Origin of the sequence: Delftia sp. JD2, from assembly GCF_001682645.1 — a bacterium.
Taxonomy (GTDB): Bacteria; Pseudomonadota; Gammaproteobacteria; order Burkholderiales; family Burkholderiaceae_C; genus Comamonas; species Comamonas acidovorans.
This window is the reverse complement of record NZ_LFJT01000021.1, coordinates 1-57671: the sequence shown is the minus strand read 5'-3', so window position 1 is coordinate 57671 and position 57671 is coordinate 1. Positions and strand designations below refer to the sequence as shown.

General features: G+C 63.3%; 48 protein-coding genes (1 of these 48 running past the window's edge). 10 read left to right on the top strand and 38 right to left on the bottom strand.

Translation table 11 applies throughout. The features are described 5' to 3' along the window. A protein-coding gene (locus ACM14_RS13685; RefSeq protein ID WP_013802520.1) for an NADP-dependent isocitrate dehydrogenase crosses the window boundary here: on the bottom strand, positions 1-1402 show its 5' portion. It extends 833 nt beyond the left edge of the window; the window shows 1402 of its 2235 coding nt (coding positions 1-1402); it begins with the start codon at positions 1400-1402; the stop codon falls past the left edge of the window. A gap of 338 nt (positions 1403-1740) precedes the next feature. After that, complete coding sequence (locus ACM14_RS13680; protein WP_065346458.1) at positions 1741-2685, bottom strand: helix-turn-helix domain-containing protein; 945 nt, start codon at positions 2683-2685, stop codon at positions 1741-1743. Positions 2686-2787: 102 nt separating this feature from the next. On the opposite strand from ACM14_RS13680, the gene ACM14_RS13675 reads away from it, so the two are divergent. The 7 genes from ACM14_RS13675 to ACM14_RS13645 all read left to right on the top strand — a co-directional run bounded on the left by ACM14_RS13675 (position 2788) and on the right by ACM14_RS13645 (position 11745). Further along, the gene (locus ACM14_RS13675; RefSeq protein ID WP_065346457.1) at positions 2788-4278 is read left to right on the top strand and encodes a cytochrome P450; all 1491 of its coding nucleotides are present in this window, start codon (positions 2788-2790) and stop codon (positions 4276-4278) included. Between the two features lie 112 nt (positions 4279-4390). Further along, positions 4391-5800: a GntP family permease gene (locus tag ACM14_RS13670; RefSeq protein WP_034393326.1), complete on the top strand. Its 1410-nt coding sequence runs from the start codon at positions 4391-4393 to the stop codon at positions 5798-5800. Between the two features lie 307 nt (positions 5801-6107). Beyond that, positions 6108-7145: an aliphatic amidase gene (locus tag ACM14_RS13665; RefSeq protein ID WP_012205469.1), complete on the top strand. Its 1038-nt coding sequence runs from the start codon at positions 6108-6110 to the stop codon at positions 7143-7145. Positions 7146-7217: 72 nt separating this feature from the next. Then, complete coding sequence (locus ACM14_RS13660) at positions 7218-8075, top strand: CbbQ/NirQ/NorQ/GpvN family protein (protein WP_065346434.1); 858 nt, start codon at positions 7218-7220, stop codon at positions 8073-8075. A gap of 12 nt (positions 8076-8087) precedes the next feature. Then, on the top strand, positions 8088-9824 hold the full coding sequence (locus tag ACM14_RS13655; protein ID WP_065346433.1) for a nitric oxide reductase activation protein NorD: 1737 nt from the start codon (positions 8088-8090) through the stop codon (positions 9822-9824). An 80-nt stretch (positions 9825-9904) separates the two neighbouring features. Continuing rightward, the gene (locus ACM14_RS13650) at positions 9905-11053 is read left to right on the top strand and encodes a transporter substrate-binding domain-containing protein (RefSeq protein ID WP_013802527.1); all 1149 of its coding nucleotides are present in this window, start codon (positions 9905-9907) and stop codon (positions 11051-11053) included. Between the two features lie 2 nt (positions 11054-11055). After that, positions 11056-11745: an ANTAR domain-containing response regulator gene (locus tag ACM14_RS13645; RefSeq protein WP_065346432.1), complete on the top strand. Its 690-nt coding sequence runs from the start codon at positions 11056-11058 to the stop codon at positions 11743-11745. A gap of 624 nt (positions 11746-12369) precedes the next feature. Here ACM14_RS13645 and ACM14_RS30660 read toward each other — a convergent pair. Continuing rightward, the gene (locus tag ACM14_RS30660) at positions 12370-13677 is read right to left on the bottom strand and encodes an HD domain-containing phosphohydrolase (RefSeq protein ID WP_084027366.1); all 1308 of its coding nucleotides are present in this window, start codon (positions 13675-13677) and stop codon (positions 12370-12372) included. A gap of 124 nt (positions 13678-13801) precedes the next feature. On the opposite strand from ACM14_RS30660, the gene ACM14_RS32430 reads away from it, so the two are divergent. After that, the gene (locus ACM14_RS32430; protein WP_254662052.1) at positions 13802-14314 is read left to right on the top strand and encodes a hypothetical protein; all 513 of its coding nucleotides are present in this window, start codon (positions 13802-13804) and stop codon (positions 14312-14314) included. Between the two features lie 324 nt (positions 14315-14638). Here the strand turns inward: ACM14_RS32430 and ACM14_RS13635 are convergent, their stop codons facing one another. The 9 genes from ACM14_RS13635 to ACM14_RS13595 form a co-directional block, all read right to left on the bottom strand. Continuing rightward, the gene (locus tag ACM14_RS13635) at positions 14639-15100 is read right to left on the bottom strand and encodes a DUF421 domain-containing protein (RefSeq protein WP_065346430.1); all 462 of its coding nucleotides are present in this window, start codon (positions 15098-15100) and stop codon (positions 14639-14641) included. Between the two features lie 12 nt (positions 15101-15112). Next, a complete protein-coding gene (locus ACM14_RS13630; protein WP_368072934.1) occupies positions 15113-15655 on the bottom strand; it encodes a cysteine hydrolase family protein in 543 nt (180 codons plus the stop codon). 50 nt (positions 15656-15705) lie between these two features. Further along, positions 15706-16314 (bottom strand): hypothetical protein, encoded by a 609-nt coding sequence (locus ACM14_RS13625; protein ID WP_065346428.1) that lies wholly within the window; start codon positions 16312-16314, stop codon positions 15706-15708. Between the two features lie 227 nt (positions 16315-16541). Then, positions 16542-25241 (bottom strand): LPD38 domain-containing protein, encoded by an 8700-nt coding sequence (locus ACM14_RS32425; RefSeq protein ID WP_254662051.1) that lies wholly within the window; start codon positions 25239-25241, stop codon positions 16542-16544. Between the two features lie 105 nt (positions 25242-25346). Continuing rightward, positions 25347-26552: an ImmA/IrrE family metallo-endopeptidase gene (locus ACM14_RS30650; protein WP_084027365.1), complete on the bottom strand. Its 1206-nt coding sequence runs from the start codon at positions 26550-26552 to the stop codon at positions 25347-25349. After that, positions 26549-27229 carry a hypothetical protein gene (locus tag ACM14_RS31550; RefSeq protein WP_139093424.1) on the bottom strand — a complete coding sequence of 227 codons (681 nt, stop codon included), beginning with the start codon at positions 27227-27229 and terminating at the stop codon, positions 26549-26551. The genes ACM14_RS30650 and ACM14_RS31550 overlap by 4 nt, the downstream gene beginning before the upstream one ends. Positions 27230-27484: 255 nt before the next feature. Continuing rightward, positions 27485-29062, bottom strand: a complete 1578-nt coding sequence (locus tag ACM14_RS13605; protein ID WP_065346426.1) for a hypothetical protein — start codon at positions 29060-29062, stop codon at positions 27485-27487. Then, entirely contained in the window at positions 29059-29817 is a 759-nt protein-coding gene (locus ACM14_RS13600; protein ID WP_065346425.1) for a phosphoadenosine phosphosulfate reductase, read from the bottom strand. Before ACM14_RS13600 ends, ACM14_RS13605 begins: the two co-directional genes overlap by 4 nt. Continuing rightward, a complete protein-coding gene (locus ACM14_RS13595) occupies positions 29817-30614 on the bottom strand; it encodes a hypothetical protein (protein WP_254662050.1) in 798 nt (265 codons plus the stop codon). The genes ACM14_RS13600 and ACM14_RS13595 overlap by 1 nt, the downstream gene beginning before the upstream one ends. Positions 30615-30896: 282 nt before the next feature. Here ACM14_RS13595 and ACM14_RS30645 point away from each other — a divergent pair, with 282 nt between their 5' ends. Then, positions 30897-32975 carry an ATP-binding protein gene (locus ACM14_RS30645; RefSeq protein WP_084027364.1) on the top strand — a complete coding sequence of 693 codons (2079 nt, stop codon included), beginning with the start codon at positions 30897-30899 and terminating at the stop codon, positions 32973-32975. On the opposite strand, the gene ACM14_RS13590 is transcribed toward ACM14_RS30645, so the two are convergent. The 23 genes from ACM14_RS13590 to ACM14_RS13480 form a co-directional block, all read right to left on the bottom strand. Further along, a complete protein-coding gene (locus ACM14_RS13590; RefSeq protein ID WP_065346455.1) occupies positions 32972-33424 on the bottom strand; it encodes a hypothetical protein in 453 nt (150 codons plus the stop codon). The two genes, ACM14_RS30645 and ACM14_RS13590, sit on opposite strands and share 4 nt — an antisense overlap. Continuing rightward, positions 33424-33843, bottom strand: coding sequence for a tail fiber assembly protein (locus tag ACM14_RS13585; protein ID WP_065346423.1), 420 nt, complete (start codon positions 33841-33843; stop codon positions 33424-33426). Before ACM14_RS13585 ends, ACM14_RS13590 begins: the two co-directional genes overlap by 1 nt. Further along, complete coding sequence (locus tag ACM14_RS13580) at positions 33840-35756, bottom strand: DUF1983 domain-containing protein (protein ID WP_065346422.1); 1917 nt, start codon at positions 35754-35756, stop codon at positions 33840-33842. The genes ACM14_RS13585 and ACM14_RS13580 overlap by 4 nt, the downstream gene beginning before the upstream one ends. Then, on the bottom strand, positions 35753-38332 hold the full coding sequence (locus tag ACM14_RS13575) for a hypothetical protein (protein WP_065346421.1): 2580 nt from the start codon (positions 38330-38332) through the stop codon (positions 35753-35755). Before ACM14_RS13575 ends, ACM14_RS13580 begins: the two co-directional genes overlap by 4 nt. A 43-nt stretch (positions 38333-38375) precedes the next feature. Continuing rightward, positions 38376-38813 (bottom strand): hypothetical protein, encoded by a 438-nt coding sequence (locus ACM14_RS13570; protein ID WP_065346420.1) that lies wholly within the window; start codon positions 38811-38813, stop codon positions 38376-38378. Then, positions 38810-40654, bottom strand: coding sequence for a hypothetical protein (locus ACM14_RS13565; protein WP_065346419.1), 1845 nt, complete (start codon positions 40652-40654; stop codon positions 38810-38812). The genes ACM14_RS13570 and ACM14_RS13565 overlap by 4 nt, the downstream gene beginning before the upstream one ends. 2 nt (positions 40655-40656) lie before the next feature. Continuing rightward, the gene (locus tag ACM14_RS13560; RefSeq protein WP_065346418.1) at positions 40657-41703 is read right to left on the bottom strand and encodes a hypothetical protein; all 1047 of its coding nucleotides are present in this window, start codon (positions 41701-41703) and stop codon (positions 40657-40659) included. Between the two features lie 3 nt (positions 41704-41706). Beyond that, positions 41707-42123, bottom strand: a complete 417-nt coding sequence (locus tag ACM14_RS13555; RefSeq protein WP_013803287.1) for a hypothetical protein — start codon at positions 42121-42123, stop codon at positions 41707-41709. A gap of 91 nt (positions 42124-42214) precedes the next feature. Then, a complete protein-coding gene (locus ACM14_RS13550; RefSeq protein ID WP_065346417.1) occupies positions 42215-42847 on the bottom strand; it encodes a DUF6682 family protein in 633 nt (210 codons plus the stop codon). Next, the gene (locus ACM14_RS13545) at positions 42838-43434 is read right to left on the bottom strand and encodes a hypothetical protein (RefSeq protein ID WP_175403270.1); all 597 of its coding nucleotides are present in this window, start codon (positions 43432-43434) and stop codon (positions 42838-42840) included. The genes ACM14_RS13550 and ACM14_RS13545 overlap by 10 nt, the downstream gene beginning before the upstream one ends. Before the next feature lie 28 nt (positions 43435-43462). Continuing rightward, positions 43463-43846, bottom strand: coding sequence for a hypothetical protein (locus ACM14_RS13540; RefSeq protein ID WP_065346415.1), 384 nt, complete (start codon positions 43844-43846; stop codon positions 43463-43465). 80 nt (positions 43847-43926) lie between these two features. Further along, positions 43927-44376 (bottom strand): hypothetical protein, encoded by a 450-nt coding sequence (locus tag ACM14_RS13535; RefSeq protein WP_016452817.1) that lies wholly within the window; start codon positions 44374-44376, stop codon positions 43927-43929. A 26-nt stretch (positions 44377-44402) separates the two neighbouring features. After that, entirely contained in the window at positions 44403-45518 is a 1116-nt protein-coding gene (locus ACM14_RS13530; RefSeq protein WP_065346414.1) for a N4-gp56 family major capsid protein, read from the bottom strand. A gap of 58 nt (positions 45519-45576) precedes the next feature. Continuing rightward, positions 45577-45783, bottom strand: a complete 207-nt coding sequence (locus ACM14_RS13525) for a hypothetical protein (protein ID WP_065346413.1) — start codon at positions 45781-45783, stop codon at positions 45577-45579. Between the two features lie 8 nt (positions 45784-45791). Beyond that, positions 45792-46772: a hypothetical protein gene (locus tag ACM14_RS32065; protein WP_065346412.1), complete on the bottom strand. Its 981-nt coding sequence runs from the start codon at positions 46770-46772 to the stop codon at positions 45792-45794. A 129-nt stretch (positions 46773-46901) separates the two neighbouring features. Next, positions 46902-47720 carry a hypothetical protein gene (locus tag ACM14_RS31535; protein ID WP_139093421.1) on the bottom strand — a complete coding sequence of 273 codons (819 nt, stop codon included), beginning with the start codon at positions 47718-47720 and terminating at the stop codon, positions 46902-46904. 73 nt (positions 47721-47793) lie between these two features. Further along, on the bottom strand, positions 47794-48291 hold the full coding sequence (locus tag ACM14_RS13510) for a hypothetical protein (protein ID WP_065346410.1): 498 nt from the start codon (positions 48289-48291) through the stop codon (positions 47794-47796). Continuing rightward, positions 48288-48884 (bottom strand): lysozyme, encoded by a 597-nt coding sequence (locus tag ACM14_RS13505; RefSeq protein ID WP_139093420.1) that lies wholly within the window; start codon positions 48882-48884, stop codon positions 48288-48290. Before ACM14_RS13505 ends, ACM14_RS13510 begins: the two co-directional genes overlap by 4 nt. Next, a complete protein-coding gene (locus tag ACM14_RS13500; protein WP_065346408.1) occupies positions 48866-49108 on the bottom strand; it encodes a hypothetical protein in 243 nt (80 codons plus the stop codon). Before ACM14_RS13500 ends, ACM14_RS13505 begins: the two co-directional genes overlap by 19 nt. Before the next feature lies 1 nt (position 49109). After that, on the bottom strand, positions 49110-51446 hold the full coding sequence (locus tag ACM14_RS13495; protein WP_065346407.1) for a hypothetical protein: 2337 nt from the start codon (positions 51444-51446) through the stop codon (positions 49110-49112). Beyond that, complete coding sequence (locus tag ACM14_RS13490) at positions 51433-51801, bottom strand: hypothetical protein (RefSeq protein ID WP_254662049.1); 369 nt, start codon at positions 51799-51801, stop codon at positions 51433-51435. Before ACM14_RS13490 ends, ACM14_RS13495 begins: the two co-directional genes overlap by 14 nt. Positions 51802-51885: 84 nt before the next feature. After that, on the bottom strand, positions 51886-53229 hold the full coding sequence (locus ACM14_RS13485; RefSeq protein ID WP_065346405.1) for a PBSX family phage terminase large subunit: 1344 nt from the start codon (positions 53227-53229) through the stop codon (positions 51886-51888). Beyond that, entirely contained in the window at positions 53226-53894 is a 669-nt protein-coding gene (locus ACM14_RS13480) for a hypothetical protein (RefSeq protein ID WP_065346404.1), read from the bottom strand. The genes ACM14_RS13485 and ACM14_RS13480 overlap by 4 nt, the downstream gene beginning before the upstream one ends. A gap of 1075 nt (positions 53895-54969) precedes the next feature. Here ACM14_RS13480 and ACM14_RS32630 point away from each other — a divergent pair. After that, entirely contained in the window at positions 54970-56409 is a 1440-nt protein-coding gene (locus ACM14_RS32630) for an IPTL-CTERM sorting domain-containing protein (protein ID WP_084027372.1), read from the top strand. A gap of 59 nt (positions 56410-56468) precedes the next feature. Here ACM14_RS32630 and ACM14_RS13460 read toward each other — a convergent pair whose 3' ends face one another. The 3 genes from ACM14_RS13460 to ACM14_RS13450 all read right to left on the bottom strand — a co-directional run. Continuing rightward, a complete protein-coding gene (locus tag ACM14_RS13460) occupies positions 56469-56771 on the bottom strand; it encodes a hypothetical protein (RefSeq protein ID WP_065346400.1) in 303 nt (100 codons plus the stop codon). Positions 56772-56784: 13 nt separating this feature from the next. Further along, positions 56785-57138, bottom strand: coding sequence for a hypothetical protein (locus ACM14_RS13455; protein WP_065346399.1), 354 nt, complete (start codon positions 57136-57138; stop codon positions 56785-56787). Between the two features lie 12 nt (positions 57139-57150). Beyond that, on the bottom strand, positions 57151-57671 hold a 521-nt coding region (locus tag ACM14_RS13450), incomplete at its 5' end, for a nuclease domain-containing protein (RefSeq protein WP_065346398.1).

Genomic DNA, 57671 nt, shown 5'->3' with positions numbered 1-57671 from the left:
GAGCGTCCTTGACCTGGCACATGCGCCAGATGTCGCCCTGCTCCACGTTCTGGCTCATCAGCACTTCGCCGGTGGCCAGATCGACGATGTTGGCAACGCCGTCTTCCTCGATCTCGAAGGTCTTGTCGTGCGAGCCGTACTCTTCGGCCTTTTGCGCCATCAGGCCCACGTTGGGCACGGTGCCCATGGTCTTGGGGTCGAAGTTGCCGTGCCACTTGCAGAAGTTGATCATCTCCTGGTAGATGCGGGCAAAGGTGGACTCAGGCATCACGGCCTTGCAGTCGTAGGGCTTGCCGTCGGCGCCCCACATCTTGCCGCCCTGGCGGATCATGGCGGGCATGGACGCATCAACGATCACGTCGTTGGGCGAGTGGAAGTTGGTGATGCCCTTGGCCGAGTCCACCATGGCCAGCGCGGGACGGTGTTCCTGGCAGGCGTGCAGGTCACGGATGATCTCTTCGCGCAGCGAGGCGGGCAGCGTCTCGATCTTCTCGTACAGCGTGGACATGCCGTTGTTGACGTTCACGCCCAGCTCGTCGAACAGCTTGCCGTGCTTCTCGAAGGCTTCCTTGTAGTAGATCCTCACGCAGTGGCCGAACACGATGGGGTGCGAGACCTTCATCATCGTGGCCTTGACGTGCAGCGAAAACAGGATGCCGGCGTCGCGGCAGTCGTCCAGCTCCTTTTCATAGAAGTCGCACAGCGCCTTCTTGCTCATGAACATGGAGTCGATGATCTCGCCAGCCTTCAGTGCCACCTTGGACTTGAGCACCACGGTCTTGCCGCTCTTGGTGGTCAGCTCCATCTTGACGTCGCGTGCGGCATCCAGCGTGATCGACTTTTCGCCGTGGTAGAAGTCGCCGTGCTCCATGTGCGAGACATGGGTTTGCGACCACTGCTTCCACTCGCCCATGGAGTGGGGGTGCTTCTTGGCGTAGTTCTTGACGGCGGCAGGAGCGCGGCGGTCGGAGTTGCCCTCGCGCAGCACGGGGTTCACGGCCGAGCCCAGGCACTTGCCGTAGCGTGCCTTGATGTCCTTTTCCTGGTCGTTGGTCGGATTCTCGGGGTAGTCGGGCAGTGCGTAGCCCTTGCCCTGCAGCTCCTTGATGGCAGCCGTCAGCTGGGCCACCGAGGCGCTGATGTTGGGCAGCTTGATGATGTTGACATCGGGCTCCAGCGTCTTCTTGCCGAGCTCGGACAAGGTGTGGGCCACGCGCTGGTCTTCGGCCAGGAATTCGGAGAACTCACCCAGGATGCGGTGGGCCACGGAGATGTCGGCGGTCTCGACATTCACGCCGACGGGTGCGGCAAAGGCGCGCACCACAGGCAGGAAGGCACTGGTGGCAAGGCGCGGAGCCTCATCGGTCAGGGTGTAGATGATGGTGGGTTGCTGCGTGCTCATCTCTTGTCTCAGGTAGTGAAAAGGTAGGGGTCGCGCCGTAGGCCGTCGAACCGGGCATCCGCTAGGGGAAACGGGACCGGTGCAGCCTGAGGCAGTAGGACCGTCACGCAATGCCCCGTCGCGCCAGCATGCTGCCCCGGCGTTTTCTGCAATGCGATCCCACAATACAAAATTCTAAGCGGAACCCGCCATATTTTTTAAGTCTTGTAGAAGACTTAGGGTTTTACAGCGGCATTCGGGACCTGTTTTCACAGGGAAACGGCTTGCAGCCCCCGCGTTTTCTACCATGCAAAAAATGCTGTAGCGTGACGGACACGCAAGCGGAGCAGACCCCCGGGTCAAACCCAGAGCCGATACATCCAGAACGATTCATCGTGCTCGAAGCGCCGCGCAAACTCCCCCGGCGGAAACCCCGTGATCTGGCGCACGGCGCGGCACATATGGGCCTGGTCGGAGAAGCCCTCGTCCAGCGCCAGCGCGGCCCAGTCCAGTGCCTGTCCCTGTTCATGGTGGCGCCGCGCCGCATGGAACAGGCTTTCCGTGCGCACCATGCCCTGCCACTGCCGCAAGGAGCGGCCGCTGAACTGCTTGATGCGCCGCTCCACCTGGCGCGCGCCCAGCGTTCTTTGCCATTGCAGCGCCTGCATCCCCAGCCAGGCCACCCAGTGGCGCCCATGCTCGCGCAATGAGGGCAGCACCTGCAGGGCGCTCCCCCGGACCTCGCGCCAGCGCGGCGCCAGGTGGCGCTGCAACGCGTCCAGGGTGCCAGCATCGTCCTGCGCATCCAGCAGGGCCTGGCACAGCGCGGACCAGGACGGCCCCAGCACCCCGGCTGCCGCGACAAAGCCATCCTGCGCCTGCAGCACACCGGGGCCGAACAGCTGCAGCGCGGCATCCAGGTGCAGGCAGACCATGCCGCCACGGCCCGGCCCGCTGGCCCAGCTGACCGTGGGCGCGGTCTGGCTGCCCGAAAGCATGACGGATGCCTCAAAGGGCTCGCAGCCCTGCACGACCACCACGCCTGCAGCCATGTCCTGGTACCAGGACAGGCAGACCATGGGGGTGGCGGGAAAATGCGACAGCCGCTGCGCATCGTCCAGGGCCACGCCCCGCGTATCGCGGCAGACGACGGCCACCACCGCACCATGCAGCCCTGCCGGCGCGGGATACAGCATGGAGTGCGGCTGCCGCCCCTGGCCTGCCCAGCGCGCGGCCCTGGCATGCAGGGGCGGACAGGCAGCAAAGGCACTGGGCGTACAGGCTTCGATTGCGGCTTCGGGCATCACGACGGCATCCATGGAGGCGCAGTGTAGGCCTTGCCGCCCGCCGATCCCGTGACGCTTTCGTTCAAGACCACGGGCGGCGTGACCAGCGAGCATGGGAACATGAACCGCCCGAATCCCACGCAAGATGCCTGCACACCGGCGCCGTCGAATGCGGCCTCCTGCCCCTTTGCCACGCAAGCGCCGCAATCCGCGCAACCGGCGCAACCCGAGCAGACGGCCTCCACAGCCTGGCCACCCGGCCCGGCAGCGGGGCTCACGGGCTGGGGCCTGCTGCGCCGCATGTCGCGCGACCTGCTGGGTACGCTGGCGCAATGGCGCGGCGAGCACGGCGATGCCATCCATCTGCGCATCTGGCCAGAGCACCAGGTCGTCGTCACGGATCCCGAACTGGTGCGCGAACTGCTGGTGGGCCAGCACGATGCGCTGGTGCGCTGGGAGCACGGCATCTCGGTCTTTGCCCAACTGCACGGCCACAGCGTGCTGGTCAGCGAAGGCCAGCCCTGGCGCAGCAAGCGGCAGGCCCTGTTGCCGGCCTTCTCCCCCAAGGCCGTGCAGGCCCAGATACCGGCCCTGGCCGCAGCCGCACAGGCCGCGCTCCAGGCCTGGCCGCAGCAGTCCGAGGACTTTCCGATGGAACAGGCGCTGACCGCCCTGGCCATGGATGTGATCATGCGGCTGATGTTCTCCGGCGCCATCGGCGAGGATGCGCGCTCCGCGGAGCAGGCCATCCGCGAAGTCAGCCATGCCGCCAACAGCGAGTTCTACTGGCCCCTGCGCTGGCCCGATGCCATGCCATGGAAGCGCCGCAAGCGCCGGGCGCTGGCCTGGCTGCGCGGCTTCATCGACCGGCAGGTCGGGCTCCGGCTGGCGCAGGCCGATGCAGACTGGCCCGAGGATCTGCTCAGCCGCCTGCTGCGCCTGCACCGGGGCGACGCCCAGGCCTGGACACTGCAGGCCGTGCGCGATGAGTGCATGACGGCCTTTCTGGCAGGTCACGAAACCGTGGCCAGCAGCCTGACCTGGTGGTCCTGGTGCATGGCCACCCATCCCGAGGCGCAGCAGCAGGTGGCTGACGAGATCCATGCACAGCTGCAGGGCCGCACGCCCACGGCGCAGGACCTGCCCGCGCTGCGCCAGTTGGGCTGGAGCCTTCAGGAAGCCATGCGCCTGTACCCGGCCGCGCCGGTGCTCATCAGCCGGCGTTGCACACGGCCTGTGCAGCTGGGTCCGTGGCGCCTGCCCGCGCGAACCCTGTTCATGATTGCGCCCGGCCTCATGCAACGCGATGCGCGCTGGTTCCCGCAACCCGATGCCTTTCAGCCGCAGCGTTTCGCCGATGCCGACAAGGACGGAGCCCCTGCCGCGCCGCGCGGCAGCTGGATGCCCTTTGGCACCGGCCCGCGCGTATGCCTGGGCCAGCACCTGGCCAGCACGGAGATGACAATAGTGGCGGCCATGGTGCTGCAGCGCCTTCGGCTGAGCGTGCCCGAAGGTGCCGGCGCGCCCCGCCCTGTGCTGCAGGTCACGCTGCGGCCATCCACGCCCTTGAGACTGCGGCTGCAGTCGCGCAGCGGCGCACAGGCCGGGTAAACGTGGCGATATATTGCGCCAAATCATCTACAAAGCACGCCAATTACGCCAAATTGTCACCCATCCGCATTTATTCTGTCTTTTTGACTAGAACCACTGGACTGGAGACGATTTGAGTACCCTGGCAATCGTGATTTCACTGGCGGGACTGATGTTCCTGGCCTACCGAGGCATCTCCGTGCTGCTGCTGGCCCCCCTGATGGCCGCCGTGGCCGTGCTGCTGTCCGGCGACCTGGGCCACATGCTGCCGCTGTACACCAGCACCTTCATGGGCGCTCTGGGCAACTACATGCTGCAGTTCTTCCCGGTGTTCCTGCTGGGCGCGCTGTTCGGCCAGTTGATGGCGGACTCGGGCGCAGCCACCGCGATATCGCACTGGATCATGCGCGTGCTGGGCGAGAAGCACGCCATCCTCACGGTGGTTCTGGCCTGCGCCGTGCTCACCTATGGCGGCGTGTCGCTGTTCGTGGTGGCCTTTGCCATCTATCCGATTGCCAAGTCGCTGTTCCGCGCAGCCCATGTGCCCAAGCGGCTGATACCGCCCACCATCGCGCTGGGCTCGTTCACCTTCACCATGACGGCGCTGCCGGGCACGCCGTCCATCCAGAACGCCATTCCCATTCCCTACTACGGCACCAATGTGTTCGCGGCGCCAGGCCTGGGCATCATCGGCGGCATGACCATGCTGGCCCTGGGCCTGTGGTGGCTGCAGTCGCGCGCGGCCAAGGCGCGCGTGGCCGGCGAAGGCTACGGCGACCATGACGATGCCGTCGAGCAGGGCCTGCATGAAGAAAGCGATCCCGCCCTGCACAGCCGCCGGGACCTGCCGCTGCTGCTGGCCCTGCTGCCGCTGGTGCTGGTGATCGCGGTCAACGCGCTGCTGACCTACGGTGTGTTCCCGCAGATGGATTTCGGCTTTCTGAAGGAACGCTTTCCTGCCGTGGACCCGGCCAAGCAGACGGGCCTGTGGGCGCTGATCATGGCCCTGGCCGTGGCCTGCGCCGCACTGGTGCTGCTGGGCCTGGGCCGCTGGCGCAATCTCAAGGAGTCGGTGAACAAGGGCGTGCTGGGCTCCATGCTGCCCATCTTCAACACCGCCTCGGAAGTGGGCTACGGCGCGGTCATCGCGGGGCTGGCGGGCTTTGCCATCATCCGCGAGGCCGTGCTCAACGTCGCACCCCACAACCCGCTGATCTCCGAGGCCGTGGCCATGAACGTGCTGGCGGGCATCACGGGGTCGTCGTCGGGCGGCCTGTCGATTGCCCTGTCCACGCTGGGCAAGGACTACCTGGCCATGGCCGCCCAGCTGGGCATCAGCCCGGAGCTGCTGCACCGCGTGGCGGTGATGGCGGCCGGCTGCTTCGACACCCTGCCGCACAGCGGCGCCATCATCACGCTGCTGTCCATCTGCGGCCTCACGCACCGCCAGTCGTACGGCAACATCGCCATCATGACCATTGGCGCGCCCCTGCTGGCCCTGGTGCTGGTGATCACGCTCGGCACCATGTTCGGGTCCTTCTGAGGGACCAGGGCGCAGAGCGCGCGCGGGAAATACCACGGCATCGCGCCCGCCACAACCGGCATATGACGTATATGCGCGGGGCGGGTGCATGGCAACAATGCATTCACGGCGATAAGGCATCGCCCCGATTCATTCCCGCATCACCGACAAGACGACATCCGCTGCCAAAGCTGCCAGCGCCGATGTCGGGCAACAAGGCCCGAACCGCTCCCTGACCCGGAGCGGTTCGGGCCTTTTTTTGTTGGCCGGGAATCGAGGGGGCTGCGATGCCGCGCGCCGCCCCCTCAACCCCTTCAGGAGCAGCAGCATGAGACACGGAGATATTTCCAGCAGCAACGATTGCGTCGGCGTGGCGGTGGTCAACTACAAGATGCCGCGCCTGCACACCAAGGCCGAGGTGCTGGACAACTGCCGCAAGATCGCGGACATGCTGGTGGGCATGAAGCGCGGCCTGCCGGGCATGGACCTGGTGATCTTCCCCGAGTACTCCACGCACGGCATCATGTACGACGCCAAGGAGATGTACGACACGGCCAGCGCCATCCCGGGCGAAGAGACAGAAATCTTCGCCGACGCCTGCCGCAGGGCCAACGTCTGGGGCGTGTTCTCGCTGACGGGCGAGCGCCATGAGGAGCATCCCAACAAGGCGCCGTACAACACCCTGATCCTCATGAACAACCAGGGCGAGATCGTGCAGAAGTACCGCAAGATCATGCCCTGGGTGCCCATCGAGGGCTGGTACCCGGGCGACTGCACCTATGTGAGCGAAGGCCCCAAGGGCCTGAAGATCAGCCTCATCATCTGCGACGACGGCAACTACCCCGAGATCTGGCGCGACTGCGCCATGCGCGGCGCCGAGCTCGTCGTGCGCTGCCAGGGCTACATGTACCCGGCCAAGGAGCAGCAGATCATGGTCTCCAAGGCCATGGCCTTCATGAACAACTGCTACGTGGCCGTGGCCAATGCGGCGGGCTTCGACGGCGTGTACTCGTACTTCGGGCACTCGGCCATCATCGGCTTCGACGGCCGCACCCTGGGCGAGACCGGCGAGGAGGAAATGGGCATCCAGTACGCCGAGTTGTCCAAGCACCTGATCCGCGATGCGCGCAAGAACGGCCAGTCGCAGAACCATCTGTTCAAGCTGGTGCACCGCGGCTACACCGGCACCATCAACTCCGGCGACGGGGACAAGGGCGTGGCCGCCTGCCCCTACAACTTCTACAGCCAGTGGGTGAACGATCCCGAGGGCACGCGCGAGATGGTGGAGTCCTTCACACGCACCACCGTAGGCACGCCCGAATGCCCCATCGAAGGCATTCCGCACGAGGCGCCCAAGCACCGCTGACAGCGTCCTGCCTCCGGGCCTGCAGGCCCGGGGGCAGGCTCGCCCATGAACACGGAAAGGTGAAGAGTGAAGATGAGCACGACAACAACCACAGGCCCGGTGCCCGCTCCCGCCAGCCAGGCCGCCGACCCGCTGGCGGCATACCGCATCGAGGAAGAGCCCTTCTACCGCCCCTCGGGCCGCGAGGTCCAGCTCTACCGCCAGGCCTACCAGCACCGCATGCCGCTCATCCTCAAGGGCCCCACGGGCTGCGGCAAGACGCGCTTTGTGGAGTACATGGCCTGGGCGCTCAAGCGCCCCCTGGTCACGCTGGCCTGCAACGAGGACATGACGGCCTCCGACCTGGTGGGCCGCTACCTGCTGGATGCCGACGGCACGGCCTGGCACGACGGCCCGCTGACCCTGGCCGTGCGCCACGGCGGCATCTGCTACCTGGACGAAGTGGTGGAGGCCCGCCAGGACACCACCGTCGTCATCCACCCGCTGACCGACGCGCGCCGCACCTTGCCGCTGGACAAGAAGGGCGAGGTGGTCCACGCGCACCCCGACTTCCAGCTGGTGGTTTCCTACAACCCCGGCTACCAGAGCAGCGCCAAGGACATGAAACCATCGACGCGCCAGCGCTTCGCGGCGCTGGACTTCGACTATCCGGCGCCCGAGATCGAGGCGGATATCGTGGCCCACGAGACCGGCATTGCCCCGGCCACCGCTCGCAGCCTGGTCAGCCTGGCGCGCAGCACGCGCGAACTGCGCCACCGGGGCCTGGACGAAGGCGCCTCCACCCGCATGCTGATCTACGCGGGCCTGCTGATGCGCGACGGCATGCCGGTGCATGACAGCTGCGACATGACCATCACCAGCGCCCTGACCGACGACCCCGACACCGCCGCCGCGCTGCGCCAGCTGGTCGAAGCAGAGTTCGGCGCCTGAGGGCCGCGCGCCATGGCCATCGTCTCCGCTGCCTTGCCCGAAGAGTCCCGCCTGCTGCACACGCTGGGCCTGCTGGCCAGCGGCCTGGCACGCCAGCCTGTCGCCGTGCAGGCGCTGGCCAGGATGCCGGCCAGTGCCCCGGCGCCAGGCCAGGCCCACGCCCTGCCGCCGCGCGCCGTGCTGATCAGCCAGCCTGCCCGGCTGCTGGTTCCCGCCAACTTGCCCATTCAGGCAAACCTGCACGCAGCAACGATGGCCCATGCCGCAGCCCATCTGCGCTTTTCACCCGCCCGCCAGGACAGCAGCACCCTCAAGCCCATGGGCCAGGCCGTGGTGGGCGCACTGGAAGATGCGCGCGTGGAGCGGCTGCTGTGCCTGCAGCACCCCGGCGTGCGCCGCTGGTTCGAGGCCTGCATCGCGCCCGAGCCCGACCCATCCGACCTGGGCTTTGCCGCCTTCATGGCCCGGCTGGACCGCATGCTGCTGTGGCCAGAGCGCATGGACGGCAACCACTGGATCCACAAGGCCCGTGACCTGTTCGAGAACACCGCCACGCGCCACGGGCTGGAGGACTACGCCGCATTCCGAGCCATTGCGTCCATCCTGGCCAACGACCTGGGCCAGATGCGCGTGCGCATGGACCCCCAGCACCATGCCGTGCCCAGCATCTACCGTGATGACAACAGCTATCTCTGGCAGCATCCGGAGTCGCCCCAGGGCGAGGAAGACACACTCGCGCTGCAGCAGATCGCTGCGCGTGCGGCCCCTCCTCCATCGGCCGGCGCCGGACAGCAGTCCGATGCCCAGGAAGGCCAGTCGCTGGAGCTGGACCCAGGCCTGGAACTGTCGCGCCACAGCTATCCCGAATGGGACCGCAGGTCGGAGCGCCTGAAGACGGACTGGTGCACCGTCATCGACACCCTGCCCGCATGGCAGGCCGAGGCTTTGGCCGGCAAAGGCTCCCAGGCCGGCAGACAGACACTGCCGCCCCTGCCGCTGCCGCCCGCACGCCAGCTGGACCGGCGCCAGCGCCTGCGCCGCCAGTGGGAAGGCGACGACCTGGACTTCAATGCCGCCATCGAGGTCCAGGTGGACCGCCGCCTGAACCTGCGCCCTGAGCCCCGCCTTTTCATCCGTGCCGGCAAAGGCCCGCGCCCCACCAGCGTGCTCGTGCTGATGGACGCTTCCGAATCGGTCAACACGCCCGGCCCCCACGGCGCCAGATTGCTGGAGCTGGAGAAACAGGCGGCCCTCATGCTGGCCGAATCGCGCGCAGGCCACAGGACCGGCGTGGACCGCCTGGCCATCCACGCCTTCTCGTCCAACACGCGCGCCGAAGTCCGCTACCTGCGCCTGCTGGACTTCGGCCAGCCCTTTGCCGCAGCAGCGGCCGCCCGGTTGCAGGCACTGCAGGGCCGCCATTCCACCCGCCTGGGCGCCGCCCTGCGCCACGCCAGCAGCCTGCTGGCAGCCGAGCCTGCTGGCCAGCGCCATCTGCTGGTGATCACCGACGGCGCACCCGCCGACATCGACGTGCATGACGATCGCTACCTGATCGAAGACGCGCGCCACGCCGTGCAGCAGGCCCGCGCCGCAGGCATACGCATCAGTTGCCTGGCCGTGGACAGCCAGGCAGACGGCTATGTGCGCCACATCTTTGGCGGGCGCAACTACGGGATTGCCGACGACGCGCGGCATCTGCCAAGGCGGCTGTCCCAGATGGGCGCAAGGCTCGCAGCCGGCCGCTGACCACGGCAAGCGCCACGGAAATCTCGATTAACCTGAAGCCTGCAAAGAACGCACGCCAGCACCTGGCACAGAAGGAACCCATGAACGACCCCGTCAGAGTCGGCATTCTTTACTCGGCCACCGGCACCACATCGACCATCGGCCAGTCCCAGCTGCAGGGCGCACAGCTGGCCATAGACGAAATCAACGAGGCGGGCGGCCTGCTGGGGCGTGAACTGGTCGCAGTGCGCTACGACCCGGCCTCCACGCCGGCCCGCTATGCGGCCCTGGCCGAGCAGCTCATCGTGCGCGATGGCATCAACGTCATCTTCGGCTGCTACATGTCCAGCAGCCGCAAGGCGGTCATCCCCATCGTCGAGAAATGGAACAAGCTGCTGTTCTATCCCACGCTCTACGAAGGCTTCGAGTTCTCGGGCAATGTCATCTACACGGGCGCCGCGCCCAACCAGAACAGCGTGCAACTGGCCGACTACATGACCAGCAGCTTCGGCGCGCGGGTCTACCTCATCGGCTCGGACTACATCTACCCCTATGAGTCCAACCGCATCATGGGCGAGCTGGTCATGCAGCACCCGGGCAGCGACAAACTCGGTGAACACTACCTGCCGCTGGATGCCACCGAGCGCGACTACGCGGCCATCATGCAGGACATCCGCGCCAGGCAGCCGGACTTCATCTTCTCCACCGTGGTCGGCGACTCCACGGCCAGCCTCTACCGCGCCTATGCCGATGCGGGCTTCAACCCGCAGACCATGCCGATTGCCAGCCTCACCACCTCCGAGGCCGAGATCGCCCAGATGGGCGCCGATGTGGCGGCCGGCCACTTCACGGCCGCGCCCTACTTCCAGTCCATCGATTCGCCGGCCAACGCGCGCTGCCTGGCCCGGCTGCGCCAGCGCCTGGGCGACGACTGTCGGCCCAACCTGTGCTGGGAGGCCGCCTACTTTCAGATGCACCTGTTCGCCAACGCCTTCCGCCAGGCCGGCAGTGACCGCATAGGTGAGCTGCTGCCCCATCTGCTGGGCAGCGAATTCGACGCGCCCCAGGGCCGCATCCGGCTGGATCCCGACAACCACCACACCTGGCTGCACCCGCGCGTGGGCCGCGCCAACGCACAGGGCGGCTTCACCATCGTGCGCCAGGCCACCCGGGCCGTCTCGCCCGACCCCTACCTGGTCACCCACTCCCTGGGCGACTGGACCGCCAGCCTCGGTGCCCTGGAGAACTGAGCGTGGATGCCGCCCCGAACAAGGACACCGGCAGCGCTGCTACAGGCCGGCCGCTGCTGGAAAGAAAACCGCTGCTGCGTGCCACCTCGCCCCAACTGAAGGAACTGCGCCAGCTGCGCATTGCCGTCGTCCACCCCGACGACGCGGACGGCCGCCTACTGGCCCAGCAGCTGCAGCGCATAGGCTGCCAGGTCCAGGCCATCTGGCCGCCCCAGCCAAGCCTGCCCGAGGGCACGGACGTGGTCTTCCTGGCCGTACGCCCCGATCACCTGCAGTTGAACTACGCCTGGACCCAGGGCGAGGGAGAGAGCCCGCCCACCGCCATCGCCGTGGTCAACTACGAGAACCCCACCATCGTCTCCGCCGTGCTGGAGCTGCAAGTGCAAGCCATCCTGCCCTCGCCCATCCGCTCTTTCGGCCTGCTGTCCACATTGGTGCTGGCGCGCAGAAACCACAAGGAATCACGCCAGCAGCAGCAGCGCATCGCCAAGCTCCAGGCCAAGCTGCTGGGCCAGCGCCGCGTGGCCGAAGCCAAGGCCATCCTCATGCAAACCCACCAGATCAACGAAGACCAGGCCTACGAAATGATCCGCGCCCAGGCCATGAGCCGGCGAAGCTCGGTGGAGGAGATTGCCCAGGCCATCGTGCATGCGAGCGAAATACTGTCGCTGGGCAAGGGCGTGGGCGGGTAAATCACGCAGGACTCCCTGCCGCCAGCAGCCATGGCTTGACCCGGGGAACCAGGGTCCTCTTTTTTTGAACGCACGCAGCGTGTGAAGAAAAAAATGGCTCCCGATGCGGAGCACGCAGGGCTTGTGAATACTTTGATCAATAGTTACCCACCAAACCGCTCACATATGTGAATGTCACTCTCGTTCGATGAGAATCTGATAATGGATTATCAAAATCAATTACTTTGTCAAATTTTGCATCGATTGCAAAATCGGACGACTCTCAGATTAGCATTTCACCCTTAAGCATTGACGTGTTGGGCGTCAACAATAAACCATAGTATCGCGAGGCATAAAATGATAGAAGGCGGATGGTGGAAAGCCTATACCAAAAATGGCCGGTATATAGGACTGATTGAAGGAGATGAATTCATAGTCGGAGACAAGAGAATTTTATACAGAATAAGCAACAGCAAGCTATATTCCACAGAAGTACCACCTTCACATATAGCTGACATATCAGAAAAACAAGCGATTACATCCAACGGTGAAATTCTGCTGAAGTTCTTCAAGACAAGCAGAGAGCGAAAACCATTAACAACTTGATCAAACCCATACCAAAACAATTACAAATCTCGAAAATCATCAAACAGCCGAGGCCATGGCACGAATCGGCAATTTCCGGCCAAGATCAACACGCAATTGCATTCTGCGTATCAAATCTGTCGTCAAAACTCGACCTGCCGTAAGCAATACCAACCCTTCCCTCGATACGAAGTCTTGAGCCAAAATCATTCCTGGCCGGAGCTCCGAACAGGGAACATAAAGAGGGACTGGGTCGGCAACGGGGGTTGCCTGTATCAAAATCTGCAAGAAAGCATCGACAACCTCTGGATCAAATTGTGTTCCTCTGCCATGCGAAATTAGGGTTCTTGCCTCTGCACAATTTAGGGGCTTGCTGCTTAAATGCCCTATCATCAGGTCATCGTAAAAATCAGCAACCGCTATTATCCGAGCTCCTATTGGAATATCCTTCCCTTTCAGGCCATCAGGGAAACCTGCCCCGTCGAATCGCTCATGGTGGGACCTGACGAGAGTAGCGACCGGGTGCGCATCGTCTATCGGCAGAAGCAACTGTTCTCCCAAGCTGCTGTGATTCCTATATTTTTCCAGCTCTTCATGACTCAAGCTTGGGACGGGCTTGTTCAACATCCCATCGGCAAGAGTAATATGGGCAATATCATGAATGAGCGCAGCAACAAAAGAATTCTGCTGATCTTCTTCGCTTAGCTGCATGATATTTGCGGTTCGACGGGTCAGGTCCGCAACGCGTCTAGAATGCCCTGCAAGCAGCCCACTCCGCCACTCAAGAAGATTGGAAAACATCCGGATAGCTGCGACGAAATTCTTTTTAAGCTTCCTATGCGCCTCCAACAATTCGTCGTCATGCTCATGGGCAGTAAGCTCAACAGTTGCATTTAATTCCGCCAGCTCCTTCGTCAGCACTTTATTTTTCTGATGCAGACGAATATTTTCATGGCGTGTAATTTTCTGATCGTTTAATTGATCAATAGCATCCAAAAATTGCTCACTATTCCAAGGTTTTACTATGTGACGGTACAAACCCATCAAACGACCAATGCCTTTCGGAATCACAGTTCTACCGTATTCCGAAAGAAAAATCACAAACAGGTCAGGGAACTGTCCAACAATACTCTCCAACCACTGTCCGCCATCCTTGTCAAGCACATGCGTATTGCATATCAACAAGTCAATTCGTCCACCAGAAAACTCCGCCAATGCTTCTGGCGAGCTTGCTGCCATCCGCAGATCATATCCAGCCTGACCAAGCAACAGGTTTAACCCTGCAACGTCCTCTACCTCCGGGTCAATCAACAATGCCTGCAACCGCGATTGCCGTGCAAATGATTCTTGTTTCTCTTCAGCATTCATTTGGCATGCCTCCAATTGCATTATTCGATGCGTCGATCGATGAGTCTCAAGAATATGACATCGAAAGGCATTGGTGAAGATAGTAATTCTTTACTAGCATCACGCAATTGAAGATCAAATTCATTTGAATCTTCTCACTCACTTACACGCAGTTACAATAACCAGCCTCGCGCAATGGATGATTTTTGCGTCAGTGATGCCACTCGCCTGGAAGGCCGAGCCGGATGCACGCATCGCGGAAACGATGAAAACAGAAAAAGCCGGTTCGGTGGAAGAGGTTCGCGCCCAGGTTCATGAATGCCAGTTGACCGAGCAGAACGTGTTCCCTGCCAGCGTCTCCAAGGCGAAGAGCTTCGTGGCCATGCCCAGATTCCGCGCCCCCCCCCCCCGAGACAGGTGCTACCCGGATCGGCCGCAGCAAGCCGCCGAACTGGATCAACGGCAAGAATGGCAGGCAATTCCTGTTCGAAAAGGCCAAAAGTTAGGCGGCGTGCAGCCGATACACCAAGCAAGGAGGTGCGCGCCAAGTCTAGGCGGCGCCTCAAGCCCCCGGGGTGCGTGCGCGCCAGGGGCTTTTTCTTTGGAGATTGACCCTTCCGAACTGCACCGTGCGCTTGAAGGCCTGGAGGTCAGCTAGCGAGCCGCCTGCCCGCTTGTGTGCGGTGATGATTCCGATTGAGTGCTCAGAGTTGAACAAACAGGAAAACGGGGTTGGATGGCGAAGAATCAGGCAACGACGCCAGAGCAAAAAAACCCAATCAGATCAATGACAAACGTAGAAAATCAAGCACCTGCCAGCATGTGGCGCATGTCCGTGGCGCCCATGATGGACTGGATTGATTTTTGAAGAAAATCTTTATCTGACAGCAACTTAGAGGTAGCTACACCCCTGCCCGTAGCAACTATGCTGCACCCGTCGCCAAGTTGCGCTTCTAACTGCGCTTCGGATTGCCGTGTCCGTTCACTGCATTTTCTGCACACTAAGGGATCCGTCTGCCTCAAGGAACATGCAGCGGATTTCTGATTCCTCGCAGTCTGCCTCGCGCAGCGCCTTCTCGATATCGTTGCGCGATACCCGGTGGCTTTTGCGCGCACTCTCAAAGATCTTTCCATCCCGCCCCAGCAGCACCGCCTCGCCCTCGAGCAGCTTTTCCGCACCGCGCCAGCGTGCTGTCACGAAACCCACGGCCGTATTCAACGCAATGAGGATCACGCACACCAGCAGCCCCCCAGGCAGGGACTGATCAGACCCTGTCATTGAGGGCCCCGCCGCCTCGCTCACCAACATCACCACCAGCAGATCGAAAGGCGTGAACTGCCCCACGGTACGCCGCCCCGTTATACGCATCATCAACAGCAGCAGGGCATAGACTGCCAGCGCGCGTATGGCCAACTCAAACGGATGGATGTCCAGGTTCCACATACCAACGCCCCATCAATTCCGCCCCGCCCAGGGGCTACGCGCCGAAGCGCGCACTGAACATTTGAAGGCCTGCCTCAACTGCCGCAATGCCTGTTGCCGCCGCGCAGGCGTCTCGGCCGCCGTGCAATCGCTGGGCACCCAGACCTCGTAGCCCGACATGCGTGCATCGGTAGCCGTGAGCATGACGCACATGTCCGCAGCAAACCCCACGATGATCAGCCTGCGCGCATGCATTCTGCCCAGCAGATGCAGCAGCGGCGTGGAATGAAATGCCGAATGCTGGGGCTTAAGAATCACCAGATCCTCCGCATCGGGCGCAAGCAGCCGAGCGATCTCGCCACGCTCGCCAGCCAAACCCTGGCAGGCGGCAAGAATGTCGCTGAACTCGCTGTGCCAAGTGCCGTAGTTGTCGTTGGCGTAGATCGTAGCCACGCCCTTTTCACGAAGCCTGGCCTTGAGCCGGACAATGCGCCGGGCAGCCCGTACCGCTTCCTGAAGCAAAGGCCCGGCATTGGGAAATTGCAGCGGGTTGATGACATCCACCAGCAACAGCACTTCCGCGCTGTGAGGCACTTGCGTGGGTTCTAACCACCTCGGCCTAGGCATCACAACATGGATTTGCGTTGCTGCTCCGCTCGAGATGCGCCGATGGCAGTTTCAACCTGCTTGACCTCTTCAGGGGGAGGCAGGACTGCTGGCATACCCAAGCTCTGGATCCACAGCTCGCGGCACCACCCCTTGGTGTGATACAGGTGATGGTCTTCGTCCTTTTCCACACGAGCGTGGGCCTCCTTGAGAACCTTGCCCGTTTCACCTGTAGCCACCTCGGCGACCTTGCCCAGAAGCTCCCAGTTGGCGTGGTCCTTGGTTTCAGCGTGGACCACGCATTCGCATGCCACGAGTTGCGCGGCGGCCGGATTACCGGACTTCAATGCCAAATCCATAGCCTTCACAAGCGACAGGCCAATGTGCTTCACAACTCCCCGGGAAGGTACATCCTCGTCAGCATTTATATTAAGTAATTCGCACGTTGTACGCACTACGTTTTGATGATTAAGTGTTTCCTCAAGATATTCTTCCCATTCTTTTTTTAAATCTTCATTAATTGCACAGGTCAGAGCTTTTCGATATACCTGCTCACCTCCAAGCTCAGTCTCCATCATTTGCAGAAGAAGATCCTTCAATTGTTTCTCATCATATCGAGGTTTAGCCATTTTATTACTCCAAACTTAAATACTTCGGTGCTTAAGATTGAACCAGCTGCGAGGCAAAATTCGTAGGCATAAACTGATGAGTGCGTAGTGATTTTCATCTTCATTCCGTGAGTCGTTTCCTTCAATAAAATAACTATCAAGAAAAAGATAATTTAGAAAGATCAAAACTGGCGAGCATTAAATTCGCGGTAACTAAGAGCCCTGTCAAGCCGAGCCCCGCCTTACTCCTAAAAATGCCTGAGTGTTGCGTTTACCGCCTCATTCAGCGCACGCATGGAATTTTCAATCTCTAAATTGATAGCCTTGACTTGGTCGCGCTTGTCAGGAGCATCTCCAGCCTGGATCGCCCGGCGGTACTTGCGAAGGTCGGAGATCTTCTTGTCCAGCGCTTTCGATGCGTCATGAGCCCTGGCCAGCGGTACATCCGCCAGCACCGCATCAGCATCTTCGCCGCGCTGGATCCTGGCTTTGAATTCGTTCTCGCTGATGTTTATACGCTTGAGGTTCTCGTAGTAGGCGTTGCTCTGGCCGTTGGCGCCGCGCGTGTTCCCATAGAGCCGGCCGGCCAGAACAACTTGGTGCGGCGCCAGTTCCTCGCCAGTGAAGGCGGACGTGGCCATGGCTACGGCCTTGTTCACCTCGCGGCCCACGCCGCCAGTGATCTGTTCCACCAAGTACTCGATGGCCTCCGGCGTTGGGCTGGCAGCGCCGGGCCGCCATTCGTTGCCGCCCGTCGCGGCATTGGCCAAGGAGGCCAGCCAGCGGTAAGGCGTCGCAGTCGAATCCTTCACCCGGCTTGCACCTGGCGTCGGTTCGTTTGAATTCCGGTCCTCTCGGTAGATCTCCCGGCCTGTCCAGTCCTTGTTGCGAGCCAGGGCCAGCGCAGGATCGAACCAGGTGGGCGATGCCATCTGCCCCAGATCAGCAGACCCACCCAGCGGGTTGTAGGCATCGAGGGCCAGCACAGCCATGTCCAGGACGTGACCCATTCGGCTCTTGGTCGGATCGTCGTGCACGGCCATCTCCACGATGGTCCGCCCGATGTTGGGGAACACATGGAACCCCAGCGGCAGCGGTATGGCCACATAGTCCTGCCGGCCCAGCGGGATGATGATCGCCCGTTCCTTCACAAACTCGGGGATCTTCTTCCATTCGTCGTCTGCTCCATCGCCGCCACCCATCATGAGGTAGCCGGCCATGGCCGACATCATGCCCAGGGCCACGCCACCCATCATGATCTTGCGCCCGGCAGGACCCGCCAGCGTCTCCAGCATGCGCTTGTTGCCCTGGATCGCCGCATTCAGAAATGCAAAATGCGCGCCCACCACGGAGGTGTTGCGGCCCTTGCGGTTGAAGTTCACCGTGATGTTCTTGGCGATACTCGCGGCCTCCTGGCGGCTGATGCCCTGGTCCAGGGCAGCCTTGTAGACGCCGAGGCGCGTTGTGGCTTCCAGGGTTTCATTGAAGTCCGACAGCCAAGCCAGCAGCGCGCGACCGCCGGCGACAACCGATGTGCCCTGGCCAGCCTGGTCCAGCGCCTTCTGCAGTGCCTTGGCACGGTCCTTGGGATCGGCATGCAGATCGCGGTAGCCCGTCGTGCCGCCATCGAGCTGCAGTTGCTCCCACAGCTGCGCCCATTGGCCGGTGGGTGCGCCCTCTTCCTTGCGCTCGCGGCGCAGCTCCTTGTAGATGGCGCGCGTGTTTCGCCGGATGTTGCGGAACACCTCGGCTTGCTTTCCGGCCAGGGGCGTGGTGGAAAGCTGCAGCATCGCACCCTGCAAGTCGCGCGCCAGGTTCATGACCCCGAACACAGGGTTGTACTGGGTGTTGACCGAGGAGAACCACCGCGTGATCCATGCCGCAATCCGCGTGAAGCGGTCCAGTTCCATGGCATCCAGGTTCTTCATGGCGATGGCGAGGCGCACGGCCTTCTCGTTGCGCTCGTTGAAGACGATGTACCGATCCTTGCCGCCAATGCGCACCGTCACCACGTTGTCGCGCGCCTTGGCGCCCTGATCCACCATGGTTTTGACCAGGCCCGTGTCCGGGTCCAGCGCCTTCTTCTTGGGCAGTTCCAGGCTCCAAAGCTCTTTGTCAGGGTTCTGAGCGGCAAGCAGGTACATACGCTTGACCACGTTGTTCTTTTCGCCGCGAGTCAGCGCCGCCTCTCGCTGCATGACGACGTGGCTCAGGATGTTGGTCACTCGCTCGTTCGAGCCCGTGCGCCTCTTCGATGCATCGCCCTTCGTGCTGAAACCCTGGCCGATGGGATGGGCCTTGCTGTCCGGATGGGCTTCGTCCCGATGGAGAGGCACATAGTGCTGGTAGGTCTTGCGCCAGGCCGACAGCGTGGCCTGGTCCATGAGCCCATAGCTCTCCAGAGTCTTCAGGGTGCCCTCGTTGATGCGGTCCACGCGCGCGGCCAACTCGTCCAGTACCTGACGCTGCTCGGGACTGTAGCCGTCCATGATCGCCTTGGCCTCGGCATCGCTCATGCCCGACAAGGACAGGCGCTCCTCCTCGGTGCCGTCGAAAGCCTCGGCGCGGTCCCAGCGGTCCTGGTCTATGAGGGCCTGGCCCAGCGCCTTCTGCACGGGGCCGGAGGCCAGGCCGCGGGCCTGGGCGCGCTGCAGTTGGCGGCGCAGATCTTCCACAGTCTTCGCGGCCGCATCGCGCTGGCCTTGCAACTGCTGGGTGCCGGGATTGCGCTCGGCCATGACACGGTTGGCCTCGGGCGCATGCCGTGCATGCAGGAAGCGCTCCAGCTCCTCGATGGCCACCTTGGCCTCATTCATGCGCTTGAGCAGCGGCCTCACCTCATCGCGCAAGAAGTTGCCGGCGCGCTTGGCAACGCGCTTGTGGTACAGCTCCTCGCCCCGGTAAGCGTCATTCGTCTCGCTGACGGTGCCGTTCAAGGCCTTGATGTGTTCCTGGATGCGCTTGAGGTCAATGAACTTGTCCTGCCAGGAATACAGGAAGTCATCAACGGAGCGGTAGCCGGTGAGGTCCGCCACCTTGTCCTGCAGACGGCCCAGACGGCCCTTGGACTGCGCTGGAGTGGCCGCGCCGGAAGCGGGGCCGCGGCTGTAGAAAACTCGGCGGCTGCGGCTGGGATCGGTTAGAACTTGTGCGTGCCGCTCAGCAAACTCTCCCAGTAGGGAGCCTCGCTGCCTTCGATCTCCTTGGTCCTGGCCGCCCGCTCGGCGTAGAAGGGCACGCCAGACAGCCGCTCGCGCAATTGTTCGCCAGCCAACTTCCGCTTCTCCTGGCGCGCTTCCATCCACTCGACGTCTTCTTTCGATGGATTGTCCAACCAAGCCAGCCAATTGCTGTCTTGATAGTTGCTCCCCGGAATTGGAAAGTCGGAACGATCCGCGCTCTGTGTCATAGTCAATCTGGTTGGAGGTTGGGAAAGCATTATCCGTGGCAGCCACACTCGCCGCAATCATGCGCTCCACATTCCCCACGTCATCCCCATAGACCCAGCGCAGGCCCGGCACACCGTGACCGCCGCGCACTTGGTCGGGGTGCGGCGCCAGGTGGCGTGTGGTGCCGAGCTTCAAGGCGCTGGACAGCATCTGCTCCAGCCGGCGACGCAGCGCGGTCTTGCTCAGCCCGTGAGGATCGCCGATGAAAATGCTGTCCGTGTTGTGCGCGAAAGTGGCGGCGATGCTGTACGCCATGGCACCCGAGTCCCCCCGGGACAACTTGGACACGTCCAGCCACACGTCCGTGGTGGGAGGCACATCCTCCGGGTTCTCGCCGGGCCTGCCGGCCACGGCCTCCATGCCCTCCGCCGTGTAGAGCATGTCGTAGACCTGCTCTCCGTAGGGGTTGGGCTGGCGCACCGACAGCGTGGCCTTCTTGCCATCTGGCATCTTCAACGTATATTCCTGCCGGCCTGCAATGCTCACCGGCTTGCTCACCTCGATGTCCGGAGCGTGTTCCTTGGCGATGGCCTTCAGATCCGTTTGCTTCGACTTCGGGAAGGTGAACAGGTCGTCCAGCTGGGACAGCTCCTGCAGCGCCCGGCGGCCCGAGCCGCTATCCAGGCTGAACTTGGGCCTTTCCGACGATGCCGATGCAGCAGCCGCCGCGCCGCGCTCCACCCAGTGCCGCGCCGGCAGGATGAAGTCGCGGATGATTTCCGCGTCCGTAATGGCTAGGTCGCGCAGCGCGGGCACATGGGCGCGCAGCCAGGCGCGAATGGCGGCCACGGCGCGGCGCACGAAACCCAGCTGCGGCTGTGTCTCGGCCATCTCGGCCAGCACCTCCTCGGCCGCGTAGCGCCGGCCCACCAGGTCGTCCAGCTCGCCATACTCCTGCAGCTTGGCGCGCACCTCGCGGGGGCGGGCCACGATGATCTGGTCCAGCACCGCGTCCAGCTTCTCGCCGAAGGCACCGCGCAGACCGTGGTGGCCGAGCGCCTCGTGGTAAAGCACGCGGGCAGCTTCCTCAGGCGTGGCCAGCTGGCTCGCTACCAGGTAGACCTCGCCATCGAAATAGAAGCCCTTGGGCACGCCCTCCGCGCCCTCGGCCGCCTGCAGTTGGTCAGCATCACGGGCTTCCTGGGGCACGTGCGGGTCCTGCAGGTCGAACACCACATTGATGCGCGGTGCGTTGGTCCAGGCCTGGCGCACTTCGTCCACGACCTTCTGCACGCGCGCCATGGGCGCCTGGGGCGCACGGCGCGCGCCCGCCGGCACCGCGCCACCAGCGATGCGCAGCAGTTCCTGCGCCAGGTCTGCCGTCATGGTGGGCGAGACGGAACTCTCCGCGCGCTTGAAAGGCACGCCCGCCGGCTGCTCAGCCCCTTCCTCAAAACGGGACAGCTCGCTGCGCGTGACGGACAGATCATCCTCGGGATACCAATAGATGTTCACCTTGTGGGCCTGGTTGCCGGTCTTTCCGCCGCCCACATGCGCAAACCCGCGATAGCCCATGTCCTCCAGGTTGTAGCGAATGCCATCGAAGCGCTCCTGCAGTTCGTCCGCACTCACGCCTTCGTAGCGAGACTCGGCGCGCGCCTCATCGAACAGCTGGGCCAGCGTGGTGATGCGCTCGCCCGTTTCCGTGTTTTCATCGCGGGCTAGGTCGTCCAGGACGCGCTTGGCCATGGACTGCACCTCAGGCTCCATCGGAGCATTCATGTCATACAGACGGACAGGGGAGTGCTCGGCAATCTCATACAGCGTGGGCTCGCCGCCCTGCCCTTTGCGGGTGTAGCCGGCGGCGATGTCGGCGGCGTCTGTGGTGTAGAAACCCTGACCGTAGATGTTGAGAACGTTGCCGCGATAAACGCCATCGTTGGTTGGCCCGCCTTCGGGCAGCGGGCGGCTGGTGCCATGCAGGCGAACGCCTGTGCCGCGCGTGTCACGCAGCTTGGGCCGCTGGCTCGCTGCAGGTGCTGCAGGTGCTGCAGGTGCTGCAGGTGCTGCAGGTGCTGCAGGTGCTGCAGCAGTCTCAGGTCGCGCAGGCGAACCGGCAGCCGGTTTGTCGAAAACTCCCTGCTGGCCGCTCAGGGCATCCTTCGCGTCTTGGTCCAACTGGAAGTTTTCAGCGCTGGCGGCCTGGCGCTCGGCCACTTCCTTGCGTTCGCGCTCGGCTCGCGCGTCCGCATCTGCCTTGGCATCATCGCGTGCACGGCTGTTCTCGGCCTGCTCCTGCTGGGCCTGCTGTGCCTGGATCCCGTCGGGGGTGTAGCTGGAAAGCTCCAGCACGGGCGCTACGGCGCCGCTGTCGGCGTCGGCTTCTTGCTCTGGGCGGTCTGCGCGATCTCCAGCAGCTGCTCGCCCTCCTCCGTCTGGCTCTTGTCGCCGTGTTTCTGGCCCTGCTGCATCAGCACGCTCCCCAACAGCATCGCTGCCAGGGGGTTCTCGGCTGCCTTGCGGGGCTGGGACTGGGGCTTGCTGGGAGTCGGTGCTTGTGTCATTGGATTGCTGTGTGCTGGGTTGGCCGCTCAGTGCGGCAAGAATCGCGGCAGGGCCTACCTGCTCGCCGAACATGTCACCGCTGGCCGAGGTCGCCAACGCAGCGCCCATGTATGCGCGCAGGGACTCCACCAGGCGGTCACGGCCCACGGGCCGGGTCAGGTAATGCCCGCTGTACAGCAGGCGCAGCATGCCCACGGTCAGCGCATCGGGCACGTCGCCCGTCAGCATGTCAACCTGCTGGACGGCATCGTGCAGCGCCGCGCGCTCGCGCCGGGCCTTCTGCACCAGGCGAATGGCCTGCAGCAGGTTCTCGGTCACGTCCACCTCGGCATTGATGGCGCCGCGCTCGGCCGCCAGGCGCAGGTTGGCCCACTCTCCAGCTACGGTTTTGAGGGATTCGCCGATGGCGCGGATGTCGTTGTCGGTGGAGCCGAACAGCGATTCAACAAGGTCACCATCGCCGTAGGCCTTGTGCACCAGAGCCGCCTGCAGGCGGGTGACGCCGGCCGGTGAGAGCGCGCCGCTCGCATCCATCATGCCGGCGACATCCTGGCCATGCTCCTGCAGTTTGCCGATGAATGCCCGCGCGAAATCCCGGTTGGCGGCACTGTCCAGGGCGCCGCTGTCGAACACCTCCAGCACGCCGTCGTCCACCAGGGCCGCGTCGGTGGCGGCCTGCTCTGTGGCGGACAGGCCCAGGGCCTGGCTCTGGCTCTTGGCGCCCATGTTGACTTGGTTGTCCTTCTGGGAATACAGGCGCACCAGCACCGGGGCCTGCATGCCGGCGATGGCGGCCGGATCAATGCCGTGCATGGCGCTGTCGGCAGCCAGCTCCTGCCGGTAGGCGTCGGCCGTGCCGCGCTCGTAGGCAGCGCGCAGGCCCGCCGTGCGACCGTTGTTCAGGGCCTTGACCGTGCCCGGGTGCGCTGCGTCGAACAGCGGATTGACGGCGCCGTCCGCGAAGTTGGACGGCTGCACGTCGGCTGCCTCCATCACCGCATACCGGAACGGCACGCGCTGGCCGTCGCTCATCACGGCCACGTCGGCACGGCCCAGCACCTGCGCGGCGTCGGCCTGGTCGCCCACGGCGAACACCATGGGTGCGCCGGATTCGGGGCTGCGCGAGACGCCGAGCCGCAGATAGTCGGGGTTCTGGGCCATGCCCTGCATCTGCACCACGCTGGCGGGCCGGCTGCGGTCGCGGTTCTGGATCTCCTGGGCCGGCGTGCCGGCGGCGCCCGTGCCCTCGGGGTTGGTGCCGGCGCGGCGCGTCTTCACGGCGGCCCATTCGTGCTGCAGCTGGTCCCAGATGGGCGTGCCCCGGCGCAGGGTGGCCACCTTCTCGCCGCGCTCGTGCACGAACTGGGGCCAGGTCTTGGACCGCACTGCACCAGGATCAAACGCCGGGGCCTGTCCGGCCGCAGCAGCTTCGGCGGCCACGGCCTGGGGCTCATCGCCCAGGGCTTCCAGCTCGGCCTCGCGCGCAGCATCCTGCTCCAGGCGCTGGGCCAGTGCTGCACGCTCCTCCTGCTGCACCGGGTTCAGGCCCATGGTGCTGTCGATCACCTCCAGCTCGGCCAGGCGCGTGGCAGCCGTGGTGCTGTACATGGATTCGGGCGTGCCATCGGGCTGCTGCACGCGCTGCTGCTCGGCGTGCTGCTCCGTCTGTGTCGGTACCGGGGCAGGCGCAGTTGCAGCGCCGTCGCGCTGGCCAGCATCTGCGGTCGTGGCCACGTCCGTGACCGTGTTGCCTTCGGCATCCTTGTAGGTCACGTCGATGACCGTGTTGCGCCCGCCAGCATCCGCCTGGCCGCCCCTACGATCCTTCACGCCGGCCACCACGCCGCGCGCTGCACCTGGTGCAGATCCGCCCAGCGCGCCCAGCACGAAGTTGGCAGCCGAGTCCTCGCCGATTTCTTTGCCGTGGGCAACGCTCTTGGTGCCCAGGTCCGAGGCCACGCCCTCCGTCAGCTCCTGCGTGCCCTCCTCCAGCGCCGAGATGCCCGCGCCGGCCGCCGTCTTGCCGAGCACCGAGCGGCCGGCCACGCGGGCCAGCAGCGGGTCGAGGCCACCTGTCACCAGCTTGCCGGTGAAGCGGTCGCCGAACGTGGCCACCGCGCCCTGCAGCAGAGCCGAGGCGTCCTCGGCTCTGGCGCTGGTGATGCGCAGCGCCTCGTCGGGCGCTGCGCCGGCATCGATCATGCGGCGGTAAAGCGGGCTGGTGTCCAGCAGCTGCTCGTGCGACTGCTTGGCGATGAACTCCCGCGCGTTCTCCACGCCCTCGCCCGCTGCCATGGCGCCGCCCACCGCGCCGGCTGCGCCCGGGCTGCGCGTGGCCAGCGCCGTGGCCACCACGGGGAACATGCTGCCGAACACGTCAGCGCCCTGCATCAGGAAGCCGCGCACAGACGGGTCCTTGCCGAAGTCGATCTCGCCCTTGAGCAGGTTACCCGTGATCTGGGAATTGGCCACCGCGTCCTGCGTGGCCTGGCTGGTCGTGTCGTTGATGGCCTTCTGCGCATCGCGGCCGGCGCGGGCCAGCGTCTCGGCGCCAGGCAGGCGCACGCCCACGGCCGCGCGCTCCGCCTGCAGCTCGCGGCGGTCACGCTGCTGCTGCGTCATCGGGCCGTTGATGGCCTCGTCTGTGTCAATGCCCGGGATGAAGGCGCCGCCGGGCATGACCGTGGCGGGGTCGCCGCCGGCGCCGCTGCGCACTGTGGCGCGGATGCCCGACTGCGCAGCCTCGGGCACTGCAGCCACGCCAGAGAGGGCGGCGCCGCCCGCGCGCTTGAACACGTCGGTGATGGCATCGGCCACATAGCCGCCTATGCCCTGCGGCTTGGACTTGGGCACATCGATAGAGATGCCGCCCAGCTCGAACAGGTCAACGTCGCCAGTTGGGGCAGGGGTTGCCGTCTTCGCCGTTGGATCGATACCGGCAATCTCGAACAGGTCAACACCGCCATCGGCGGTGCTTTGGGGGGTCTGGGGCATGCATTACCTCGCGGATGGAACTCCGTCGAGGCTGTCAGGCTTGGTACGCTAAGTGCCCGCAGCCACCCCAAAAATAAAAAAGCCCGCATTCTGCGGGCTTAAGGCCTAGGTTCTTTTTCCGAAGTCAACCGAAACTACACGGCCGCTGATTCTATTTTGCCGTATATCTTTAGGCATAGGACTGGGGAAATTCACAACCTCGGCATCGCGACCCAAAAGATATCCTTTGGGAAGTCCAGTTAATTCTTCCAAGTCACTGCTTGCGAAAGGCAATTCTAAAAGAATTTGATCGCGAGTCTTTATTTTTTCATCGATCAGCATCTCCATACAACGTGCTAGAAATTTAGGCTGCTCTGGTAAAACCAAGTTGTCATGGGGCTCGCCTCCACGCCACCTTCTGTTGTATTGAATCATTGCGCGTTGATACTGAGTATCGGTTAGCGCACCATGACGATGGGAGTGAACTATCATTCCTTTAATAGAAGTTTTCCATCTCGGCTTAAGTGCTTCAAAAGCATCCAAAGTGGGCGCCCAAAGCTCTTTAAAATAGTCATCTCTAGGCATTAGAAATGCAGCTGCAAATCTATGAGCCTGTCTTTCCAAGATTTTAAAGTCCTCAGGTTTACCAAACTGTTTTTTACTCACACCAGGATGCAATATCAAGTGTCCTAACTCGTGAGATGCATCAAACCTAGAGCGAACACCGACACCAATATCTGATCCCAAAAATACATAGGGCCGTTCTCCGGGAAGCCATTCCGAGAAGGCATCCAAACCTTCTGCATGCAAAGGTCCTCTCGTGACGATGCATCCTTTACTTTCCAACAGCATCACGATATTCGGCGCGGGACCACCGGCAATTCCCCAATAATCTCGACATGCAGCAGCTGCTTGATCGATATTTTCTGCCGTTATTTCTCGAAAATCAGTTGGCAAGTCGATTTTTGGAAAATCAATATCTGGAAATTCCAAATATTCTTCTAGATATACAGCAATCTCTCTAAGCCAATCGTATCTAATTTCAGCACGATCTCTTGCAAATTTAGTTGCAGTGGTGTTTGAGCGCCATTTAGTGGCTCGCTCAACCTCCAAGGCAATTACTGGCTGGAAGAAAAAAGCAGGGGGAACTCTAAGGGTTTGCGAAAGCCTGTCGAATAAATCTGGCCGAGGAGTCTGTTTACCGTGCTCCAACTGAGAAATTGTTGAACTGCTAACCTCAACCAGTTCAGCCAACGAGACAGCTGTTAGCCCGCGCGCGCGCCGAGCTTGAGCCAAGCGCGCGCCTATAAAGGTGCGCAGAAGCGAAGTCATACCTTGCCACTTTCACCTGTCGATCCATCTTTGCGATTACGGCGCGGCTTGGGGCTGACATCGAATTTATCGCTATCAGTTGCCTCAGTATTTCGCATATTAGAGGCTTCTAAAATATCAGACAATTTGTAACGCTCAACATAACCAGAACCACTCTGATTGGGCAAAGCCACTTCCATGAAACTCCCCCCACCCTCGCCACCATATAATAATATTCCGTATATAGCATCTGCCAAAACAATTTCTTGTTTATCAATGCCGGCCTCATCATACCCAAACATATCTAATTGATCCAAAAACTCATTTAGCTCTGCAGCTTCTGAACGAAAAATGGCGCGGCGAACATTTTTACCGGGTGTTTCAACATATGAAGCAGTCAAAACAAAACGCCCAGCCTTAACCATGGTGAAAGAAGAGGAACCATTGGCGTTAGGCCGGGCATATGTTTCCAAACCAGCTTCGCGAGCCAGGCGGCGCACCGCAGTCTCAACCAAACCGCGACGAAAATGAGGGATCACATACTTAGCCTCAGGCTCCTCTATGAGCGGATGTCCCAGTGCGACTTGCTCTGCCTCTGCGCACAAGCGCGGGTAGCTGGACAGCAGACCAGCAGCAAACTGGGGCGGAATCGCCTCCACAAGAGCCTCAAACAGCTGGACGTTGGATTGCTTTTGCATCAGATACCCCGATCAACGAACGGTTTCAGTAAGATGCTTGCATTCTATGTTTTTTTTCAGTTTGGTGCGGATTTTTCCTAAATTTTTTCCACCCTTCTGGCATCCAGAGTGACCCCCTCGGGCTAGGCCGCCAAGACCTCATGCCAACCGCGAGCAAAGTTGATCTGGCCGCGCACGGCGGCCGGCATGCTGTCGCATCACTCTGTTTAAAGTGGTGCTACATGGCTGAAGCCTTGCCGTTCTAGAACGCGTCAGCTACTTGATGAGGCCCTGGGAACGCAGCTTGTTGCGCACCTGATCCTCAGTCATGCCGTACTTCTTGGCCGTCGTGGCAATGGCTTCCGGCGACATGGCTCCTTGCACGGCCGATGCCCGGCCGGCTTTCTCACCACGGATGCGCTTCACATCAGCGGCATTGAATTTCACCAGCCCCTCGTCCACGTCCCTAATGTTGGGGTTGTCGGCCATGAACTCCTGGAAGCGCCGCTCCTTGTCCATGTCGCGCTTCACTGTGTCCTTGTCACCCGGGAATCGGCCGGGGCTGGTTTCCCCAAATGCCTTCTGCACCTTCACAGGGTCATAGTCGTACTTGGCCTTGGCGTTATCAGCCCCGGGGGTCTGCATGATCCCCGCGCGCACCGCCCGGATCTGGGTGTCCGAAATGCTGGGGTTTGACTCGCGGGCCATGGCCTCGCGTACATCCCGCAGCTCGCGCTTGTCGTTGAGCCGCTCGCGGCGGTCCTCCATGGCAATGCCGTGCGATGCCGCAGCGCGCGCATCGGCCCCGGCTGCACGCTGGTCGGCATGGTCAGCTCGCCGGTCGGCCTTCAGCTGCAGCTGATTGCGGAACTCGTCCTGGCTGTATTGGTAGAGCGCGCCGGGGTTCTCCAGGGACTGGAGCATAGCCATGGCCTCGCGTTGGTCTTTGGCCCGCAGCGGCGCCAACGGCTTGCCATCGATGCCCGTGCGGCTCATCACGAGGCCGCCATCCTTGTCCGCCTCGATGCCCGTGACCTTCGCGCCGCTGGGCACGAAGCGGTTGTAGAACTCGGCGACGGCGCCATAGTCCCCGCTGCCCAATGCGGCCATAGCGGGGCCGAGCGCCTGTTTGCGCTCGGCCGCGTCCATCTGGATCTTGATGTGGGCAGTCGAGAGGTTGTCTTTGAACGCCTTTTCCGCCTCTGCCATGTAGCCGCCCTGGGCCAGCTTGAACGCACGCTGCTGGTTGGACTGCAGGTAGTCCGTGGCCGTGGGGGCTCGGCGCTTGCCGTCCTCGCCCATCAGCGAGGACTCGAAGGCCTGGCCCAGCTCCTTGTCCAGCGCCGAGATGCCGTCCTCTCTGGCCCACTGCTTTTCCTCGCGGGCCTGGCGCTTTTCAGCATGCTGGCCCTGGCGGAACTGCTGACGCATCTGTAGGCCGCGCTCGGGGTCGGTGCGGCCAATCACGTCGGCCATAGCCAGCATGCGCGTGCTGTCCTGCTGCTCACGGTTCATGGAGCCGGCCGAGCGCTCGCCCAGGAAGTCGGTCACGCCCTGCATGGCGATGGTCTTGGTGTCGCCCGCATCGTTGCGAGCGACATAGGCCTTCTGGGTGTCGTCAAAATCGATCTTGTAGCCGTTGGCGGCCAGGCCTTCCAGTTCCTTGCCCTGGTCGGCGGTGTAGCCCGTGGACTCCACGGCTGTGGCACTGGCAATGCCTTTCAACGCCTCTTTCTGCGCCGCTTGGTCGCGCGCATCGTTCATTTGCTGACCGGCGCGATAGGCATCAGCAATGCCCCGCGTAAATTGCTGGCCCTGTGCCAGGCCCGCAGCGAAACCACTTCCCAAATTCATTGTTCGCACTCCTTCAATTCGCTGTCCAACTCCTGCACCCGGCGCGCCAGCTCGGCGCGGATGGTCTGCAGATTCACTCGGTACTGCCCCAGCTTGTCGGGGTGCAGCTGCTTGAGATAGGCGGCCTTGCCGTCGTCCCACCATGCGCTGCAGTGCAGGCATTCGGGCGCGCTGATGGCGCGGAAGGTGTCGTAGACGGCATTGCGCGGGGCGCCCACCTCCTGCAGGAACTGGAATACCTGGTCATGGCTCCAGTACAGCAGCGGCAGCAAGACCTCGTAGGCATCGCCTGGGCCGCGCGCCGGCACCTGGCCCGTATCGGCCAGTTTGGTGCCGCGAACCACCACCTCGATGCCGTCGGCCAGCATGCGCTGGTGCATGGGCAGCATCAGGTTGGCCACGCAGCAGTCCATACGGCCCACCAGGGGCGTGTTGCTCATTCCGTAGGCCCGGCCGATCCAACCCGACTGCGCAGTGGTCACGTCACTGGGGATGCCATGGGCCGCTTTCCAGGCGAGCACGTCCGTCTGCACGGTACGCAGATCTGGAACCCACGCGCGCACCTGGGCCACAACCGCGCGTGTTTCCGGGATGGTGTCACCCGTGGACAGCCAGTAGACCGGCAGGCCCTGCTCCACCAGCGGACGCAGCAGGTACAGGCATGCCAGCGAGTCCTTGCCCCCACTGAAGTGCAGCGCAGCGCGCCGGCCGGCAATCGCCTGGCCCACGCTGTCGGCAATGTCTGCGGCCCGCATCAGAAGAACATGGCCGCAGCAGACAGGCCCGCGCCCACGATGGCACCCGTTCCGGCGCCGCTGGTGGCCTGGGACTGCTGATAGGCCTGGGACTGCTGCCCCCACATGTTGGCCGCGCTGTTGCCGGCATTGCCTGCCATGCCCGCCGCCTGGCCGTAGCCTGAGTTCAGGCCAGCCAGGCCGGTGTTGGCGATGTTCTGACCCGAGGTGCCGTAGCCGGCAGTGGCAGCCGTCGTCTGCATGCCCATGGCGGGATAGCCGGCCAGGGCATTCGAGGCCCGATCGGTCAGCGCCCGCCCTTCCGCACGCGCAGCGGTTCGGGCCGAGTTCTTTCCGGCGGCAGTGGCCAGTGCCTCGCTGGCAACCAAGGCATTGGACCCGGCGCCATACTTGCCATCGGCAGGGTTGACACCCATGCGGGCCATTTCCGCGCCCTGTGTGCGCTTGGCGCTTTCATAGGCGTTGGAGACATCGGCAGCCGCTTGGCCCGCCAGTTCCTCGCGCTTGCCCTCCGTGTCGAAGGTCCGCGCGTCCTCCACCATGGTGTCCTGCAGGCCCGTCAGCTTGTCGCGGCGCCCGAGCGCATAGTCGCGGTCGGCCTGCGACTGCTCCCAGGCTGTGCGCGAGGTATCCAGCGCGAACTGCGTCTGCTCCTTCTGCAGCGGCGCCATGTCGTTCGCGTTGCCGATGATCTGCTGGATCATGTCGTCCTGGATGCCTAGGTTTTTCACCTGTGCTTCGACAAGACGCGGGTCGGGAGCGGGGGTGCTTGAGCCCTTGCCGCCCTCCAGGGTCATGGCTCCCCCTCCGCGTGGACGAAATGCCCGTGAGGGCAAAAATTCGAAATCAGTTCTGTGCCAACGGGCCATCGGTTTGCTCCTTCAAATTCATTGAACTTGGCAGGCTTGGCACGGAAGCCGTAGGTTTAATCTTACGAACGTTGATGTTTTTGGCTCAGTACCTGATTCATGAATTAGTTTGATACTCAAGTCCGTAGAAATCTACAATTACAAAGCACTTCTTGTTACTTAGTTGCTTGCATACTGCGAATTCCCTTTTTACATGCCTCACCAACTGCAATGTTTTCCACCCGCACCTCTTGCGCAGTAACTCCTAAAGATAATATGAGCGCGGAATTACATCTCCTTCGTGAAATATACCAATCCAGCGAGGATGCAGTAGTCGTAATTGAAAAAGTCGTAGACGCCACTGCACCTAAAAGTGACTGGCGATATATCAGCGTAAACGATAAAGCAACTACCCTACTAGGTACCAATGTATTAGTAGGAAAAACGATCAGAGAATCTTTTCCCCAGGCGGATGAGCTGTGGTACGAAATTTTCGAAGAAACAATCAACAGCAAGAAAACGCGGCGCATTGAGAAAGAGGCCAAATCTATTTCCTTGTTTCTTGAGGTCTGCATAACATGTATTAAGGATCACAACAACAAGTCACTATTGATGTTGGCAATGACAGACATTACGCAACGTCGAACGCTCGCTACCAATCTAAAAAATAGTCAAGAGGTTCGAACATTTCTTTTGTGGCTAACAGATGATTTGCGGGATCTAAGTCAAGATCACGAAATAATGGCCCATGCATGTGAGAGTGTTGGTCTACTGCTGGGTGTAGGTCGTTGTGGCTTCGCAGAGGTATCTGCTTGCGGTAAATTTCTGGAGGTTAAAACCTGCTGGACCGACGGGATTATGGCGAATGCTATAGGACGGCATAGATGCTCAGATTTTGGAGAAGATCTGATCTCTCTTTACAGAAAGGGGCATGACGTTATCATAGAAGACGTTTTCAAAGATGAACGCACTCAAAATTCTCTGTCGGCCTTTAAATCCATAGGCGGGGTTCGTGCATGTCTGACAGCGCCTTTGATTAAACAGGGAGCTTGGGTTGGTTCCTTTTTTGTGCAGCAAACTACGCCCCGCTTATGGTCTGAACGCGAGCAAGTGCTAATAAGGGAGGTCGCGGCGAGAAGTTGGGATGCAGTTGAGCGCGCGCGAGCGGAAAAACAGCTAAGGCTGGCGAATGAACGAAAGGATGTCTTTCTTGCCACACTCGCTCATGAATTGCGCAATCCTCTTGCACCTATAAGCGCAGGGCTTCAGTTACTAAAAAGAGGCGAGCAGACTCCAAAACAAGGCACAGTTTTTGAGATGCTAGAGCGACAAACAAAACACATGACACGCTTAGTGGATGAACTGTTAGATGTCATGCGAATAAGCCGTGGTCTTATAGTTATTAAACCGGAAATTGTAGATATAAAAGATATTTTGCAATCCGCATTTGACATCTGCAGACCGGAGATAGAGAGAAACAGCCACACCCTCTCATTTAGAATAGACGATACTTTACTACCTGTTAACGCTGACGGTGTACGCCTGACACAGGTATTCAGCAATATCATAAATAACGCGTGCAAATTTACTCCTCCCGAGGGGACCATAGCAGTTGATGTCACGACGAATGGAAACGACATCTCTATTCAGATTAGTGACACAGGAATTGGCTTGGAGGAAGCTAACTTTGATAATATCTTTGACCTGTTTAGTCAGGTGGCCGGTCCTGGGGGAAGCACGGGAGGCCTCGGCATAGGCCTAAATCTCGCACGCAGGTTGGTAGAAAAACATAACGGAACAATATCTGCATTTAGCCCAGGCCTTAAAAAAGGAAGCATATTTACAGTAACTTTGCCAATCGCATTGAGCAAGGCAAATCCGAGCAATGTCATCAAAGCAATGCCCGATGATGCATTTAATGGAATTAGCATTCTTGTCGTTGACGACAATCAAGATGCGGCTGCATCCATCTCCATGCTTTTAAGAGACTATAGCGCAACCTCCCAGGTTTGCTACAACGGCCCTGACGCATTGGAAATTCTAAAAAATGAGAAATTTGATGCTGTATTGCTGGACTTAGGCATGCCAGATATGGATGGCTATGAAGTAGCACAAAGAATAAGAGCAATTCCAAAAAATGCCACGATTCAGCTTATAGCTTTAACAGGCTGGGGAGAAAAAAAAGAAAGAGACAGAACGAAAAGTGTAGGTTTCGATGGACACCTTACGAAGCCAGCAGATCCATATTCTATATGGCAGGCTCTCAAAATATCAAGACAACCAATTACTGTCCCAAACGTGGATAATTAGTGTTTTGAAAGATGCACGCAATCCCTTTTCCACATAGACATTATGAGAACATCCTTACCATCTGGCGCTGCACCGTGGAGCCTAGCCTCTTCATGAAAGCCAAGATGTAGGTTAAACCTCCGCGCCAGTGCATTACTCTCATTCACGTAGCCGCTCACGCGCTCCACGCCGCATACCAGAAAGGGATAAGCAAAGCAGACTCGCAGGTAGTCTCGCACCAGCCAGCGTGCGCCTGGCTCGGCAGCGACATGCATCCAGAGGTTGCGGCCGTTGAAGCCTTCGTAGAGCACGCCGGCCACCAGTTGGCCACCACGGCGAAGGCCAATGGCGCGCATGTCCTGGGAGCGAGCCAAGCCCGGCACCAAGCCCTGCATGAAGGGCAGCACCGCGTCGAGGTCATATTCGAGGGAATGGGGCATGCCGAGCACGGTGGCAGGCTTGGCACGCATCAGGTCGGCGGCTTGGGCCACACGATGGTGAGTGGGTCGGGCTGGTCGGTGATATCGCGCAGGGCCTGGCGATATGCCAGCCAGGGTGCGGGCACAGGCTCGCCAGTCTCCTGAGCGCGCAGCGTCACCCAGTCGCAGGCAGCTAGGCGCCTGTCCCGCTCTGCACGCACTTCGGACCAGGCCTGGTCCAGGTCAAGAGTCCATCCCCGGCTGGCCACGTCGAAGCGATGGAGCGCGCTGGGCGCCGCCGGCACGGCCACCAAGCCCCCGTCCCAATAGAAGGCGTTCGGGTCCGGCACGGGATGCGGCACGCGGCGAAAGCTGCTGTTCGCCCCGGGCAGATCCTTGAGGTGGCGGCACGGCGCGCTGCCCGAGCGCAGGATGCGGCCGGCGCCGTCGATCTGGATGAAGTGGATCATCGGCGCCCCCCTGTGGCGATGATGTTGGACAGGAAGACTGTGACGGTCTCGCCGGGGCCGGCCCGCGCCATGAGCCGGTATGAGGTCCAGCCGGACGGCGGGCTGCTGTCGAAACAGCTGTTGTGCGCCGAAGTCCGGTAGCCGTTGGGCATCGACGTGCCGGTGTACTGCAGGCCGATCTCGCCCCGGTAAATGGTGAGGCTCAGGCTGCCGTTGCTGTTCACGGGCATGGCATTGACCAGGGCGATGACCACCACGCCAGAGCCGCCCGCGGCGTTGTTCACCCAGGCCGAACACAGCTCAACCTCTCTATCGCCGTAGATCGTGGTCATCCCGCCTGCGCCGCTGGCCATGGACGTGACCGAGCCCCCCGCGATCTGCAGCGTACCAATGGCCGCATTGCCGATGTAGGCCGTGCCGATGGCCGCCGTGTCCATGAACACGCCGATGTTGTTGGACGTGATGCGCTGCAGCCGGTTGATGAAGTCGCTGGTGTTCATCGTCGTGCCGTCTGGAAACGCCACGGTGTCGCCGATGCGGGCCTTGTCGCGCGTGGCCAGCGGCCCGAGCCCGCTGACCTGGGCGGCCCGCAGGTTCCGCAGCCACTGAGCATCCAGCCCGTTGGCGTCCAGGATGACGTTGCCGGCGTTGTCGCGCACGGTGAGCCCGCGTGTGTCCACCTTGCGCGCGGCCACGGTGCCGTCCACCAGCAGATCGCCGTTGAGCACGGCCGCCGGGATCACCCAGGCCGCACCCATCCAGTGCCGGGTCTGCGTGAAGCCGGCGCCGTTGGTGATGGTCACGGCATCGCCCACGATCAGGTGGTTGGTGTTGGGCGCGCTGCCGCTGTTGCCCAGGGCCTGCCAGACGGCCTGGCGTGCGGTGGCATCGCTCCAGAAGCTGCCGCTGGCCGCCAGCTGCACCGAGCCGCGCAGCCCGTCCACGAGCTTCTTGCCCAGGCCGTCGATGCGCATGTTGCCCTTGAGGTAGACGTTGCGCTGCAGGTAGATGCCGTCGCCATCCACACCGAACACCACGTCTTCGGGCCGCGGCGTGCTCATCTGGCCGGCGTTGTAGCTGGGGGAGACGATGGCGAACTTGTCGGCCATGATGATGAAGGCGCTGGAGGTCTTGCCGTTGACCTCCTCGGCCGCGATGCCGTAGCCGGCCAGGGCCCCGCCCGCCTGCACCTTGAGCGTGTACTGCGCGCGCAGGCCTTCGCTGTAGCCGGCCAGCACCGTCATCTCCTGCTCCAGCATGGCGCGGCCCGGTTTGCCGTCCTGGTAGTAGTTGCCCAGCGACGCCTGCAGCTGCAGCACGTTGGTGGCCATGGCCCGCTGGCCGTCCGCGAACGCCGCCTGCGTGGCGCGCAGGCCTGCGCTGGCGTTGCGCAGGCTGGCAGTGACCTCGCGCACGGCCATGGCCAGGCTGCGCTCGTTGCTCTGCACCACGGTCTGCAGCTCGCGCACCTCGGCGCCGCGCTTGGCGGCCTCGTCGGCGATGGAGCGCAGCAGCTCGTCGCGGATCTCCTGCGCCAGGTGGTCGAAGCGGCTGGGATCGTCCAGGGTCTTGGCCAGGCTCTTGAACAGGCGTGATTCGATGATGGATTGGGCGAAGCGCTCCACGGCCACGGTGGCCGACAGCCCGCCGCCCAGGTCGATGACGATCTCGCCCTCGCCGGGGGTCTTGTCGGTGGCCAGCAGCTGGGTGACGCCCTGCACCGAGCCCTGCAGGGCCACCAGCTCGCGCAGGGTCACGCCGCGCTCGAACTCGTTGCCCCGGGCGCCGGAGCGCACTTCCAGGTGCTCGGTCACGGCCTGCATCCAGTTGGACAGGGCCTTGTCCTGGACATTGACCCTGGCCAGGGCCGGCAGGCGGGCCGCGCCCGTGTCGATTTTCTTGCGGTTGGTCATACGCTGCGCAGCTCCTCCGTGGTCGAGCACAGCACCACGCTGGTGACGCGGGCCGCGCCCTCGATCTCCACCTGGTGCTCCAGCCAGCGCCCGGGCGGCAGGCGCTGCGGCTGCAGGTCGGTGAACTGGGCCGTGTGCTGCAGCTGGCCGTCACCCCACAGGCGCAGGGTGATCGGGTGCTGGGCGTCCTGCAGGCCGTAGACCTTGGCCCAGGCCAGCGGCAGCTGCTGGCCCTGGGTGGCCAGGCCTGTGCGCCAGCGCGCCGTGCGCAGGGCATCGCCCGTGAAGCATTCCAGGATGTCCTGGCCGCGCGCCACGTACATGAGGTCGTTAAAGCGGTCCACCCAAACCGCCGTCACTGTCGCGCCGCCCAGGTCGGTATGGCCGAGCTTGGCCCCGTCCTGCGCGCTGAACGCCAGGCAGCCGCTGCCCGCGCCGGCGTAGAACAGGTAGTAGACGCCCTCGTGCTCGGCCGCGAACATGCTGGCCGGCTGCATGCGTTGCCAGTCCTGGCGCGCGATCAGCTGCCGCGTGACGACCTGCACGCCGCCCGGGCTGGCCAGGCACAGGCCATCTGGCGAGGCATAGAGCACGCCGCCCTGCACGGGCACGATGGAGCGGCGGGCGCTGCAGGACTGGTTGCTGTCGAGCTTGATGGCCGACATCTGCGCCGAGTGCGCGCCCGTCACGAAGTACGGATTGCCGGCCGTGCCCACGAACAGGGTCTGGTCGAACACGGCCATGCCCACGATGGGCCATTCGGTCGTGACCTGGTAGTCCACGGGCCAGGCGTAGGGCACGTAGGGCTCGCAGAACGCCACGGTGTTGTCGATAAAGCCGGCCATGATGCCGTTGGGCATGCCCGTGAGCCCGCGCAGGTAGGGGTTGGCGCCCACGCTGGGCTTGTTGTCGCCCTCGTACTGGCTGTCCATGCGGTACGGCGGCGCGGCCCAGGTGAACTGCGGCTGCAGGCTGTCCAGCTCCTCGCCCTTCTTGTCATCGAGGAAGCTGGCCACGGAGATCTGCAGCTCCTGCACCAGCTGCCAGGCCGCCGCTGCGGCCGAGGCGTTGCTGCGGTAGATGCGCCACTTCACGACGTGGCGCGCGGCATGCTGCTCGCCCGTCATGGCCTGGGGCCGTTGGATGGTCACGGTGTCGTTCTGGTCCACCTCCAGCATGTCGGAGATGGGCGACGGCTCGGACTCCTCGCCCCAGTCGGTCACAAAGGCCACGACGTAAAAGCGCGAGTCCACCACGCGCTCCACGGTCTTGCCCACCAGGTCGGCCACGCCGCCCAGCTGGTCCAGCCAGGTGCCGATCACGGCCGTATCACCCGTGGCCGCGATGTACTGGCTGGCCAGCTGGGTCTGGATGCTGGACACCAACGTGCTGCAGCGCTGCTGGATCTCGACCATGCGGGCATTCAGGCTGGCCGCCTGCGAGGTGGCAGCGGTCTTGCCTTCCGTGTAGGTGTCCAGGGCCTTGTAGTAGGCCTCCAGGTCGCGCCTGTACTGCACCCAGTCGGCATGCTCGATGGCGTTGTTGTCGGAGTCGAAGTAGTACTGCGCGGCCTTGGGCTCGCTGGGCTTCACGGGCGCCGCGCCCGGCGTGGCCCAGGCCTTGGCCAGGCCCAGGTCGGCGAACTCCTTCACCAGCTTGTCCAGCTCGCTGCGCCAGTTGGCGCACTTTGTGCCCGGGGCCACGGCCTCCTCCACCAGGTCGGCCAGCTTGGCGGCCTGGTCGGCCGTGAGCACAGTTTCACCGGAGCGCTCGCCGGCCGTGTCCGGAAACTCATGCTGCTGCAGCGCCTCCACCAGAGCGGGCCGGCGGAACGGGTAACTGAAGGGCATGGCGGCCAAAGGGATGGCCCAGCCGCTGGCTGTCTTGACGGCACCCAGGCGTGTAGTGTCCATCTCGCACGCAGCCGCACGGGCCGCCGTGACCACGGCATAGAGGTTGCCAGCCGACGCCCCCGCGCCCACGGCGGTAGACAGGGACAGGCCGTAGTTGGACGTGGCGCCGGCATAGGCCTTGCCATTGGCATCCCAGCGGATCGCCTCCTGGTGGCCCTCGTGCTGGATCACCGTGGCCAGCAGGTCCGCGCGCACCAGTTCGGCGAAGTCGCCATACAGCCAGGTCTTGGCCTCCTCGGTGGTGAACTCGTCCACCACCTGCAGCGTGACCGTGGGCTTGACCGGGCGCACCACGCCCAGCAGCCGGTCATTGCCGCGCACGTCCAGCGCACGCGGCGCTGCGCTGCCATCGTTGGTGGTCTGGTAGGTGCGCTCGGTGGCCTCGTCGTTGATCTGGCCCTTGACCAGGGACAGCTCCTGCACCCAGGAGCGGATGGGCGCGGCCGGGTTCTGCTGCACGGCGCCGCTGGCATCGCGCGCGAAGCGGTGCAGCGTGCGGGTGCCGGCCAGGCATGCCGAGTGGCGCCGGTCGGTGGCCAGCGGCCAGAACTCGGAGCTGGGCAGGAAGAGATTGAAGTGCTCCCGGGCGAAGTTCGCGCCCAGCGCGCGGTCGGACACGCTGGGCGCCTCGCCCGGGAATGCGGACAGCTTGTAGGTGGTCATGGCCCGCTACAGTGTCAGGCTTGGCACCAGTGCGGACAGGCCGCTACAGCACGATGGCCGCCGCCGCGATGAACAGCTCATCGAGCTGCTGCTGGCTCAGGCCCAGCGCCACGGCGACACGCGCGAGGAACGGGCTGCTGCGCTCCCAGGTCACGGTGTCGTTCAAAGCGACCTCGGCCAGCAGCTGCTCGTTGGGATCTTCGATGCCGGCCATGAAGGCCTGCACCTGCGGCCACAGACCCGCCTGGATCAGCGCCGCCTTGCCCTGGGCTCGGGTGATGGCCTGGGGCACGGGTACTGGCAGCGGGTCCGCAGGCGCAGGCACGTTGCCTGCCGCGCACCAGGCCAGGTAGGCCAGGTAGTCCGGGTTCCTGTTGGGGAACTCGGGTGTATCAGTGAGCGCAATGGTGGAAATAGTGCCATCCACATTGCTGCGAAGCACCAGTTTGTCATGGGACAGTCGATAGATTGAGTTTTTCATGTCAATTGTCCTCCAGAAACCAAGCTACCAGGATTTACTCCAGGAATTGCACTGGCACCCGCACCACCCGTGCTAATTGTGGAATTACCGATTGCGTAATATTTACCGCCTGAGCCTGCGAGTGACCCTGTCACAGTCGTATTAGCCCATGCCACAGCTGAATTAGTGAGAACGTTGATAAAATAGTTCTGACAAGCAGCATTCACAAAATTCGTTCTCTGACTTGCTACATATATTCTTCCATAGTAGGTGGCATACAAGCCATAGCCAAAAGTGCCATTGATTGTGATATTCCCCAGAATGATATTTCCGCCATTTGCAGAATAAAGCAGTACATAGGGAACCACTCCGTTACCGCCAAACGTCACATCAAACAGATCAAGCAAGCAATTGTGATCAGCGACCACAAGGTAGGTATTGCTGCTTCCTTGCGCAGCCACAAGGGACAAATTCTTGATCGTGACACGGCATGCGACCAACGAAAATGCGGATACACCAGCCACCGCCTCCACGTTCGTAACTCCCGCACCTGCCCCTTCAAAGGTCATGTTCCCGCTGAATCCCGAGTAGGCTCCAATGGATACCCCGGCAAAATTTCCCGGACCAATCTTAATAATTGTCCAAACTGTAGATCGATCAATTAGGCTCGCATAATTTACAGCCCGAGTAATGGTTCTGAATGCCCCTGCAGCCGAATCCTCCAGCCCTGTATTATTGTCATTTCCATCAGCGCGAACATAGAACGTCATGCCGACAGGGGAGTATTGCCGAACGGATAGATTCTGCCTTGCAGCTACAGCGCTTGCAGCCCCTGTCCCTCCTGCGGATATTGGCTGCACAGAAAATGCGCTCTGGATTCTCCACGGCCCAAACCCAAGAACACCCATTTTTCGGCGCTCCATAATCGGGCTTTCTTCTGTCAGTAGTCGGGTAATCTGATACTGGTAGTTAGGCGATGTGTGCGCCCTCGTTTCCACGTAGCACCACATATCCGGACCCCACGGGCTGTTCTTGAAATTGAACCCGTCATAGATCCTGTTCTCATCAGGCAACAAATTCAAATCTGTGCCTGCGGCCAACAAGATGGGTTTGCTGGTCAACACATCCGTGATCCCGTAGCCGGCCCCCGTGGTGGGTCTGCCGGTGAGATTGCTGAACTGCCTTGCAGCATCCAGGGCCACCTGCAGACCGGCAACAGTTTCTATCGCCTGCGTCCCTGTGTGCGTACTGCGGTCGCGCAGCTGTGCATCCGTGGCGTTCTTGGTGGCACCCGTCGCCACACCGCCGAGCTTTGCCGCAGCCTCGTCGGTGAAATCGTTGGCGCTCAGGCCCTTGCCTGGCACCTTGTCCACCTTGCCCTGCAGATCCGCCGCCGTGGCCATGGGTTGGGCAAACGTGGGGTTCGGGTACTGACCGGCTAGCACGCCGCCGGCCGCGCCGGTCGGTGCACGCGGATTCGACATGCGCTCATCCGTGGTCTGCACCACCTCGCGCATACCCCCGGCCGTCATGCGCATTTCCAGCAGGTCGCCCGAGTTGTAGGCACGGGGCGCCGTGCCTTCCTGGCCGCGCAACACCGTCAGGCGGCATTCGCCAATCACCGAGTTGTCCACGGCCGTGACGCGCAGGATCTCGTAATCGGTTTCCAGGGAGCCGTTGCGCTTGTAGGCTGTCAGCACGTACCAGCCGCCGGCGGGAGGATTCAGCAGCGTGCCGGCCGCGCCATCGGACACGCGCAACACGCCGTAGTCCAGCTCGCTGCCCGGGGCGCCCGTCTGCGGCGCCGCGCGCACGTCGGCGATGAACTGGGTTTGGAAGTTGTTCAGGAACAGCTGTGGCATTTCTATTTTTCCTTGATGGGCACGATCAGCTCCACCTCTTTCGTGCGGCCGTCGTTGGTCGTTGCGGCCACGCTGATCTGGTACTTCTGGCCGCTCAGGCCGCCCGCGTAGATCCAGACCTTCACGCGCTGGCCCACGAAGGCAAAGGACGGCGGCATGGGCATGGCCGGCTGCACCTTGAGCTGCACGGAAACAATCTCGTCGCCTGGGGGAAACCAGTCGGCGAACTCGATGTCGTAGTCCTGCGTGTCTGCAGGCTGCATGGGGGAAGTGCGGAACATGCTTTGCCCCTGGTCTGTGACGTAGAAGGTGGTCATTCCTGCGGGCACGAGGAAGGTGCGGGATTCGGGCGCCTGCTCATCGAAGGGCAAGCGCTTGTGCACGGCGGGATCAATCTCGATGAAGGCCACGCCCTGGGCCTGCAGCGGCGCGCGCACCAGGCGCTGCCCACGGGCCGTGATCGCAGCCTTGGCGTGGACCAGCGCGGCCAGGCGCGCCTCGACCCGCCCCTTCGTGACGACAAAGGCCTGGCCCTTGCCGTCCACAGGCGAACGCAGCCAGCGGCGCACGTAGATGCGGCCATCGGCAGAGCCACGCGCCGTGGGCGTGGATTGCACAGGGCCACGGCGCAGCAAACGCGCCTGGGGCTTGAAGTTGGCACGCGCGGTCGCGTCCACGCCAACGCGGGCCTGCACATGGGCCGTGACCGTGGCGCTGGCCCGGGCCTGGACTGCCACACGCCCGCGCACGGGCGGCAGCGTGACCTGGACGATGGCGCGGCCCGTGGCTGCCAGCAGGCTGCGCACATGGACCCGGCCCAGCACGCCATCGACAGCTGCACGCGCCAGGGAATCGGCCGAGAGCTTGGCGTGCACGCGGCCCAGCGGGCCGGTGAGCGCAGCAGCTGGTGCCGAGTGGACCACGGCATAGGCGAGCACTCTCCCGCCAGCACGCACACGGGCATAGCCCTTGGCGTCCACGCGGATGCGCACTACGGGATCGGAGGCCCGCCCGTTCAGCGCGAAGCCATTGAGTGCTCCCCTGTTCATGGCTTACAGCAGCTGCAGCGTGAAGTCGCCCGTCAGTGCCTGACTGTCTACCAGGAACACGTCATTGATCTGCAGCGTGCGCGGCGTGGGCAGCGGCTCGGAATACATGAGCGTGGCCGTGCCATCGGTGGCCGAGTCACCTTCCATGATTCCGATGTGCGTGACCGTGACCTGGGCGCCCGTGACGGGCGGAAACTCCGCACGCACGGCGTTGTAGGTGGCGCCGTTGTTGGGCGCGGCAAAGGCGCCCGTGGCCACGCGCTGGTACCACGGTGCTGCCACCTCGGTGCCGGCGGTGAAGGCGTCGGTAGGGTCGGCCGTGAACAGGGCGAAGAAGGTGTTGCGGATGGCCGGGAAGGCCTGCTTGCGCAGCGTGGCGCTGATGATCGCGTTGGCGAGGGAGGTCGAGAAACCAGCCATATCGGCTCCTATGGTTCCGAGCACTCCAGCGCCCCAGTGGAAATTGCCCGCAGTATAGGCAGGCTTGGTCACCACCGGGGATTTCTTGTGCTTACTTCTGCGCCACGGCCGTCGTTGCTGCTGCCTGGGCCTGAATGCCCAGCGCCTCGTTGTAGAGCGCACGGTGCGCCGCCGCGATGGTGGCGTTGCCGCCGAACTCGGCGTCGATGGACCAGGCACGGAACAGCACGAAGTGCCGCAGCGCGTCCATCCAGCGCTCGGGCACGCTGGGCGTCCCGTTCTCGTCGGCCAGGTCCACGGCCGCGACACCCACCATGGCGCGCACCTTGGTGCCGGCGGCCACGGGCGGATAGACCAGGAATTCCTGCGGCGTGCCCAGATCGTGCATGTAGTGCTGAACCTCGCGGCCCGGCGAGCCTGAGCGCCAAGCACCGGCCACAGCGTCCAGCACCCACAGGTCGGTCTTGGTGATGCGCCGCTGCGTGGCGTTGGCGTTGTTCGTGATGTCGATCAGCGTGAGCACGTCGGCCGGCAGCTCCTGCCGCCAGCCGGCGGCCAGCACCAGGTCGCGCGGCTGGGCCATCTGGTCGGGCCGCTGCTCGGCAAAGGCGCGCTGCGCGGCGTTGAACCAGTCCAGCAGATCCGCACGGGTCCAGCGAATGTGCCCCTTGTCCTGCAGGTCGCGCGCTGCATCGTCCAGCAGCTGGGCCACGGTCAAAGCCATGATGCCCTCCCCCGCGAGCCGCGGCTGGTGTTGGAGCGCCACACGTCGGCTGTGGCGTCATCCATGGCGCGCTGGAAGAACGCCAGGGCCACGCCGGCCTGGTCGGGCTTGTAGTAGTCCGTGCCCTCGGTGGCCAGCAGCTCGGCCTTGGCGCCTTCGCGGATCGCCTCGTGGTAAAGCGAGGCCACCTCGTCGGGCACGCTGTTGCCGCGCAGGGACGGCATCAGCGAGGCGTAGACCTGCAGCCGGCCGACACTGCCCGTGCGCACAGTGAATTCACGCAGGTTCGTCGTGACCAGGTAGAGCTTGCCGCGCAGCTCATGCTGCCAGGGATCGGCCGGCAGGTCGCGCGCCTTGGCCACCTCCAGCGGGCGCCCGGCCAGCGTGGCGCGCTCCAGGCGCAGCAGCTCGGCGCCCTGGGGCAGCTCGAAGGTGTATTCGGCGAAGGCCTCGCCAGTCACGTCCGTGGGCTCCAGCCATTCCTGCCAGGCGCGCGTTGCCTTGAGAAAGGTGCGCGCGGCGCGGTTCAACGCCAGGTGAATGAGCGGGACCGGCGCCTTGGGGGCAGCCAGTACCAGCTCAGGCATCCAGTTCTCCCAGCTGGCCATGGTGCGATCAGCCGGTCACGTTGGAAGCGCGCGAGGCCTTGCGCACACGGCCGGTGGGAGTGGAGTCGGACTCCTGGGGCATACCTGTGCCGCCGTCCAGATCGTCCTCATCATCCGGGCCCACGCCGGGCGAGAAGGTGCCGCGCGAGGACGGGGCCTTGCCGTCCAGGGCCGCGCGGCGGGCTTCGCGCTCGGCGGCCAGGCGCTGGAATTTCTGCTCGGCGTCGAACTCCTCCTCGGTCTGGAAGTTGCCAGCGCGCAGGTGTTCGGCATGAGCCTCGTTCTCGACCTCGCAGGCCAGCGGCTTGCCCTCGAAAACATAGGTGGCGCCCTTGATGCGCACGATCAGGGTTCCGTCCTTGCGTGCGGGCAGCGAAGTGAACAGCTTCATGTTTTGGTTCTCCGGGGTTCAAAAAGCCCCGGCAGCCGATGCCACCGGGGGAAAGCCCCTTGCGGGGCACGCACACGCTGTCAGGCGTTCGTGTAGACCAGATCCAGGGCGAAGAGGCCTGCGGCCGTGCCCGCGCCTGTGACCTTGAGGACGATGCGGCGGTCTTCGTCCTTGGGCACCAGCTTGGCAAAGGCTGCGGGCACCAGGTGCACATAGCCGCCGGCCGCGCCCGCGTCGTTGTCCGTCACCCAGGCACCACCGCCGTCGTCGGCCGCAGCGCTGATGTCGCCAGCCGCATCCGCCAGGCCAATGGAAGCCTTGAAGCCCGCGCCCAGGGCGGCCGGCACACGGATGTACAGCGACACGGGCAGCGTGCCAGCGGGCAGGATGCCGATGACGCCACGGGCGCCGACTGCGTGGTCTGCCACTGCCAGGGGCTGGCCGAAGCGCGAGCGCACCAGCTCGGAGCCGCCGGGGGTGATGGGGGCCTGATGGCCTGCGGCCACGGCACTGAGTTGCTTGAAAGCCATGAATGACTCCTTTCGTTCGGTGGGGATCAGCGCGACGCAGCGGCCGTGTCGATGCCGTAGACGCCGTGGTCCTGCTTCTCGCCCTCGATCTCGAAGACCGACTTCTTGACGCCGAAGATGGACGACGTGGTGATCACGACCTGGTTGCCGTTGTCGCGGGTTTCCTCATGCCAGCCGTAGCGCATGCCCGTGCCCGGCGAGCCGAAGGCCATCACGCCCGCCTGCGCGCCCATGAACAGCGCGCGCGCCGTTTCCAGGTCGCCCGTGGCGCCGTGGGCGTTGTGGCGAATCACGTTGCGGTGCGAGTGCAGCACCACGTTGCGGTACATGCCCAGCGCGCTCTTGAACAGCGGCGACTTGAAGCCCACCGCAGCGGCTGCAGCCTTTTGCAGTTCCAGCCAGCCGCCCGTGCCGGTTTCCTTGCGCAGGTCGTCTTCCTGGAAGGTGTGCATGACCATGACGAACACCTCCTCGCCATCGACCACGCAGGGCTGCATGACGGGGATGTTGGTGGCGCCGCCACCCTGGCTGTCTGCGCGCACGCGGGCACGGTCCACCACGGCCAGCGACATCTTGTCGGTGGCATCCAGGTTGGCCACCGCCGTGGCATCGCCGCCGAACAGGTGCTGGTTGGGCGTGGGCGCCGTCAGCGGGTTCTTGGCACGGCCCTGGTAGCCCAGCGGCAGGATGAAGTTGGCATTGACGCCGCGCGAGCCCGACAGGTAGGTGAAGGTCAGTTCATCCTGGAAGCGGCCCCACCAGTTGGCCTGCTGCTGCTTGGCGCGCATGCGCAGATCGTGCAGCGTGCGCTTGCGCGACATGCGACCGCCCGTGTTGACGCCGCCACGCGCTTGGTCGATGTACAGCTCATCGGTATAGAAACGCTGCCCTTCTTCCTTGCCCTCCAGCACATCGTCGCCCTCGACGGGCGCCATGCGCAACTCGGCCAGCAGGTCATAGCTGACCAGGTCACCAGCTTCGGATTCCAGATCCGTCAGCAGTTGGATTGGCGTCTTGGCGCCCTGGCCCACGGCCGCGAAGCGCTTGCCGAAGTACGAGGCTTGAGAGACATCGAGAGCCAGGTCGCCGGAAAAGCGCTTGACCGCGCGGGGGCTGTTCACGCCCACCACTGTTTTGCCCATAGGAGTGCTCCTGTGTGGTAGCGAGCACTCCAGCGCCCCGGTTGAAAAAGTTCGGTGTTCAGGTTGGCAGGCTTGGTACGGGCCGCGAGGCCGCTGCGATCTTGCGAACGCAGGTATCCGGCGCCGCCGCGATCACCATGCGTGCGGCCTGCCCCTTCTTGTATTCCAGCTGGATGCGGACGCCGCCCACCTCCAGCACATCGCCCGTGCGCAGCTCCATGAAGATGCGGCGCATGTCGGGCGCCGATGCAGTTGTCTGTGCCATGGGCTCCTTCACAGCGAACGCAGGTACTGCGCGCGCTTGTCCTCGGACAGGCGGCCCAGCGCGCGCTCGTAGTCCAGGCCAGTGAGCTTGTCCAGCTCGGCGAACTCATCGCTCACGGGATCGGCATCGCCCGCGCCGCCGGGCACGTCGGCCAGGTTGGTGACCACGGCCGAGGCGTCAGGCTTGCGCCGCACGTCCGCAGTCTTCTTGGTCGTGGCAATGCCATGCAGGGCCACCACTCGGCGATGCCCTTCTTCCAGGAACCAGCGCATGGGCTTGTGCTCGTTGCCGGGCGCCGCGCCCAGCGCGCGCACCATGGCGTCCAGGTCCGCCTGCTTGGCCGCGTCCTTGCGGTAGTCCACGATGCCCAGCTCTGCGCTCTGGGCCGCTTCCTCGAAGAAGGTGTTGATGGTGTTGTTCCAGGCCTGCTGCACCGACTGCTGCTGCATCTCGGCCGATACCGTGGCCCGCGTCCTCATGTCGCGCAACTGGTCGCGCTCGTCCTGCAGGCGGTCCAGCTCCGCGTCCAGCTCGGCCTGCTCCAGCTCGCCCTCGTTGAACTTGGCGCGGGCGGCGGCCACGGCGTCCTTGTTGGCCTTCACCTGGGCGTCATAGTCGGCGGGCAGCTCCGCGCGGTAGCCGCCGGCCTGCTGGGCAGTCTGCGGGTTCGGAGCCGGTGCTTCGGTCGGCTGCGTGGCATCGGTGGGTTCTGCGGGCGCTGCAGCAGGAGCGGCTGCAGGCGCTGCAGCGGGCGCACCGGTGGTTTCAGTGGGTTCGGTGGGCGTGCTGGGCTCGGGCTTGCCCTTGCCCGCGTCAGCCGCGTCGTCGTCGCCCTCTTCTTCCTCTTGCGCATCGAGGGGGCCGCGCCCCAGGGCCGCCAGCGCTGCAGCGTTGTCTTCCTCGGGGTCGTAGTCGTTGTCGTCGGCTTCCATGGCCTCGCGCTCGGCATCCGACAGCAAGCGCAGGTGGTCATCTGTGTTGTGGGACATGTGTGCACCCTTTCGTGGTTTGGATCACGGCAGGGTGGCAGGCTTGGTACGGACGGGACACAGGACCGACCAGAAAAAATAAGAGGCCAAACTAGTTTAATTCGGCCACCCTATCCATCAGGATGAAATCTAAGTCAACCGTATTGCGATGTGATCGGCAGAATCAATCACGCAAAAAAGTTTTCCATATTTAGAGACCCTGAGATCACCGATGACCAGAACGTATGCACCAGCAAGGTCTTCATTTTCATTAAATCGGAACCGCCTTGCCACTTCGTTCCTCATCTCCTCGGGAACGCAGATACTAAAATTCCCTCGTTCTCCACTGTTTATCCATAGGTCTCCATCTTTGCCATCGTTGGCATCTGATATGGTCCCCCACCATCCTCGCACCTCACCACGCATACCTCGACTTGCCGAAAGCAGCCGTACGAAAAAATCTCGTACGGTTATCTCATCCAGACCAGCAACTTCCATGAGCTGAGATGAATACTCAAAGTCAGGGGCCTCTACCAGCGTGCGCAGCAGTGAGCTCAAACGCCGATGCATTCTGGCATCCGCGCGAGGATTCACCCCGCTGAATCGTGGGGCTCTTCCAGCACGTCCGCGTACATCATCTCCGCCTCCGTGCACCTCCCTCTGCTGCGTCCCATATGCTATGTCAACAACAATGCGCTCGCCCGGATTGTTCAGGATATCTTCTTCTGCGCCCTCCCCCTCAACAACTTGTTCAGAATCTTGTGCCTTTAGACTGCAATCGTCTCGATGCGGCCTGGCTCCGAAACACGCGGCGCGACCACTTGTAGATTTCTTACGAAAAAAAGCCGGTCCATTGCATTCTGAACAGACCAGTTGCCTTCGCATTCTTTGCAGGTCACTTGAGGGAAAAGAAGAAAAGACTTCCGCCCTGTAAACTTGTCCATCTTCCGTGCAGCGAGCAATGTCCATATAAACAAATCCAAAAAAAGTAACTCAATGTATCACAGACCAATGTGCAATTGCAATCGTTGACGAATAGAAATCAGTTCGAGAGTTGTGTGGCAACCAAATTGCGGAGGGGCCAAGCAGCTACCAAGGCTTGAATGTCAGCTCCGTGCCCCGCAGCTTTTGCAGCCATATCTTCATACGCTGCTCGGCAGTCGTCGTATACGGCGTTGACGGCAGTGGCGTACTCAAGGACGGCGGCGGGGGGAGCACTGGCAAGTCGGCGGGCGGCATCTGCGGATTGCTCGCGCAAGCTGTCAGAGACAGCATGCAGCTGGTCAAGATCACGGCGCAACAGCGCCACGCGGGTTCGGGCAGCATTCAGCGCCTCCTGATAGTTGGTGTTGATGGCTTGCTCAGCGCTGCGCACGCGGGCGTCGGCCGCGCGCTGGGCTGCGCTGACTGCCAGCTTTTCGCCCACGGCTGCGGCGCGGGCCTCGGCCAGGTCTGCGCCCAGGCGCGCGCCTTGGTAGCTCCAGGTCAAGAACGCGGCCAGGCCGGCGGCGGCCAGATGGGTGATGGCGCGCACGCTCATTGCTGCGCACTCATGCACGCCGCGTGCCGCGCCTGCTGGCGGGTCCAGACACCACGGCAAACCTTGTTGCCCGGCGCCGAGCAGTCGAAGCGCCACCGGGTGGGCTGACCGCCCGCGCCCCACTGGTAGGCAGCGTAGCCCTGCAGGGGCTGAGTGCTGGTCATGAAGCGATAGGCCAGGTAGGCCTGGCAGGCGCCGGCATAGTCGCCGGTCCGAGTACTGGCCAGTATCGAGGAGCCGCGCCAGGCACCGCACCCATACTGGCCGGCGAAGTCCACGGCCTGGGCGAACTCGACAGGATGCACCAGCGTGTCGCCCAGCGAATCGCGCACGCAGGCCCCGTACTGCTGCTCCAGCAGGTTCGCGGCCAGGTCGCGGGCGCGCTCCCTGGTGATGGGCGGATCTGCCATGGTCACGCGCGTGCCGTCCTCGTAGCGCGTGGCACCGTGGCCGATGGTGGGCACATCGCCACGCACCGGGATGATGGGCGCGGCGCTGAATCCTTCGGCCGCGATCCAGGACGCCAGGATGGCGGCGCCGATCCCCATGCCTGCAGCCGACACTCGGCCCCCGCTCACGACCGCACCTCGCATGCTGCGGCCAGCTCCTGCGCCTGACGCGCCCGGCGGTCCTCGCGCTCATTGCTCCAGCGCCACAGCAGGTAGATGACCTGCAGCACCACGTAGAGGATGGTCAGGGCCGTGGCCGTGTGGGTCATGGTCCAGCCGTTGGCCACGTTGGTGGCCACGACCGTGACCGGCGGCGCGGCCTTGGCACCCTCCACGGCCGCCGTGCGCACGATGGTTTCTCGATCCATATCAGTCCTTGTTGTCGAATTGGTTCAGCCGGCCCGACATGGCGTCGAGCGTTTGGCGGCTCTGGGCTTGGATCTGGGCCACGCGCTCGCGCGAGTCGGCCTCGATGTGGGCCACCTGCAGGCGCACGTCCTGGTCGCCCTTGATCTGCAGCGTCTTGTTGGCCAGGTCGGCCTGGGTCTTGGCCAGCTTGCGGCGCAGCTCGTCCAGCTCCAGGTCGGCATCGCGGCGCACGGTGGCGGCCACGCCTTCCATCTGCTGGGCCAGCGCCGGGTTGCCGCCGGCGGCGCGCAGTTGCTCGGCCTCGGCTTCCAGCTTCTCGGCGCGGGCGTTGATCTCCCGGACCTTGGCCTGCTGCTCGGCCAGCGCCTGGCGCGCGCTCTCCTGCTGCATCTGCAGGGCCTCGGCCTGGGCCTGCATCTGCTGCTGGACCTGCTGCTGCTCCTCGGGCGTGAGGGGCTTGTTGGGGTCGCGCTCGCCGGTCAGCTTGCGCAGCTCGTCGGCCACCAGGTCGTTGTTCGGCAGGTCCGAATACTCCATGGCCAGCGTCATGATGCGGATGGCGACCTCGGGCGGCAGCCGGCCCGCCAGCTGGTTCAGGCTTTCGAACATGACCTGGCGCAACGTGCCGGAATAGTCCTGCTCGGACACCACGAAGTCGGCCATGCTGGACGTGATGTCGTTCAGGTAGCGCACGCTCCCGTCTGGCTGGACCTCGGGCTGGTTGACCTTCACCCAGTCCAGCCGGCCCTTGTGGCCGGACAGGCGGATCACCTTCTCCTCGGTGTACCACTGCTCCACCAGGCTCAGCAGCTTCTCGCCCTGGATCTGCACAGCGAAGCGCAGGTTGTCGAAGGGCTGCGTGGTCACGACCGAGCCCTGCAGCTGGCGGGCCTCGATCGCGCGCCCGCTGACGGCATTGGTGCGCCGGCCCAGGTTCTCGTCGCTGATGCCCGCGGACTTCTGGATGGCCTGGCCGTCCAGCGTCATCATCTGCACCTGGCCGGCCGCCATCTCGCTGTCGCGGTGGACCTCGAACTTCTTGCCGGCCCTGTAGATCACCACGCCGTCCGGCTGGTTGACCTCCTCGCGCGCTTCGTTGATGTCATCGAAGGCGCCCTTCTCCGCAAAGATCTGGTTCGTGGACAGCAGGAACAGCGCCTTGCTGGCCCGTTTGTTCAGGTCCATCTGCAGATCGCGCACGCGGCGCACCACCCCGTAGGGCATGCGGTCCCGACCGCGCCGGTAGCACCAGATGGGCGTCAGGCTGAAGCTGTTGTGGCGCATGGGCGTTGGGCCCAGGGCCAGCAGATGGCCCTCGGTGAAGACCGCAACGTGCATGCGCATGGCGACACGCTCCACGATGGAGCCGCCATGAGCGCCCACCACGGCGCGCAGCGCATGGTCCCAGGGCTCCACGAACGAGCCCTTGAAGGGGCCGCTGGTCACCACCTGCACGGACGCCGGCATGCGGAACTGGCACTCGATCAGGCGCACGCGGCGCCGCGCCTCGCTGTCGATGTTGCCGCGCCCGCCGGCCAGGTAACTGCCACTGGTGCCACTGACGTGGCGCTCACTGGTGTGGCCCTGAAAGAAGAATTCATCTTCGGCCCACTGCTGGGCGCTGAACTCCTCCTCGCGCAGCACAGCGCGCTCCAGCACGTCGCGGCGCTGCGGGTACATGGTGATGGCCACGTCTTCGTCCACCCAGCGCGTGCGGAACAGGTAGCGCGCATCGCTCAGGTCCGGCTCCATGGCCATCGAGTCCCAGAGCACATTGCGCCAGTCCTCGTACTTGTCATAGACGATGTCCTTGGTGGGGTCGTTGCGCACGCCGGAGTCCACCCAGCCCACGCCCACCTTCACGGTGTCCTCGAAGGCGCGCGAGCGGTTGAAGGTGGTGCGGTTCACGTCGCTGACGTACTTGAGCACCTTGGTCTTCACGTCTGCCAGCTGCACGTCGTCCTCGGCGCGCGGCAGCACGCTCCAGTCCACGCGCGCGCGGCGCTCCGTGCCAATGAGCCAGTCGCACATCACGGCCACCTCGTTGAACACCAGGGGCACTTGGCCGCGCTCCTCCAGCGTGGCCGCGTCGGCCGGGTCCCACTGGTCGCCGTCGTAGTAGTCGGCGTCGATGGACATCTGCAGGCGGTTCTCGGCCTGGATCTCGCGCTCACGGTAGTACCAGCTCAGGAGCGTGCGCAGGGTCTTGCGGGCCTCGGGCTGGTCCAGCGGGTGCGGCGGCGCCTCCTCGTCGGCGTCGAACTCCAGCGGCACGTCGTTCAGGATGCGCTCGCCCACGCCCGCGCGACGGTTGAAGCGGGCCTCAAGCTGGGACATATTCGGCCCCCAGGTCCGGGATGGTCAGGGCCTCGGCCGCGATCTCCTTGCCATCGGACTTGACCACCAGGGTGCCGAACTCCTGGCCCGCGCGCTGCCATGTGGGCTCGCTGGGCATGCTCACCAGGTCGGGCAGGCCCTCGTTGACGATGGTGGCCACACGCACCCAGTTCGGCCGGTTGGGCTCGATGCCCAGCACCTCGCAGGCCTTGACGCAGGCTTTGGCCAGGTAGGCGGGGTCATCGTAGAGATAGGCCGCGCTCTCCATCACCACGTACCAGGGTGATTTCGGGCGGTAGGCCGGGATCAGGACCAGCGCGCGCTCGGTGTTGATCCAGGTGTAGACGGCCAGCAAGTCCCCATGCTGGCGGTGAAGGTGCGCTTTGCGCAGGTCGATACATGCAGGCATGCCCGCGAAAGTGGCAGGCTTGGTACGGGATCAGCGTGCCATCCCGCCCGCGCGTCGCCTGAGAGGCACAGCGCCCACAGTGTCGTTGTCCATGCGCGGCAGGGACATGGCGATGTAGCGCCATACGTCGGCGCCGTGGCTGGCGTCGTCGTGCAGCGGCTTGCCCGGCTCCCCTGTTCGCGGATCGATCAGGCGTTTGTACCGGCTCAGGCAATCCAACAGCAGCCCGCATTTGCTTTCATCGACATATGCCGTGGAAAAGATGCCACGGGCCATGCGGATGCCGGCCTCCGTGCCGAAGATCGGCAACACCTCGACCTCGCGGCCCAGGTCTTCCAAGATTTGGGCAGATGTCATCCCAGTCTTGGCATCGCCCTGGTTTGCATCGTGGGGCAAGAAATCTGTGCCCCAGCGGTAGGGCAGCTTCTCCATCTCCTCGATGTAGCTCTCCAGCGTGCGCCGGTTGTCCTGCAGATAGTTGATGACCCGCCAATCCACAGGCGTGCGCTGGACCATGGCGATAGCCATGTTGTCCGCGTAGCCCAGATCCCAAACCGTGTGCACGGGCAGCTTGGGGTTGTAGGGCACCAAGCAAACGCGGCCATCTGTGTAGAGCCGTTCCACCTCCTTGGCATAGATCGCGCCCGCCACGGTGCGCTTGGGCTGGCCCTCCCACACATTCCAGTAGCTGTCCGGGTCGCGCTTGAAGTGCCGGCGGCGCTCCTTCTCCAGCACCTCCGGAAACCAGGGGTTGTCCCGCCAGTTGATTTCGCACAGCCATGTGTCGCTGTCGGCGGCCTCGATGAACCGCGCATAGGTGGCGTCCGTGGCCAAGTCCGGGTTCAGCGTGAGCCAGATTTCCGAACCAGGCCGGCGGATGGTCGGCACCAGCACCTCCCAGCTGCGCGCGCTGACGCTCTGGGCCTCTTCCACCCATACGATGTCAATGGCCTCGTAGGATTTGATGGAGTCCACCGTGTGGCTCTGCAGGCCCGCGAACAGGATCAGCGTACCGTTGGCGCCGCGGATCTCCGTGTCCAGCACATCGTAGAAGCCGCCCAGGCCCAGCGCCGCGATCTGGTCGGATAGCAGGCGGTGCACCGAGTCGCGCATCGACTTCTGGATCTCGCGGGCGCACAGGATGCGCAGGGGGCGGTTGCTGCCCATCACCAGCAGGGCCATGGCGACGGACCAGGACTTGGCCCCGCCGCGCCCGCCGTACATGACCTTGAAGCGCTTCGGCTGGAACAGGCCGCGCAGCTTCGAGGGGAACTCGACCCGAACGCGCGAGTGGTCTACCTCGTAGTCCTCGGCAAAGTCCGGCTCCTCCTCGGCCCGGTGCGCGGCCTGCATGCTGGCGGATAGCAGGTTCATGCGCCCTCCCCGTCCCGTGGATCGTGCTCACGCTCAGGCGCGTCCACGAAGTGCAGCTCGAAGTGGCCCACGTTGCCGCCGCCGTTCGGCCCCTTGCCCGCGTCCTTGTCGTTCATGCCGAAGGCCTGGCGCTCCATGTCCACCACGATGCGCAGGCTCTCGGCCAGCACCTTCATGGTCTTGGAGCGCTCCGGCAGGCTGATGACCTTCTGGTAGAGGTCGTTCAGCTTGTCCATGCCGTTGTCTTCGGGCGAGCGCAGCATCTCGCCCAGCTCCTGCAGGTAGGCCACCGTGTCCGCGTCCGCCATCTGCTCCAGCTCATCCAGCAGAGCGTTGGTGATCTTGCGCGCCCTCTGGATGTCCCGCCTGTGCGCCAGCCTGATGGTGGCCACAGCCTGCGCATTCGCGTCCACCACTTCACGTTCGGACGCAGTACGCTCCGCGCGTACCTCGCTGCGTACCGCCTCCTTGCGTACCAGCTGCTCAGCCTTCTCCTGGATGCGCTCCGACAGGTCCCGGCTCCAGTCGTCACGCTTGGCACGCTTGCGGATCGCTCCCTCGCTGATGCCCTGCTCTCCTGCGATCTGCCGAAGGCTCTTGATGCCCGCCCTGTAGTCCAGCTCAATGCGTTCCCACTGTGGGACTTGCTTGTGTTCCTTGCTCATCCCATGAAGCTGACAGGCTTGGGACGGAGGCCAGCAGGACACTGGCAACGGTCAATTGAGGTTCACGCCTTAAAAACTACAAAACAGCAGCTCAATTATCAAAGAAGAGGACAGACACAAGCCAGCTCGATACAGTTGTAATTTAATGTTCGCATAACAAAGCAACCGTGGAAAAAACATGCTGACGACACGCTGGCCAGCCTTGAGAGGGGCTCATAAATCAATCAAGGAACCTACGAAAACCGCTGGAAGTCTGCTGCCCGGAATTCCGGATAACAGGACCATGAAGCAAAAGCATTGGTGGCTGCCCTTGCTCGTGGGCGCACTGGGATCCGTGGCATCCCATCACGCTTTGGCACAGGTTTGCAGTTCCAGCGCAGGCCAATCGGCCACATGCATCGTGCCTCCAGGCGTGTATGCCCTGACCTACGAAGTTGTTGGTGGCAACGGCGGGAGGAGCGGAGTATGGGACGTCGGCATAAGCACAAGCCCTGGAGGGCGAGGTGCGCGCATCACGGGCACGCTTTCAGTCATGCCGGGCCAGATTCTCTACATGAGCTCGGGCAACAACGGCGCGGACGGCAATGACATCTCGCCTGAAGGCGGCGGCGGCGGGGGCTACTCGGCAATTTCTTCAATTAGCGCGACCCAGGGGCCTTTGGTCGTTGCAGCCGGTGGAGGGGGCGGTGGCGGCCGTGGTAATGGCTTCACGCCCGGTGGCGACGCAGGCAGCCCAGGTATAGGGACGCCGAGCCAATATGGGGGCAACGCGGGATCCGGATCCATAGGCGGATCGGGAGGAGCCACCGGTGCTCCAGGAGCCTATGGCGCAGGGGGATCTGGCGGTGACATGGGCGCACCAGGCCTTACTGGAGAGAGTGTGAGTTATGGCGCAGGCGGAGGCGGAGGCGGAGGCTTCGGCCGAGTTGGCGGGAATGGCGGCACGGCCGGAGGAGTCACAAACAGCAACCTGCCACAGAACTTCGGCGGTGGCCAGGGCGGTGGCTCAATGTCAATACGTGCCCCAGCTGGCGGCGGTGGGGGCGGTGGATACGCCGGCGGCGGAGGCGGCGGCATGTTTGCTGGCGGCGGCGGCGGCTCCAATCTTGTGCCTTTGGATGGAACCCTAAGCCTGGGCGATGGTGTACCACGCGTATTGCTCTACATCGCGCCACCCACTATCGCTAACCCTTCGGCCGATAATGTGACGACCACCGCGGCCACGTTGAACGCTGGCGTGAGCGCACAAGGGGCTGATGTGAGTGCAGCCTACTTCCGCTTTGGCACCGATCAACAATCTGTAAACAGCGATGGCGGCGTGCTGGCAACAGCTACGCCTGGCACGATTACAGTCGCGGCAGGTGCTACTCCCGTAAATGCGAGCCTAACGAACCTGACTCCAGGCGCAACTTACTACTTCCGCGCCTATGCCGTAAATTCAGGAGGCACCGCGCAAAGCAGCACGCAGTCGTTCAGCACTCCCAAGCTGACTCAGTCAATCGTTTGGGGTGCATCGCCCATCGTTTCTATTGGGACAAGCAGCACAATCAACGCTACTGGGGGTACCTCAGGCGCCTCCGTGGTGTTCGGTTCCAGTACGCCCAGTACATGCCTTGTCTCCGGCAATCAAGTCACTGGCGTGGCGCCGGGCACCAACAACTGCACACTGACAGCTAACCAAGCTGGCGACGCCTCACATCTACCCGCTCCACAGGCGACGCTGACTATTTCAGTGGTCGCAGGCGTACCAAGCGCACCCCAAAATGTCAGCGCAACGCCGGGCGACGGCAGTGTCCGTATCGTCTGGACTTCCCCATCCAGCGACGGCGGCAACGCCATTACCAGGTACGAGGTAACGGCAAACGGCGCGCCCACCGCGTGCACCGCCTCACCCTGCAGTGTTTCGAGCTTGGCCAATGGCGCGGCCGTCAGCTTCGAGGTGCGCGCGCGCAACGCCGTCAACGCGGGCGCCCCGGCAGTTGTCAGCGCCACGCCCAGGGCACTTGCAAATGCGCCAGTGTCGCTACCAGGCGGTAGCGGTTCGGTCATGGTCACCATCAGCGGCAATCCACCGGGCTGCGACTTGAATGGACCCATCACCATCGACGGCAGCGTTCCGCCCGGTGCACCGGTACAGACTGCACCGCCACTTGGGGTACTGCGTTTCGCCGCCAGTGGCTGCACCGGCAGCACGCTGAAAGTGAAAGCGGTCTACCCGGCTGGCAGCCTGGGAAGCGTCAAACCATACAAGTTTGGACCACCTCAGCCAGGGGAAAGCGCTAAATGGTTTCCGTACGGCACAGTCACTGGCGATTCCGTGGTCTACGAGGTGACGGACAACGGGACAGGCGACAACAACATCACCACTTCAGGTGCGATTGAAGACCCATTTGCTTTGTTCGCGCTGCCGGCGACCGGTCCGGTGGGCATTCCCACCCTGTCGCAGTGGGGCATCTTCGTGATGTCGTTTCTCCTGGCGATGTTCGGACTGCGACGTATGCGCCGCCAGCGTTGATAAACCACGCCAATGAAACAAGGCCCGCATTTGCGGGCCTTGTTTGCTTCTGAGTATCGTCAAAGCTCAATGGCTGACAGACGATAACGAAGCACGGGCTTGCGTGCCGGCAGCTCGGTGAGCCGGCTTTCCACCTGCCCCTCACGCACCAGGTACAGCAGTGCCCAATCGATCTCCCCTTTGCTGCGGCCCAGGGCCAGGATCAACTCGGAATGAAAGAACCAGCGCCCGGGGGCCTGGCGTAGAAACCGCAGCAGCACGTCGGTGCCACTGCCCGGGCGGATGACGCCCGCGGGGCGCGGGTTGTTGTGGCGCACCACCTCCTCGTGCCAGCCCTCCAGCTGGCCAGCCATCCAGTCCATGCAGCTCAAGTAGTCACACCTTCGCGCTGTATGCCTGGGCCATTCCCTGATCGCGTAGCCATTGCGAGGCCTCGGCGCTCGCCGCGCGCACCAGGTCGTGGCGGCCAACCCCTTCGCACCGGGCAATCAAAGCCAGCAGGAACTGGTTTCCCTTCGCCTTCTTTGCGGCTTCCCGCAACTCCTCCACCAGCCCGCGCAGGTCGTGAAGCTCCAGACGCAGCTCGGCGCGGCGCTCCTCCAGCACTGCGCGGGCACCGCGGGGGCAATTGATACCGTCCGACAGGTAGGCGCGTTTGGATGCAGCCAGGTCGAGCTCAACCTGCAGCAGCTCCCGGCGCAGGGCGTTGTATCGGGCAATCGTGGTCATGTTCTCCCCGTCTCAGAAAAAAATGGGTGTTGCATTAAGCAGGCCCAGCGCCCACAGCACAGCGGCGCGGTCGCGGGCATCGGTGTTGGGAGCGCCGGCCAGCGCACGCCATGCCAGGACCTGGCGCAGGTGCGCGGCCATGAACGCGGCTTCCTTGCGCGCGGCCGGTGCAGGCCCCTGATCCAGCCAGGAATGGCACGCAGCGCAACCCCAGGCGCTGTAGTGGTCGTCGGCCTTCCTGCGCTCGCCCTTCCCGTGGATGGACAGATTGCTGTGGCAGCAGACCACGGTGGTGGTGTCGTTCGTGCAGATCCCGGGGACCAGCAGCAGGCACTGCTGACCCTTGGCCAGGGCACGCAGGCGCGGGTTGCGCTTGGCCACGGTCTTCGGCGCGGGCACGACCTGGTGCTGGTCGATGAGCGCCACAGTGGCAGCGCGCGGCCGGGCCTCGGCCATGGCGCGGGCAGCGCGGGCCTCCAGGCGCTGCTCGCGCGCCAGCTCGTGGGCGGCATGGGACGCAGGAGCGGCCCGCC

Bases quoted from the DNA above. Each gene is read 5' to 3' on its own strand.
- ACM14_RS13680 (WP_065346458.1), bottom strand. From the start codon at position 2,685: ATGCCCGAAGCCGCAATCGAAGCCTGTACGCCCAGTGCCTTTGCTGCC.
- ACM14_RS13675 (WP_065346457.1), top strand. From the start codon at position 2,788: ATGAACCGCCCGAATCCCACGCAAGATGCCTGCACACCGGCGCCGTCG.
- ACM14_RS13665 (WP_012205469.1), top strand. From the start codon at position 6,108: ATGAGACACGGAGATATTTCCAGCAGCAACGATTGCGTCGGCGTGGCG.
- ACM14_RS13660 (WP_065346434.1), top strand. From the start codon at position 7,218: ATGAGCACGACAACAACCACAGGCCCGGTGCCCGCTCCCGCCAGCCAG.
- ACM14_RS13655 (WP_065346433.1), top strand. From the start codon at position 8,088: ATGGCCATCGTCTCCGCTGCCTTGCCCGAAGAGTCCCGCCTGCTGCAC.
- ACM14_RS13650 (WP_013802527.1), top strand. From the start codon at position 9,905: ATGAACGACCCCGTCAGAGTCGGCATTCTTTACTCGGCCACCGGCACC.
- ACM14_RS30660 (WP_084027366.1), bottom strand. From the start codon at position 13,677: ATGAATGCTGAAGAGAAACAAGAATCATTTGCACGGCAATCGCGGTTG.
- ACM14_RS13635 (WP_065346430.1), bottom strand. From the start codon at position 15,100: ATGTGGAACCTGGACATCCATCCGTTTGAGTTGGCCATACGCGCGCTG.
- ACM14_RS13625 (WP_065346428.1), bottom strand. From the start codon at position 16,314: ATGGCTAAACCTCGATATGATGAGAAACAATTGAAGGATCTTCTTCTG.
- ACM14_RS32425 (WP_254662051.1), bottom strand. From the start codon at position 25,241: ATGCCCCAGACCCCCCAAAGCACCGCCGATGGCGGTGTTGACCTGTTC.
- ACM14_RS30650 (WP_084027365.1), bottom strand. From the start codon at position 26,552: ATGACTTCGCTTCTGCGCACCTTTATAGGCGCGCGCTTGGCTCAAGCT.
- ACM14_RS31550 (WP_139093424.1), bottom strand. From the start codon at position 27,229: ATGCAAAAGCAATCCAACGTCCAGCTGTTTGAGGCTCTTGTGGAGGCG.
- ACM14_RS13605 (WP_065346426.1), bottom strand. From the start codon at position 29,062: ATGAATTTGGGAAGTGGTTTCGCTGCGGGCCTGGCACAGGGCCAGCAA.
- ACM14_RS13600 (WP_065346425.1), bottom strand. From the start codon at position 29,817: ATGCGGGCCGCAGACATTGCCGACAGCGTGGGCCAGGCGATTGCCGGC.
- ACM14_RS13595 (WP_254662050.1), bottom strand. From the start codon at position 30,614: ATGACCCTGGAGGGCGGCAAGGGCTCAAGCACCCCCGCTCCCGACCCG.
- ACM14_RS30645 (WP_084027364.1), top strand. From the start codon at position 30,897: ATGTTTTCCACCCGCACCTCTTGCGCAGTAACTCCTAAAGATAATATG.
- ACM14_RS13590 (WP_065346455.1), bottom strand. From the start codon at position 33,424: ATGCGTGCCAAGCCTGCCACCGTGCTCGGCATGCCCCATTCCCTCGAA.
- ACM14_RS13585 (WP_065346423.1), bottom strand. From the start codon at position 33,843: ATGATCCACTTCATCCAGATCGACGGCGCCGGCCGCATCCTGCGCTCG.
- ACM14_RS13580 (WP_065346422.1), bottom strand. From the start codon at position 35,756: ATGACCAACCGCAAGAAAATCGACACGGGCGCGGCCCGCCTGCCGGCC.
- ACM14_RS13575 (WP_065346421.1), bottom strand. From the start codon at position 38,332: ATGACCACCTACAAGCTGTCCGCATTCCCGGGCGAGGCGCCCAGCGTG.
- ACM14_RS13570 (WP_065346420.1), bottom strand. From the start codon at position 38,813: ATGAAAAACTCAATCTATCGACTGTCCCATGACAAACTGGTGCTTCGC.
- ACM14_RS13565 (WP_065346419.1), bottom strand. From the start codon at position 40,654: ATGCCACAGCTGTTCCTGAACAACTTCCAAACCCAGTTCATCGCCGAC.
- ACM14_RS13560 (WP_065346418.1), bottom strand. From the start codon at position 41,703: ATGAACAGGGGAGCACTCAATGGCTTCGCGCTGAACGGGCGGGCCTCC.
- ACM14_RS13555 (WP_013803287.1), bottom strand. From the start codon at position 42,123: ATGGCTGGTTTCTCGACCTCCCTCGCCAACGCGATCATCAGCGCCACG.
- ACM14_RS13550 (WP_065346417.1), bottom strand. From the start codon at position 42,847: ATGGCTTTGACCGTGGCCCAGCTGCTGGACGATGCAGCGCGCGACCTG.
- ACM14_RS13545 (WP_175403270.1), bottom strand. From the start codon at position 43,434: ATGCCTGAGCTGGTACTGGCTGCCCCCAAGGCGCCGGTCCCGCTCATT.
- ACM14_RS13540 (WP_065346415.1), bottom strand. From the start codon at position 43,846: ATGAAGCTGTTCACTTCGCTGCCCGCACGCAAGGACGGAACCCTGATC.
- ACM14_RS13535 (WP_016452817.1), bottom strand. From the start codon at position 44,376: ATGGCTTTCAAGCAACTCAGTGCCGTGGCCGCAGGCCATCAGGCCCCC.
- ACM14_RS13530 (WP_065346414.1), bottom strand. From the start codon at position 45,518: ATGGGCAAAACAGTGGTGGGCGTGAACAGCCCCCGCGCGGTCAAGCGC.
- ACM14_RS13525 (WP_065346413.1), bottom strand. From the start codon at position 45,783: ATGGCACAGACAACTGCATCGGCGCCCGACATGCGCCGCATCTTCATG.
- ACM14_RS32065 (WP_065346412.1), bottom strand. From the start codon at position 46,772: ATGTCCCACAACACAGATGACCACCTGCGCTTGCTGTCGGATGCCGAG.
- ACM14_RS31535 (WP_139093421.1), bottom strand. From the start codon at position 47,720: ATGGACATTGCTCGCTGCACGGAAGATGGACAAGTTTACAGGGCGGAA.
- ACM14_RS13510 (WP_065346410.1), bottom strand. From the start codon at position 48,291: ATGAGCGTGCGCGCCATCACCCATCTGGCCGCCGCCGGCCTGGCCGCG.
- ACM14_RS13505 (WP_139093420.1), bottom strand. From the start codon at position 48,884: ATGCGAGGTGCGGTCGTGAGCGGGGGCCGAGTGTCGGCTGCAGGCATG.
- ACM14_RS13500 (WP_065346408.1), bottom strand. From the start codon at position 49,108: ATGGATCGAGAAACCATCGTGCGCACGGCGGCCGTGGAGGGTGCCAAG.
- ACM14_RS13495 (WP_065346407.1), bottom strand. From the start codon at position 51,446: ATGTCCCAGCTTGAGGCCCGCTTCAACCGTCGCGCGGGCGTGGGCGAG.
- ACM14_RS13485 (WP_065346405.1), bottom strand. From the start codon at position 53,229: ATGAACCTGCTATCCGCCAGCATGCAGGCCGCGCACCGGGCCGAGGAG.
- ACM14_RS13480 (WP_065346404.1), bottom strand. From the start codon at position 53,894: ATGAGCAAGGAACACAAGCAAGTCCCACAGTGGGAACGCATTGAGCTG.
- ACM14_RS32630 (WP_084027372.1), top strand. From the start codon at position 54,970: ATGTTTGCTGGCGGCGGCGGCGGCTCCAATCTTGTGCCTTTGGATGGA.
- ACM14_RS13460 (WP_065346400.1), bottom strand. From the start codon at position 56,771: ATGGACTGGATGGCTGGCCAGCTGGAGGGCTGGCACGAGGAGGTGGTG.
- ACM14_RS13455 (WP_065346399.1), bottom strand. From the start codon at position 57,138: ATGACCACGATTGCCCGATACAACGCCCTGCGCCGGGAGCTGCTGCAG.